Below are 57,671 nucleotides of genomic sequence, written 5' to 3'. Positions count from 1 at the left end.
CACCCATGCCGTCGGGGCGGTCCGAGCCTCCCGAGAATCACGCCATGGTCGTCACCCTGGTCCGCCCGAATGCGTCCCTTTCGGGCGGGGTGCACGCTGTGCGCTCACGTCGTGGCGCTTTGCGATGTTTCACGTGGAACCAGCCGGGCCACATTTCTCCCATGACCGTCCGACCCGTGGTCAAGCGCACCGCCCGTGCCGTTCTCCTGGACGGTGACGACCTGATCCTGATCAAGCGCACCAAGCCCGGCGTCGACCCTTACTGGGTCACTCCCGGTGGCGGGGTCGAGCCCGGCGACTCGACCGTCGTGGACGCCCTGCACCGGGAGGTGCACGAGGAACTCGGCGCGAAGATCGCCGACGTGGTGCCGTGTTTCGTGGACACGGTGGAGCACATCGGCGAGGACGGTGGCGCGACCGGTGTGAAGGTGCAGCACTTCTTCGTCTGCCGACTGGAGTCCATGGACCCGGCCCAGCGCCACGGCCCGGAAGTGGACGAGCCGGCCGGTGAGTACGAGATCGTCCGCATTCCCTTCACCCGCGTGGGCATCGCCTCCGTGCACCTCGTCCCGCTGTCCCTGCGCCACTACCTGGACGGGAACATCGAGGGAGTGCGCGCCATGCACGCCCCCGACCTCGGGTGACCCGGCGACTCGGCCTCCAGGCTCAACTGGCGCGAAGTCTCCACCGGCGCCGTTGTCCCGCGCAACGACGTGCTGTCAAAGTCGACGAGATGGAGTCTCGCCATGGCTTCGGAACACGTCGGACGCCGCTGTTTCACGTGAAACAGCGCTGCGGCCCGTGGACTGCGCACAGGGCCACGAGATGGCCAAAAGCACGTGCGTCTGCCGCGAAACGGGTGGACGGCGGGGGTGCCGGTCGGACAGCCTGACCTGCGTGTCAACTCCTTCCCTCGCCACTCTGCCCATCCGTCGTCTGACGCTTCGCGATCTGACTTCCTGCGCCGACCTGTCCGAAGACCGGGGGTGGCCACGCGAGGAGCACAAGTGGGGCTTCCTCCTCACAGCCGGGAAGGGATTCGGCATCGATGACCCCGACGGCGGTCTCGTCGCCGCGTGCGTGGTCACGGAGTACGGCGGATGGGGGCGGCCGGATCTCGGCGCGATCGGCATGGTGCTGGTCGCCGAACGTCATGCCCGCCTGGGTGTCGGACGCCGCCTGATGCAACACGTCGTATCAAGCATGGGGAACACTCCGCTCACCCTGCACGCCACTCCCAACGGCCGCCCCCTCTACGAGGAACTCGGCTTCAAGGCCGTGGGCCGGGCAGAGATGCTGATGGGCCGTTTCACTCCAGGCGGCCCGGACTCCGGGGCCGTCACGCGCGCTGCCACCGCGGAAGACCTGCCGGCGATCCTGCGCCTCGACGAGGAGGTGTTCGGCACCGACCGCACACCTCTCATCACCCGGTTGCCCGCCTTCGCCGACCAGTTGCGGGTGGCCGAGGAGGACGGCCGGCTCATCGGCTACGCCGCCGCCTGGCCCAACATGGACACCCATGTCGTCGGCCCGCTGATCGCCCGGGACACGGAGACCGCCAAGGCCCTCATCGCCTCACTGGCGGCCCGCACAGAGCGTCCTCTGCGTACCGACATCGACGTGCGTCACGAAGAGCTGCTGGCCTGGGCCAAGGAACGTGGGCTGACTTCGGTGGCCTTCAACTCGGTGATGACCTACGGCATCACGGACCTTCCGGGAGACTGGAGCCGGCGGTTCGCGCCGCTGACGGTCGCCGCCGGCTAAGCCCTCGTAAGACGCACGTCGGTGCCCCGCCGCTCGAAGCGGCGGGGCACCGGGGCCATGGAGGCCGACTTCGTCAGACGAGCGCCTGCACGGCTTCGGCGGCGAAGCCATGGTCCTGGTCCGGCGAGCCGCCGCCGACACCGATCGCACCGATCAGCCGGCCGTCCCGGTGGACGGGAACGCCGCCCGCGATGAACAGCAGGGGCCGGTCGAGGGCCGTGGGCAGCGTATGGAAGGGGCCGCCGGGCAGGACGGCGTCGACGAGGTCGGCCGTGGGCGCGTTCAGCTGGAAGGCCGTGTAGGCCTTACGGGTACTGGTCTCGCCGGAGATCAGCACGGCCCGGTCGTCCCGGCGGAAGGCGAGCAGGTGGCCACCTGCGTCCAGGACGGTGACGCTGACGGTGACTCCGGCGTCCTCGGCCGCCCGGCGGGCCGTGGCAACGAGCAGCTCGGCGTCCTCGGTGGTGAGCGGGGTGACTGCGGTGGTGCTCATGGAGGTGTCTCCTTTGTGGTGCTGTAGGGATGCTGCAGGGAGTGCTTGCCGTACCGAGGGAAGGCCCCGGCATGGGCGTCTGCGGGGTGACTGGTGGGGGCCCGCAGTGCGAGGGGGTCAGTGGTGGACGGGTGTCCGCTGCCCGGCCGGCGTCGCGGAGGAGACCGCACCGCTCTGCGTCCGGTCGCGGCGTTCCAGCGTGGCCGAGAGGACGGCGAGGACCAGGGCGGAAGCGGCGAGGGCGGCACCGACCCAGTTGGGGGCCGTGTAGCCGAAGCCGGCCGCGATCACCATGCCGCCGAGCCAGGCGGACAGGGCGTTGCCCAGATTGAAAGCGCCGATGTTCACTGCGGAAGCGAGGGTCGGGGCGCCGTGTGCCTGGTCCAGGACGCGCTTCTGCAGGGGCGGGACGGTGGCGAAGCCCAGGGCGCCGATCAGCGCGATGGTCACCGCAGCCGCGATCTTGTTGTGGGCGGTGAGCGTGAAGAGCGCCAGGACGACGGCCAGGGCACCCAGGGAGACGTACAGCAGGGGCATCAGGGCCCGGTCGGCGAACTTTCCGCCGATGAGGTTGCCACCGACCATGCCGAGTCCGAACAGGACCAGGAGCCAGGTGACCGAGCCGTCGGCGAAACCGGCGATGTGGGTCATCATCGGCGCGATGTAGGTGATGGCCGCGAACACGCCGCCGAAGCCGAGGACGGTCATCGCCATGGCGAGCAGGACCTGGGTGTTCTTGAAGGCGGCCAGCTCGTGCCGGAGGTGTACGCCTTCCGGGCGCGGCAGCTCGGGAACGAGCTTGGCGATACCGGCGAGACCGATCACTCCGAGGCCGGCGACGATGCCGAAGGTGACGCGCCAACCGATGCTCTGCCCGATGAGCGTGCCCAGCGGGACGCCGACGACGTTGGCGATGGTCAGACCGGTGAACATCATGGCGATCGCGCCGGCCTTCTTCTCCGGTGCGACCAGCTCGGCCGCCACGACCGAGCCGATGCCGAAGAAGGCACCGTGGGCGAGGGAGGCGATCACCCGCCCGATCAGCATGATCGCAAACGCGGGAGCCACGGCGGAGAGCAGGTTTCCGGCGATGAAGAGGCCCATCAGCAGCATCAGCATCCGCTTGCGCGGGACCTTCGTACCGAGCACTGTCATCAGCGGGGCGCCGATGACCACGCCGAGCGCGTAGCCGGTCACGAGCAGTCCGGCCGTGGGGATGGAGACCCCGAAGTCACCCGCGACCTCGGGCAGCAAGCCCATGATCACGAACTCGGTCGTCCCGATTCCGAAGGCCCCGATCGCGAGGGCCAGAAGCGCGAGAGGCATGAGGGGGTACACCTTCCCAAACGATTGCAGGAGCGCTTTGCGTTCGCTCACAATAGTTGCAGACGCGGGCTAAGTACAAGCGCCGACTATTGCGGCAGTGCTCTACTCTTGTGGTGCAGCCGTTTCCGGGACGGAGGAAAACGCCGATGACAGCGACGGACCCTGCACTCACTGCCCTCGCCCAGGGCTGGTGCGCCCTTTCTGCGCTGCACGGAAGGATCGAGGCGCACATCGAGCGCGCCCTACAGGCCGGGCACGACCTGAGCGTGCGCGAGTACTCCCTGCTGGACGTGCTCAGCAGGCAGCACGCAGGCGAGGGCGGACATCTGCAGATGAAGCAGGTTGCCGACGCGGTGGTGCTCAGCCAGAGCGCCACCACCCGACTGGTGACCCGGCTGGAGGACCGCGGCCTGCTGGAGCGTTACCTGTGCCCCACGGACCGGCGGGGCATCTACACCAACGTCACCGCGGCCGGCCTGCACCTGCTGGAGGAGGCACGGCCGACCAACGACGCCGCACTGCGAGAAGCCCTGGACGACGCCGCCAAGAGCCCTGAACTGGCTCCGCTGGTCCGGGTCGTGGAGTCGCTGAACGTGGCCACGTAGGGTGCGTGCATGGGAGATCTCGACATACGCCCCGCGACCGCCGAAGACCTTCCGGCGATCGTCGCGATGCTCGCCGACGATCCGCTCGGTGCCCAGCGCGAATCACCCGACGATCTGACGCCGTACCGGACCGCGCTGGAACGTCTCGCCGCCGACCCGAACCAGCATGTCGTCGTCGCCGTTCGTGAGAACCGCGTGATCGGGACCCTGCAACTCACGATCATCCCCGGCCTCTCGCACAAGGGAGCCACCCGCGCCCTCATCGAGGCCGTGCGCATCCACGCCGACGAACGGGGCAGCGGGCTGGGCGGCCGGCTGATCGAGTGGGCGATCGACACGTCCCGGCGGCTCGACTGCCAGATGGTGCAGCTGACCTCCGACAAGACGCGCACCGACGCCCACCGCTTCTATGAGCGGCTGGGCTTCACGGCCTCGCACGAGGGCTTTAAGCTCCGCCTGTGACCGCTGACCCGAAGGAACCCGAAGGGTCACCCGCCCCGACGGCACGGCGGCGCTGAGACCCACGCCGGGCCGCCGGAGCACCGGAACGCCGGAATGACCCAAGGGGTGTTTCACGTGAAACACCCACTCCGGACATGCACCGCCTAGCCGATCCCCCGCCACCCCTCGGGGTCCACACCACCGGGCACCGGGGCCCCGGGGTCGTACGGCTGCCGGGTGAACACAAACGAGCCGAGGTCGAGGTGGCTCACGGAACCGTCCGGGCGTCGTACCGGCCGCAACACCTCACCGGCGTAGTAGCCCTCCAGGCCGGACCAGGTGCCGTCGCCGTTCGCGCGGAAGCGGGCCCTACGGCCGCCGCCGCTCAGCGGTGCCAGCGCGAGAAGGCCGTCGGCGCCCGCACGCAGCCCGAAGGCGTGGGTACCCCAGTACCACTGCCCCACCAGCTCCAGAACCAGCGGATCGACTTCCCGCAGTGGCCGCCAGGGCTCCGGGATACGGGGCTCGGCCTCGGCGACGATCCGGACGAGGTCCGCTCCCACGGCGCCCAGCAGGGGTCCGCTGGTGCAGTTGGCGAGCACCACCGCGGCCACGTCGTCCTCCACACTGATGGTCAGGTTCGCCAGAAAGCCCGGCAGCGAACCGGAGTGCCCGACGAGCAGCCGGCCGTCACGGCGCTGGAGCTGCATGCCCAGGCCGTAGGTGACCCCGTCCACCACGTCCGCGGCCTCGGCCGGCGCCGCCGGGGTACGCATCTCCTGTACTGACCGCGCGCTCAGGACCCGGTCGTCCCCCCGCGCCAGGAACGCGGCGAACCGCGCCAAGTCCCCTGTGGTCGACCAGAGCTGGCCGGCCGGCGCCATCCGGCCCAGGTCCTCCATCGGCTCGGCCAGCATCGCATCGGCCCACGGGTGCACGGCCCAGCCGCCCGCGTGCGGTGGCTCGGGCTGTGCGCTCGTCCGGCGCAGGCCGAGCGGTGCCAGGATCTCGTCACGCAGCACCTCCTCCCAGGGAGCACCGCGCAACTCCTCCACCAGGGCGCCCAGCACGGTGTAACCGGGGTTGGAGTAATGGTGCCGCCGGCCGACGGGATGCAGCAGGGGCTGCTCCCCGAGGACGTCGCTCAGCTCGGGCCGCAGCGAACCGGGCGTCCGTTCCCACCAGGGCCCAGGCGATTCGGCCGGCAGCCCGGCCGTATGGGCCAGCAGGTCCGCGATCGTCGCCTCTCCCGCGCCTGTGCCCGGCAGATGCTTCTCCAGCGGATCGGCGAGATCAAGCAGGCCCTCGTCGCGCAGGCGCATCACCAGGACGGCGGTGAAGGTCTTGGTGATGGACCCGATCCGGTACTGCACGCTCTCGTCGGGTACCTGCCCCTCCACCGAGGAACGCGCCCCGTGCCACACGGCCTGGCCGTCCCGGACCACGGCGGCGACCAGCGACGGAGCCCGCCCGTCGGTCTGTGCCACGGCGATCCGGTGCAGCAGGGCACGCTGTGTGCCCGGGAGCAGCGCTTGCTGAGTTGTCGTCATGGGCCCAGTCCACCTGTTGCGGCGGCGGGCGTCGAATCCATTTGCCGTGGACCCGTGACGTGCGGGCGGATCAGGTCTGGGCCATGTCCACGAAACGGGAGTAGTGGCCCTGGAAGGCGACCGTGATCGTGGCGGTGGGGCCGTTTCGGTGCTTGGCGACGATCAGGTCGGCCTCGCCCGCGCGCGGCGACTCCTTCTCGTAGGCGTCCTCGCGGTGCAGCAGGATGACCATGTCGGCGTCCTGCTCGATGGAGCCGGACTCACGCAGGTCGGAGACCATCGGCTTCTTGTCGGTGCGCTGCTCCGGGCCACGGTTGAGCTGGGAGAGCGCGATGACCGGGATCTCCAGCTCCTTCGCGAGCAGCTTGAGGTTACGGGACATGTCCGAGACCTCCTGCTGACGGCTCTCGGCACGCTTGGAGCCACCGTTCTGCATCAGCTGGAGGTAGTCGATGACGACCAGCTTCAGGTCGTTGCGCTGCTTCAGGCGCCGGCACTTGGCCCGGATCTCCATCATCGACAGGTTCGGGGAGTCGTCGATGTACAGCGGCGCGGCCGACACGTCCGGCATGCGGCGGGCGAGCCGCGTCCAGTCCTCGTCGGTCATGGTGCCGGACCGCATGTGGTGGAGGGCGACTCGCGCCTCGGCGGACAGCAGACGCATCGCGATCTCGTTGCGGCCCATCTCGAGCGAGAAGATGACGCTCGGAAGGTTGTTCTTGATGGAGGCGGCCCGCGCGAAGTCCAGTGCGAGGGTCGACTTACCCATGGCGGGACGCGCCGCGATGACGATCATCTGACCGGGGTGGAGACCGTTCGTCAGCGAGTCGAAGTCGGTGAAGCCGGTGGGCACGCCCGTCATCTCGCCGCTGCGTGAGCCGATCGCCTCGATCTCGTCGAGGGCGCCTTCCATGATGTCGCCGAGCGGGAGGTAGTCCTCGCTGGTGCGCTGCTCGGTGACGGCGTAGATCTCGGCCTGGGCGCGGTTGACGATCTCGTCCACGTCTCCGTCGGCCGCGTATCCCATCTGCGTGATGCGTGTGCCGGCTTCGACCAAGCGGCGCAGGACCGCCCGTTCATGGACGATCTCCGCGTAGTACTCGGCATTGGCCGCCGTCGGTACGGTCTGGACGAGGCTGTGCAGATACGCGGCACCGCCGACCTTGTTGATCTCACCGCGCTTGGTGAGTTCGGCGGCGATGGTGATCGGGTCGGCCGGCTCACCCTTGGCGTAGATGTCCAGGATGGCCTGGTAGATCGTCTCGTGCGCGGGCTTGTAGAAGTCGTGGCCCTTGAGGATCTCCACGACGTCGGCGATGGCGTCCTTGGACAGCAGCATGCCGCCCAGCACGGACTGCTCGGCGTCCAGGTCCTGGGGCGGTACCCGCTCGAAGGAGGAGCCCGCGCCGTCCCAGCTCCCGCTGTCCCGGCCCCGGTCGTGCTGCTCGTCACGGCCCCGGCCGCCGTCACCGCGCCGACGGGAAGCCGGCAGACGATCACTGGGCCCGCTGTCGGCCCACGGATCGTCCAAGGGCTCGGAAATGCTCACCGAGCCACCTCCTCCCGTCCGCACGGCGGACCTCGCCGTGGCCTCTTTTGTACGGCACGACACTGACAAATAAGAGGCCCAACTCCGGTTCTGGCGCGTCGGATTTGTGACGGTTCCCGGGCCGGACGAAGGACGCGTGCCGGGCCGGGAGAAGGAGCGGGCGCCGGACAACGGTAGGCCCGTCGGCACCGTCAGCCAATCTGGTTATCCACAGGCCATGTGGACGACGGCCCCGATGCTGTGGAGAACTCGCCGAAACCTGTGCACGACCCGGTGGACAGCCCTGTGAACAAGCCCTCGATCTCGCTAGGAACAAGCTCTTGACCTGCACCTTTGCGATCCACTGGCTGTGCAGAAGAAAAACTTTCCCAGTCGAACCAAGATCGCTTCGAACGGTACCCGAAAGGACACGGCCCAAGACGTGAAGTAAGGACCCCTATCCGTTTGCATCACTTACCTGTGGACGATTAGATTGAAGCTCATGACCCAGGCTCCAGAGATACCCGAGGCCACCCGTCGGCGGCACGACAGAGAGATCGTCGCGCTGGCCGTTCCGGCCTTCGGTGCGCTGGTCGCCGAGCCTCTCTTCGTCATGGCGGACAGTGCGATCGTCGGCCACCTCGGCACCGCCCAGCTCGCCGGTCTCGGCGTCGCCTCGGCCCTCGTCACCACTGCCGTGAGCGTCTTCGTCTTCCTCGCCTATGCCACCACGGCCGCCGTGGCACGCCGTGTCGGCGCCGGCGATCTCCGTGCGGCGATCCGTCAGGGCATGGACGGGATCTGGCTGGCGCTGCTGCTCGGCACTGCCGTCATCTCGGTCGTCCTGCCCCTGGCTCCCGGCATCGTGGATCTCTTCGGCGCCTCCGCGACCGCGGCCCCCTACGCCACCACCTATCTGCGTGTCTCCGCGCTGGGCATCCCGGCCATGCTCGTCGTTCTGGCCGCGACCGGGGTACTGCGCGGCCTGCAGCGCACCAGGACCCCGCTCTTCGTCGCCGTTGGCGGTTTCGTCGCCAACGCCGGACTCAACGCGGGGCTCGTCTACGGTGCCGCCCTGGGGATCGCCGGTTCGGCATGGGGCACGGTCATCGCGCAGTGCGGCATGGCGGCTGTCTATCTGACGGTGGTCGTACGCGGGGCCCGCAGACACGGCGCTTCCCTCCGGCCGGACGCCGCCGGTATCAGGGCCTCGGCTCAGGCCGGCGTTCCCCTCCTGGTCCGCACGCTGTCCCTGCGAGCGATCCTCATGATCGCCACGGCGGTCGCGGCACGTCTCGGTGACGCCGACATCGCCGCGCACCAGATCCTTCTGTCCCTGTGGAGCCTGCTGTCCTTCGCGCTCGACGCGATCGCGATCGCCGGGCAGGCCATCATCGGACGCTACCTCGGCGCGGGCGACGCCCGTGGGGCACGCGAGGCCTGCCGCCGGATGGTCCAGTGGGGCATCGCCTCCGGTGTCGTGCTGGGACTGCTCGTGGTGGTAACGCGACCGCTCTTCCTGCCGCTGTTCACCAGCGACTCCGTAGTGAGGAACACCGCGCTGCCGGCCTTGCTGCTGGTGGCGATCTCCCAGCCCGTCTGCGGGATCGTGTACGTCCTGGACGGAGTCCTGATGGGCGCGGGTGACGGACCGTATTTGGCGGGGGCCATGGTCGTCACTCTGGCGGTGTTCGCCCCGGCGGCCCTGCTCGTTCCCACGCTCGGCGGCGGCCTGACCGCGCTCTGGGTGGCGATGACGTTGATGATGGCGATCCGCATGCTGACTCTGTGGCTGCGGAGCCGCTCGGGCCGCTGGATCGTGACGGGCGCGACCCGCTGACCGTTGCCCTGGAACTCCACCGACCGTTTCACCCGAGCCCCCACCGACCGTTTCACGTGAAACAGGCCGCTGCGACGACCCCTGACACTGCGGCGACGCCGGTCATGGCAAAGGGGCCGCACCCTTCATGGGTGCGGCCCCTTTCACCGGCTCAAGCGAGCGCGGCGATCACGCGGTGATCAGCCCGCGACGACCTCGATGTTGACCTTGGCGGCAACCTCGGGGTGCAGACGCACGGACGTCTCGTGGGCGCCCAGGGTCTTGATCGGAGCGGTCAGCTCAATGCGGCGCTTGTCGACCTCGGGGCCACCGGAAGCCTTGATCGCGGAGGCGATGTCGGCCGGGGTGACGGAACCGAAGAGACGACCGGCGTCGCCGGAGCGGACGGCCAGGCGGACCTTGACGCCCTCGAGCTGGGCCTTCACAGAGTTGGCCTGCTCGATGGTCTGGATCTCGTGGATCTTGCGAGCACGACGGATCTGCTCGACGTCCTTCTCGCCACCCTTGGTCCAGCGGATAGCGAACTTCCGCGGGATCAGGTAGTTGCGAGCGTAACCGTCCTTGACGTCGACGACGTCGCCCGCGGCACCGAGGCCGGAGACCTCGTGGGTGAGGATGATCTTCATGTGTCGGTCACCCTTCCCTTATCGCGCGGTGGAGGTGTAGGGCAGCAGCGCCATCTCACGGCTGTTCTTGACAGCCGTGGCGACGTCACGCTGGTGCTGCGTGCAGTTGCCGGTCACGCGGCGGGCACGGATCTTGCCGCGGTCGGAAATGAACTTCCGCAGCATGTTCGTGTCCTTGTAGTCCACGTACGTGACCTTGTCCTTGCAGAATGCGCAGACCTTCTTCTTCGGCTTGCGCACAGGCGGCTTCGCCATGATGTTTCTCCTGTGTGATCAAGAAGTTGGGGTACGACCCACCCTCGGCCCGAGGGCCTAGAAGGGGGGCTCGTCCGAGTAGCCGCCGCCACCGCTGCCACCGGAGCCTCCGCCCCAGCCGCCGCCACCCTGGTTACCACCGGCGGCGGGAGCACCGCCGGTCGCCCACGGGTCGTCGGCGGGAGCGCCGCCGCCCTGCTGGCCGCCGCCGGAGCCTCCGCCCCAGCCGCCGCCACCCTGGCCGCCACCGCCGCTGTAGCCGCCCTGGCCACCGCGCCCGCCACCGGCGGTCTTGGTGACCTTGGCCGTGGCGTTGCGCAGGCTGGGGCCGACTTCCTCGACGTCCAGCTCGTAGACCGTTCGCTTGACGCCCTCACGGTCCTCGTAGGACCGCTGCTTCAGCCGGCCCTGCACGATGACGCGCATGCCTCGCTGGAGCGACTCGGCGACGTTCTCCGCCGCCTGACGCCAGACCGAGCAGGTCAGGAAGAGGCTCTCGCCGTCCTTCCACTCGTTCGTCTGGCGGTCGAAGGTGCGGGGAGTGGACGCGACGCGGAACTTCGCGACCGCCGCACCGGACGGGGTGAAGCGCAGCTCGGGGTCATCGACAAGATTGCCGATGACCGTGATGACGGTCTCGCCTGCCATGGGGGAACCTCTCGGCGGGTTTGCTGCTGGCTGCTTGGTGCTGCTACTCGGATCCCCGAGCTCAGCTGAGCGGGAGAGCTCAGTGGGTCTCGGGGCGGAGGACCTTGGTCCGGAGGACCGACTCGTTCAGGTTCATCTGGCGGTCGAGCTCCTTGACGACCGCAGGCTCGGCCTGCAGGTCGATGACCGAGTAGATGCCCTCGGGCTTCTTCTTGATCTCGTAGGCGAGACGACGACGGCCCCAGGTGTCGACCTTCTCAACCTTGCCGCCGCCGTCACGGACGACGGACATGAAGTTCTCGATCAGCGGGGAGACAGCGCGCTCCTCGAGATCGGGGTCGAGGATGACCATCACTTCGTAGTGACGCATGTGGAACCCACCTCCTTTGGACTCAGCGGCCACGGTCGTTCCGTGGCAGGAGGGTTGTGATGCGTACGCAACGGTATCGGCCGCCACTGACAATCGGGTGACAACCGGGGTCTCCGAGGGACCCCGCGGTGTGACCTGAGCAGGTACGGGCAGACACCAGTGCAGACGGTACACACTACCCGCACACCCGCTTCCGGTTGAAATCCGGCCGACAAGACCGTCACCCTGTACACGTCGGGTGTGTACGGCGCTACTGAGCGCCGCTTCCGCAGGAGGTGCCCATGGCACAGGCAGTGCATCCCACCATCGCCGGATCCCTCTTCGCCACGGACGGCAAGGCCCGTCCGCTTCAGGACGCCCTGATGGCGATCACGCTCGTCCTCGGTCTGCTGTCCTTCATCACGTCCTTCTTCCACAGCCTGCACCTGCTGACCTCGTGGACAGGCCTGGTCGGACTGGCCGTCGGCGTCTACGGCCAGTGGATCTCGATCACCACACGGGAGCGGTTCGGCCTGATCCTGGGCCTCGGTGCCGCGGGGGTCGGCTTCCTGATCGGCATGGCCCACGGCGGGCTGTTCGGCGGCCTCGTCGGCTGACCCGGGGGCCCAACGCCCATACGCCCAGTCGGGGCGCCCGAAAGGCGCAGTAGGCTTCGCGCGAGAGCCGGAGCCCCTGTACCCATGGGGACACACCAGCCCGAGGAGCGCCCCGAATGAGCCTGACCCTGAGGACCATCAGCCGTGAGCAGCATCTGGCCTACATCCAGAGCCTGCCGTCGGCGAGCCACATGCAGGTCCCGGCCTGGGCAGATGTGAAGGCGGAGTGGCGTTCGGAGAGCTTGGGCTGGTTCGACGACCGTACCGGCGAGATGGTCGGTGCGGGCATGGTCCTCTACCGCCAGCTGCCCAAGATCAAGCGCTACCTCGCCTACCTGCCCGAGGGTCCGGTGATCAACTGGTACGCGCCGAACCTGGACGACTGGATCCAGCCGATGCTGGCGCACCTGAAGCAGCAGGGCGCCTTCTCGGTGAAGATGGGCCCGCCGGTGATCATCCGCCGCTGGAACGCGGACACGATCAAGAGGGGCATCCAGGACCCGGACGTCAAGCGGCTGCGTGACCTGGAGGCCGACTTCATCGAGCCGCGCGCCTTCGAGGTGGCCGACAAGCTGCGCCGCATGGGCTGGCAGCAGGGCGAGGACGGCGGTGCCGGCTTCGGCGACGTGCAGCCCCGCTACGTCTACCAGGTGCCGCTGGCGAACCGTTCCCTGGAAGAGGTCCACAAGAACTTCAACCAGCTGTGGCGGCGCAACATCAAGAAGGCCGAGAAGGCGGGCGTCGAGGTCGTCCAGGGCGGTTACCAGGACCTGGCCGAGTGGCAGCGGCTGTACGAGATCACGGCCGTCCGTGACCACTTCCGGCCCCGCCCGCTGTCGTACTTCCAGCGCATGTGGACGGCCCTCAACACCGAGGACCCCAACCGCATGCGGCTGTACTTCGCCCGGCACAACGGCGTGAACCTCTCCGCGGCGACGATGCTGATCGTCGGCGGCCACGTCTGGTACTCCTACGGCGCCTCCGACAACATCGGCCGCGAGGTCCGGCCGTCGAACGCGATGCAGTGGCGCATGCTGCGCGACGCCTACGCGCTCGGCGCCACCGTCTACGACCTGCGCGGCATCTCCGATTCCCTGGACGAGACCGACCACCTCTTCGGCCTGATCCAGTTCAAGGTCGGCACCGGCGGCCAGGCCGCCGAGTACCTCGGTGAATGGGATTTCCCGCTGAACAAGCTGCTCCACAAGGCGCTCGACATCTACATGTCGCGCCGCTGAGCCGCGCGGACGTTTGATTCCATAGCCTTCACAGCCCACACACCTCTGCTCACCGCAGCCACGAGAAAGGTTCCAGGTCCGGCCATGGCGCTCACGCTCTACGTCGACACCGCGCGCTGGCGGGCGCATCACAAGCACGTGCAGGAGCAGTTCCCGGGACTCGTCCCGGTCTGCAAGGGCAACGGCTACGGCTTCGGACACGAACGGCTGTCGGACGAGGCCACGCGGCTCGGTGCCGACCTGCTCGCCGTGGGCACCACGTACGAGGCCGCGCGCATCAAGGACTGGTTCAGCGGTGATCTGCTGGTGCTGACCCCCTTCCGGCGCGGCGAGGAGCCCGTGCCGCTGCCCGACCGGGTGGTGCGCTCGGTGTCGTCCATCGACGGCGTCTACGGCCTCGTGGGCGCCCGTGTCGTCATCGAGGTGATGTCCTCCATGAAGCGGCACGGCATCAGCGAGCAAGAACTGCCTCAGCTGCACCAGGCCATAGAGAACGTCCGGCTGGAGGGCTTCGCCATCCATCTGCCGCTGGACCGCACCGACGGCTCGGACGCCGTCGAGGAGGTCATCGGCTGGATGGAACGGCTCCGCATGAACCGGCTGCCGCTGCACACCATGTTCGTCAGCCACCTCAAGGCCGACGAACTCGTACGGCTCCAGCAGCAGTTCCCGCAGACCCGCTTCCGCGCCCGCATCGGCACGCGGCTGTGGCTGGGGGACCACGACGCCACCGAGTACCGCGGTGCCGTCCTGGACGTCACGCGCGTGACGAAGGGCGACCGGTTCGGTTACCGGCAGCAGAAGGCGGCCTCGGACGGCTTCCTGGTGGTCGTGGCGGGCGGTACGTCGCACGGGGTGGGCCTGGAGGCCCCGAAGGCCCTGCACGGCGTCATGCCGCGCGCCAAGGGCGTCGCCCGGGCCGGACTCGCCACGGTCAACCGGAACCTTTCTCCGTTCGTCTGGGGCGGCAAGCAGCGCTGGTTCGCCGAGCCGCCGCACATGCAGGTGTCGATCCTGTTCGTGCCCTCGGACGCTCCCGAGCCGAAGGTCGGCGACGAGCTGGTGGCGCATCTGCGGCACACCACCACCCAGTTCGACCGCCTCGTGGACCGCTGACCCCCTTCAGACAGCGAAAAGGCCGCATCCGGAGTGTCCGGATGCGGCCTTCTGCGTGCCGGGCCGGCCCGCCGGTCCGACGAGCCGGGGACCCTGTTCGCTCAGAGCGAACCCTCCTGGTGGGTCAGCGCCTCCGTCCGGCCCCAGTCCACCTGCGGCCCCTCGAAGTGGGCTGCGTGCCGCGGCGGATGGGCCGCCGCACCGAGGACGAACGCGTCCTCAGCGCCGTCGAGCACACCGCCCGAGGGATCGTCGTCGCCCAGGCGGCGCACCACGTCCCGATCCGGCATGAGGATGTCCCGTACGACCACGGCACAGAGGTACAGCGTGCCCACCAGATGCACCACGATCACCCAGTGGTAGCCCTGCGTCGGCAGGCCCTTGTGGGCATCTCCGCTGGTCGTGTAGGCGAGGTACATCCAGATGCCCAGGAAGTACGCGACCTCGCACGCCTGCCAGATCAGGAAGTCCCGCCACTTGGGACGGGCGAGAACCGCCAGCGGCACCAGCCACAGGACGTACTGCGGGGAGTAGACCTTGTTGGTGAGGACGAAGGCTGCCACCACCAGGAAGGCCAGCTGGGCGAAGCGGGGCCGGCGCGGGGCGGTGAACGTCAGCGCGGCGATGCCGAGGAAGCACAGCACCACCAGCACGGTGGCCGCGTTGTTCACGAAGTCGGTGGTGGGCGGGTTGCTGGAGTTCTGCGCCCAGACCAGCCAGAAGGAACCGAAGTCGACGCCACGCTCCTTGCTGAAGGTGTAGAACTTCGCCCAGCCCTCGCGGATGTGGAAGCCCGTCGCGTCGTGCGTGAGCATCACGGGCAGGTTCACCACGAGCCAGGCGCCTGCCGCGCCGCCCGCGGCCTGGAAGAACTCGCGCCACTTGCCGGCCCGCCAGCACAGCACCAGCAGCGGACCGAGCAGCAGGAAGGGATACAGCTTGGCGGCCGTGGCGAGCCCCAGGAGGACGCCGAAGGCGAGGGCCCGGCCCCGGGACCACATCAGCATCGCGGCGGCCGTGAGCGCCACCGCAAGCAGGTCCCAGTTGACCGTCGCGGTCAGCACGAAGGCGGGTGCCAGGGCGACCAGCAGGCCGTCCCAGGGGCGCCGGCGCTGGGTGCGGGCCACGCACACGGCGATGACGGCGGCGCACACCATCAGCAGCCCGGCGTTGACGAACCAGTACCACTGCTCCTGATGCTGGATGGAGCCGCTGTGCGGGGTCAGCCAGGAGGCCACCTCCATGAACACTCCGGTGAGCACCGGGTATTCGAGGTAATCCATGTCGCCGGGAAGCTTGTCGAAGTACGGCACGAGGTGATCGGCGAACCCGCGGCCCTGATAGAGATGCGGGATGTCCGAGTAGCAGGCATGCGTGTACTGGCTGCTCGCGCCGAAGAACCACGCACCGTCGTAACAGGGCGCCTTCTGGACCAGGCCGAGGGCGAACATGCCGATCGCCACCAACGCCACGACCCGTACGGGGGTCCACCAGGAGGTCCCGGGCAGGGCGCGCCGCCCCAGGGGACCGCCGATCAGCTCGCTGCCGGCGGCGGCGACCTCGTCCTCCCTGGTCGGCTGCACCGGTTCTGCCGTGGCGGGCCGCACGGGCTCGGGCTCGTGCACGCTCGCGGGCGTCTTCTCTGCACTGGGCATGGGGCACATCCTGCCGTACCCGTCTGGGAAAACGCCGAGGGCCGCCGCACCTCATCGGTGCGGCGGCCCATGTTTCACGTGAAACACCCCCGGCGGGCGATATGGTCTCCAAACCGGTCAGATCACCGGGCTAACCGTTCTGACCTGCGAAGATGCCACCATTGGTGCCGTTACCGTTGCCGTTCCCGTTGCCTCGAGTGGTCCCGGTTCCGGTTGATTCCGTGCCCGTGGGCGTCGGAACCGTTCCTCCGTCGGTGCCGCCCGTGTCCGTGCCTCCGGCCCCGTTGCTGTTGCCACCGCAGTCGTTGCCCCAGCCGAAGGTGCAGGACGCACTGGCCGACGGGGACGGCGTGGGGGTGGTCGGGCTCGGCGTCGGGCTCGGCGTGGCACTCGGCGTCGGGCTCGGCGTGAAGGTGACGCTCGGGGTCGGGGAGGGGGCGCCCGCCTCGTGCTGGACCGTGCCGATCTCGGTGGCCTTCGGGAAACCGAGGTCGTTCTGGCCCTTGAGCGCAGCCAGCATGTACTCGGTCCACACCTGCGTCGGGATGTCACCACCGTGGATGGAGTCCGCGCCCGCTGTGCCGTTCATGGACAGCAGCTTGTGGTTCTTGGGGTTCTCGCGGAACATCGCCACCGAGGTGGACAGCTGCTGGGTGTAGCCGACGAACCAGGCCGACTTGTTCTCGTCGGTGGTACCGGTCTTGCCCGCCGCCGTACGGCCGAGGGCCTGGGCCTTCTTGCCCGTACCGTTCTGGATGACGTTCTCCAGGACGTCCGTGACGTTGTTGGCGATGTTCGGGTCCATCGCCTCCTTGGGCGTCGGCTTCGGCTTGGTGAAACTGGGGGCGTCGGTGCCGTTGACCTTGACCGCGGTCACGGAGTACGGGTCCGTCTGCTGGCCGGATGCGGCGAAGGTCGCGTAGGCGTCGGCCATGCGGATCGCACTGGGCGTGGACGTACCGATGGCGAAGGACGGATTGAGGTCCTGCGACATGCTCTGGTCGAGGATGCCGGCCTGCCGGGCCACGTCCCGGACGTGCGTCATCCCCACATCGACACCGAGCTGCACGAACGGCGTGTTGACGGACTGCTCCATCGCCTTGCGCAGGGTGATGTATCCCCAGGGGTGATCGCTCTCGTTCTCCTGGTAGAAGTACGAGTTGTCCTTGTTGAGGTAGTACGTCCCATCCGGTTTCTGGACCTTGAGGTGGTCGTTGCCGTTGTACTTGCTCAGCGGAGACACCCCCTCGCCGTGGGAGTTGTACTTGCCGTACTCCATGGCGGCGGCGAGTACGAACGGCTTCCAGGTCGAACCCACGGGGACACCGGAGGTGTCGGCGTTGTTGGTGAAGTGCCCGTTCTCATAGCCGTCGCCGCCGTAGAGAGCAACGATCGCGCCGTCCTTGGGCTTGACCGACGCCGCACCGAACTGGACGTACTTGTCCAGCTCGCGGTGCTTCGGGTCGAGGTTCTCCTTCTGGACGTTCTTCACGGCCTTGGCCAGCGCATCGACCTTTTCCTTTCGGAAGGTCGTGTAGATCTGGTAGCCGCCGCGGTCGAACTGCGCCTCGGTGATGTCGGAGTGCGCGAGGACGTACTTCTTCGCCGTGTCGGCCAGGTAGCTGATCTGGCCGGTCATGCCCTTGGTCGCCTTGCGGCCGTCGGGCTTGGGGTACTTGGCGATGGCCTCCTGGTACTGAGCGTCGGAGAGATGATGGTCCTTGTGCATCTCGCCGAGGATCCAGGCCCAGCGGTCCTTGGAACGCTTCTCGTTGGCCTGCGGGCTCGCCGACTTGTCGAGGTCCTGGTTGCCCGCGGGGTCGTAGTACGTGGGGCCCTTCAGCAGCGCCGCGAGGACGGCGCACTCGCTCGGCTTGAGGTCGACCGCGTTCTTGCCGTAGTAGGTCTGCGCCGCGGCCTGGATGCCGTACGCGCCCCGGCCGAAGTACGAGGTGTTCAGGTACCCCTGCATGATCTGGTTCTTGTTGAGCTTCGCGCCCACCTTTATGGAGATGAACATCTCCTTGAACTTCCGGGTGACCGACTGCTCCTGGCTGAGGTACGTGTTCTTCACGTACTGCTGGGTGATCGTCGAACCGCCCTGCGTCTGGCCGCCTCGCGCCATGTTCACCATGGCCCGCGCGATGCCCATGGGGTCGACGCCCGAGTCCTTGTAGAAGGACTTGTTCTCGGCGGAGATCACCGCGAACTGCATCGCCCCGGGAATCTGGTCGATGCTGACGTTCTGCCGGTTGACGCCGGTGCCGGTGGCCACCATCTGTTTGCCGTCGGCCCAGTAGTAGACGTTGTTCTGGGACTTGGCCGCGTCGTTCTCGTTCGGGATCGAGACCATCGCGTAGCCGACGCCGACCATCACCACGAGGCTGCCGACGAAGCCGAGGAACAGCCCGCTGACCAGCTTCCAGGAGGGCACCCAGCGCTGCCAGCCGAACTTGCCGGCCCTCGGGTAGTCGATGAACCTCTTCTTGCCGGGTGCGGTGGTCGCGCGGCCCCTGCCGCGCCCCGGGCCGGTCGGCCCGCCCGGCCCGCCGCGCCGGCCACCAGGACTCGTATTCTCGGCCACCCTGCGGCGGCCGCCCTTCTGCGCGGCACGGCGGGCCTCGGCGCGGCCGCCATAGGAACGCTCCTCGCCTCCCGGGTCAGCAGACTCAGCCCCATGGGAAGGGGCCCCATAGGAGTCGGCAGGAGACCCGGTGTCGCCTCGCGGTGCCGCACGGCGACCGGAGGACGAGCCGGGCTGGCCGCGTCGGGCCGCGGCACGTCCGCCTCCCTGCGGCTGCGGCGGTTTGCGACGGTGCTCGCTCATCGAACGATTACTCCTCGGGCAGGCGCACCCGTGCGCGCCTGGAACGGCGGCTGATTTCCGGTCCCCCCGAAGTACGGATGTGGTCGGTTCCGCATTCACCCGTACTGCACCGGGGACGAGGACGCTCCCCAGGCGTCACACGGTTCCCGGCGGTGTCCATGCCGCACAGACTACGCACCGCCAAAACCCACCGAGCCCCGAAGTTCACCCCAAAACAGGCAACTTGCCTCCTACGAATCGGTGATGTGATCCCGTTCACCACCGTCCCCCTTGTCGCTCACGGTGGGGCGTTCTATCGTCGTGATGTATCGAACCGATACATCAGCGCGAGATAAAGTCGCTGACAGGCACTGCGAGACCTGCGGGATCCACCTGCGGGACCGAGAGGAGGCGACGATGAGCCGGCGCTCCGGCATCCTTGAGTTCGCCGTACTCGGCCTGCTGCGGGAGTCCCCGATGCACGGCTATGAGCTGCGCAAGCGACTCAACACGTCACTGGGTGTGTTCCGTGCGTTCAGTTACGGAACTCTGTATCCCTGCCTCAAGACGTTGGTCACCAACGGCTGGCTGGTCGAGGAACCCGGACACACCCACGACGACGCAGTCGCCGCCCCTCTCGCCGGCCGCCGCGCCAAGATCGTTTACCGGCTGACGGCGGAAGGCAAGGAGCACTTCGAGGAACTGCTCTCGCAGACCGGCCCGGACGCCTACGAGGACGAGCACTTCGCGGCACGGTTCGCCTTCTTCGGGCAGACCTCGCGCGATGTCCGCATGCGCGTCCTGGAGGGCCGGCGCAGCCGCCTGGAAGAGCGCCTGGAGAAGATGCGCGCCTCACTGGCGCGCACCCGGGAACGCCTCGACGACTACACGCTTGAGCTCCAGCGCCACGGAATGGAGTCCGTGGAGCGCGAAGTGCGCTGGCTGAACGAGCTCATCGAGAGCGAGCGGGCCGGCCGGGACCTTAGGGGTTCCGAGTCCGGGGGGTCCGCTCAGCAGGACACCACCACAGGATCGACGGGCGGCCTGCCCCGTCCCGGGGAAACCCCCCGGACGGATACGTCCGACGACACCGCCACGTGAGACCCAGTCAGGGCCTCACTCGTACACACAGGGAGCAACCGGAATGGGTTCGGTTCGCGTAGCCATCGTCGGCGTGGGCAACTGCGCGGCGTCGCTGGTGCAGGGAGTCGAGTACTACAAGGACGCCGACCCGGCGTCCAAGGTCCCCGGCCTGATGCACGTGCAGTTCGGTGACTACCACGTGCGCGACGTCGAGTTCGTCGCCGCGTTCGACGTCGACGCCAAGAAGGTCGGCCTCGACCTCGCGGACGCGATCGGCGCCTCCGAGAACAACACCATCAAGATCTGCGACGTGCCCAACACCGGTGTCACCGTCCAGCGCGGTCACACCCTCGACGGCCTCGGCAAGTACTACCGCCAGACCATCGAGGAGTCCGACGCCGAGCCGGTCGACATCGTCCAGATCCTGAAGGACAAGCAGGTCGACGTCCTGGTCTGCTACCTGCCCGTGGGCTCCGAGGACGCGGCGAAGTTCTACGCCCAGTGCGCCATCGACGCCAAGGTCGCGTTCGTCAACGCCCTCCCGGTCTTCATCGCCGGCACCAAGGAGTGGGCGGACAAGTTCACCGAGGCGGGCGTGCCGATCGTCGGTGACGACATCAAGTCCCAGGTCGGCGCCACCATCACGCACCGCGTCATGGCGAAGCTGTTCGAGGACCGTGGCGTCATCCTGGACCGCACGATGCAGCTGAACGTCGGCGGCAACATGGACTTCAAGAACATGCTCGAGCGCGAGCGCCTGGAGTCCAAGAAGATCTCCAAGACGCAGGCCGTCACCTCCCAGATCCCCGACCGGGACCTCGGCGAGAAGAACGTCCACATCGGCCCGTCCGACTACGTCGCCTGGCTGGACGACCGCAAGTGGGCCTACGTCCGCCTCGAGGGCCGTGCCTTCGGTGACGTCCCGCTGAACCTGGAGTACAAGCTCGAGGTCTGGGACTCCCCGAACTCCGCGGGTGTCATCATCGACGCCCTGCGCGCCGCGAAGATCGCCAAGGACCGCGGCATCGGCGGCCCGATCCTGTCGGCGTCCTCCTACTTCATGAAGTCCCCGCCGGTCCAGTACTTCGACGACGAGGCGCGCCAGAACGTCGAGAAGTTCATCAGCGGTGAGGTCGAGCGCTGACGCGCTGAGCACGCTCGCACGCGAACGCTCCTGCCAGGGCGGTGAAGGTCCCCGGGTCCCCCGACCCGGGGACCTTCCGCATATGTGAGGCTGTCGCCCATGCCCGTCGTACGTGACCTGCGCCTGCTGGTGCGCCTGCGGTACTTCCGGCGCCTGCTGTACGTCCGCCTCCTGTCCCAGGGTGCCGACGGCGTCTACCAGGTCGCGCTCGCCGCGTACGTCGTCTTCTCCCCGGAGAAACAGACCTCGGCCACCGCGATCGCCTCGGCGATGGCGGTCCTGTTGCTCCCCTACTCGCTGGTCGGTCCCTTCGCCGGCGTCCTGCTGGACCGCTGGCGACGCCGGCAGGTCTTCGTGTACGGCAATCTGCTGCGAGCCCTGCTGGCCGCGGCCACCGCCGCCCTGATGATCGGGCACGCCCCCGACTGGCTCTTCTACGTCTCCGCGCTGTGTGTCACGGCCGTCAACCGCTTCGTTCTCGCGGGGCTGTCCGCCGCCCTGCCCCGGGTCGTCGACGCCGAACGCCTGGTGGTGGCCAACTCACTCTCCCCGACAGCGGGCACACTCGCCGCGACCGCCGGCGGGGGCCTGGCCTTCGGCGTACGGATCCTGGCGTCCGACTCCGACGCGGTGGTGGTACTGCTCGGCGCCTTTCTTTACCTGTGCGCGAGTTTCGGCTCCCTGCGTCTTCCCCCCGCTCTCCTCGGACCCGACCGGTCCCCGGGCCGGCCCCATCTCGGCACTGCACTCGCCGAGACGGCACGCGAGCTGCTCGCGGCCGTCCGGCACCTGGCCGCGCCCCGGCGCAGGGAAGCGGCGTGGGCCCTGGCCGCGATGACGGTGATGCGCTTCTGTTACGGCGCCCTTCTCGTCCTGCTGCTCATGCTCTGCCGTTACGCCCTGTCCGACACCCCGGAAGAAGGGCTGCGGCTGCTCGGGCTGGTGCTGGCCCTGTCCGGGGCGGGGTTCTTCGCCGCGGCGCTGGTGACCCCGTGGGCGGTCGGGCGGCTCGGCCCCGGCCGCTGGATCATGGTGTGCTCCGGAGTGGCCATGGTGCTGGAACCCGCCTTGGGCCTTCCGTTCGCCACCGGGCCACTGATGGCCGCGGCCTTCGTCCTCGGCCTGATCACCCAGGGAGCGAAGATCGCCACGGACACGATCGTCCAGGCACGTGTCGAGGACGGCTTTCGCGGCCGGGTCTTCTCCGTGTACGACGTCCTCTTCAACGTCGCCTTCGTAGGTGCGGCAGGCGTGGCGGCGCTGATGCTTCCGCCGGACGGCCGCTCCCCGGTACTCGTGGTTCTCGTCGCCGTCGTCTATGGCGTGATCACCATGACCCTGGCCCGCTTCGAGCGACGGTGAGCCGGCGGCGGTCGCCCGTCGAGCGTCACCGATACAGACCGAGGGGGCGATGTTTCACGTGAAACATCGCCCCCTCGGTGTTCACTGTCCCGGCGGATGTTTCACGTGAAACACTCCACCGGATCCGGCTCAGCTCTGCGCGGCCCACCACTCCTTGAGAGCCGCCACCGCCGCGTCGTGCCCCATCGGGCCGTTTTCCAGGCGCAGCTCCAGCATGTGCTTGTACGCCTTGCCGACGGCCGGGCCCGGGCCGACTTCCAGGATCTCCATGATCTGGTTGCCGTCGAGGTCGGGCCGGATGGCGTCCAGCTCCTCCTGCTCCTTCAGCTGAGCGATGCGCTCCTCCAGACCGTCGTAGGCCCGGGACAGCGCAACCGCCTTCCGCTTGTTACGGGTGGTGCAGTCGGAGCGGGTCAGCTTGTGCAGGCGGTCCAGCAGCGGACCCGCGTCACGGACGTACCGGCGGACCGCCGAGTCCGTCCACTCGCCGGTGCCGTAGCCGTGGAAGCGCAGGTGCAGCTCGACCAGCCGCGAGACGTCCTTCACCAGCTCGTTGGAGTATTTCAGGGCGGTCATGCGCTTCTTGGTCATCTTCGCGCCGACCACCTCGTGGTGGTGGAAGGAAACCCGGCCGTCCGTCTCGAAGCGGCGTGTGGGCGGCTTGCCGATGTCGTGAAGCAGCGCGGCCAGCCGCAGGGTGAGGTCCGGGCCGTCCTGCTCCAGCTCGATGGCCTGCTCCAGGACGATCAGCGTGTGCTCGTAGACGTCCTTGTGCCGGTGGTGCTCGTCGCTCTCCAGGCGGAGCGCCGGCAGTTCGGGCAGGACATACCCGGCGAGCCCGGTGTCGACGAGCAGGGTGAGGCCCTTGCGCGGATGGGCGGACAGGAGCAGTTTGTTCAGCTCGTCCCGGACCCGCTCCGCCGAGACGATCTCGATGCGTCCGGCCATCTCGGTCATGGCGGTGACGACCTCGGGGGCGACCTCGAAGTCCAGCTGGGCGGCGAACCGGGCGGCCCGCATCATGCGCAGCGGATCGTCCGAGAAGGACTCCTCAGGAGTGCCCGGCGTCCGCAGCACACGCGCCGCGAGGTCCTCCAGGCCACCGTGCGGGTCGATGAACTCCTTCTCCGGCAGCGCCACGGCCATCGCGTTGACGGTGAAGTCGCGACGGGCCAGGTCCTCCTCGATGGAGTCGCCGTACGACACCTCCGGCTTGCGCGAGGTGCGGTCGTAGGCCTCCGACCGGTAGGTGGTGATCTCGATCTGGAAGAGCCAGTCGGTGTCTCCGACACGGGCGCCCTTCTGGGCGCCGACCGTACCGAAGGCGATCCCCACCTCCCAGACCGCGTCCGCCCATGGTCGGACGATCTTCAGGACGTCCTCGGGGCGGGCGTCGGTGGTGAAGTCCAGGTCATTGCCGAGCCTGCCGAGCAACGCGTCGCGGACCGAACCGCCGACCAGGGCGAGGGAGAACCCGGCCTCCTGGAATCGGCGGGCGAGGTCGTCGGCGACGGGGGCCACCCGCAGCAGCTCGGCGACCGCGCGCTGCTGCGCCTGGCTCAGGGCAGAGGGAGTGTCTTCGTTCGGGTTCGGCACAACAGAAGAGGGTACGTGCCCCGCGCCACCAGGGGCGCCCCCATCGATGTCCGCCGACGCCCGCACGGAAGCGGTCCGGACAGCTCCTCGCATACCCCCGCAAGCGCTGCTCTTGCGGCGTACGGCCGCTCTCCCCTCGATACTGGATATAGAGGACGGGATCACAGTTGTTCTTCGATCTTGTGAGGGAGACCGCGGCACTTCCGTTCAGCGCGCATCGTTACCATGCGTGGACGCACATTCCGACGACCACTGACGACGAGGGACGGGCGAGCGCGTGGCCGAGGCGGCTGACTTCCAGGGGACCAGTGCCTCACCTGCCCGCCGCCGGCTGCGGCGGGCCGGAGCACTTCTCGCGGGGGCGCCCCTGCTGGCCGGTGTACTCCAGCTGCCCGCTGCCGGCCCCGCGCAGGCCGCCGACTCCGACACGGTGTCCGTCTCCCTGGACTCGCTCAGCCCCAGCGCCCCCACGGACGGCGACACGCTGACCGTGTCCGGCACGGTGACCAACACCGGCAAGGAGACCGTCACCGGCGCCCACGTGGGCCTGCGGGTGGGCTCCCCGCTGACCACCCGCTCGGCCATCGACTCCGTGGCCCAGCACTCCGACGAAGCGCCGGGCGGCTCCGGCGCCGAGGTCGGCGGGAAGTACGAAGAGGACTTCGACAAGCTGGCCCCGGGTGTCGCCGAGCACTTCAGCATCGCCGTCCCCGTGGACAAACTCGACCTCGGCTCGGACGGCGTCTACGAGCTGGACGTCGCCCTGTCCGGCCAGACTCCCGCCCGCCGCTGGGACCAGCTCCTGGGCATCCGGCGGACCCTCCTGCCCTGGCAGCCGTCGGACGCCGACACCAAGACGAAGACGACGTTCCTGTGGCCGCTGCTCTCCGCGGTCCACATGTCGGCCAAGACGGGTGCGGGCGACCTGCAGACGCCGGAGTTCATGGACGACGACCTGGCCACGGAGCTGGCGCCCGGCGGCCGGCTGGCGCAGATGGTGGAGCTGGGCAAGGATCTCGACATCACGTGGGTGATCGACCCGGATCTGCTGGCCTCGGTCGACGCGATGGCGGTCGGCAACTACCGGATCCAGGGCGCCGGCGGCACCAGCACGCCCGGCTCACGGGAGCACCAGGCGATCGCCAAGCAGTGGCTGGCGTCCCTGCAGAAGGCGGTGGCCGGCAAGGAGGTCGTCGCGCTGCCCTTCGCCGACCCCGACCTGGCTTCGCTGGCCCACAACGGCACCCGGGTCACCGGTTCGCTCAGCCATCTCAAGGACGCCACCGACGTCGCCGCGACCACCGTCAAGACCGTGCTCCATGTCACCCCGAGCACCGACTTCGCCTGGCCGGTGAACGGCGCCGTGGACCCGTCGATCATGAAGGTCGCGACCTCCGCCGGCGCCGACCGGGTGATCGCCCGCAGCGACAGTCTCCAGGAGACCGCCGGGCTGTCGTACACGCCGTCCGCCGCCCGCCCGGTCGGCGGAGGCACCACGGCGGTGGTCGCCGACAAGCGGCTGTCGACGGCGTTCGAGGGCGACCTGACCAAGGCGGGCGCGGCCACTCTCGCCGTGCAGCGGTTCCTGGCCCAGAGCCTGCAGCTGAACACGCAGACGGACAAGCAGCGCAGCATCGTCGTCGCCCCGCAGCGCATGCCCACGGCGAGCCAGGCACAGGCGATGGCGGCGGCGCTGACGGCGCTCCAGGGCGGCACCTGGTCCCAGTCCCAGGACCTCACCGCGACGTCCAAGGACAAGCCCGACCCGAACGCCACCACGCGCATCCCGTCGTCGTCCGCCTACCCCGCCTCGCTGCGCCGGCAGGAGCTGCCGAGGACGGCCTTCGAGCAGATCGCCCGCACCCAGAACAAGCTCGACGGCTTCCGCGTGGTCCTCACCGACCAGTCCCGCGTGGTCACCCCGTTCGGCCGGGCCATAAACCGGGAGATGTCCGCGTCCTGGCGCGGCCGGAGCGGTGAGGCGGACAGCTACCGCGGGGACGTGGAGGCGTGGCTCGACGACCTGGCCGACCAGGTCAAGCTGATCGACAAGTCCGAGACCAAGCTCTCGGGCCGCAGCGCCACGATCCCGGTGACGGTCCAGAACAACCTCGTCCAGCCCGTCGGCCACCTGGTGCTGCGACTGGAGTCGACCATGCCGACCCGTCTGAAGATCGGCGGCAAGGCCTACTCCGAACAGCCCGTGGAGATCTCCGGCGGGCACAGCCAGTCGGTGAAGTTCACCACCTCGGCCAACGCCAACGGCCGGGTCGCGGTCATCGCCCAGCTGTACACCGAGGACGGCGTGCGGTACGGCGACCCGGTCAGCTTCGACGTGAAGGTCACCGAGGTCACGCCCACCGTGATGCTGGTCATCGGCGGTGGCGTCCTGCTCCTCGTCCTCGCCGGTTTCCGGATGTACACCCAGCGCAAGCGCGCCGCCGCCCGGCAGGCGGAGGACGACGGTCCCGGCACCGCGGGCGAGGGCCCGGACGAGCCCGGGAACCCCGGAGCGCCCGGGGACCGTCTCCCGGAGGAGTCCGACTCCGCCACCGGGGCAGGCGACCCGGAGCAGCCGAGTGACCCTGCGCCGGACACCGCACCGGAAAGCGCCGACCCGTCCGGGACGGGTGAGAGAGTGGACCGTTGAGCGATGTCGTGGCCGGTGGGCCCGGGACGATGAGGTGGGGTAAGCATGAACGCGCCGTACGACGGTGACAGCGGCCAGGGCGCGGCCGGCTCGGGCTACCCCGAGCCGCCGCCCGAGGCCGGCCAGGTGCCGCCGCAGCACGCGGCGGACATGTATCTCCAGGACGCCTACGAGCAGGACCCCTACCGGGCGCACGACCTCGCCGCTCAGGACCCGGTCGCCGAGGCGCTGTACGACCGCGCAGCGCATCCGCCGCCGCCCCCGGGGACGTACGGCCCCCAGCAGCCGCCGTACGCGCCGCCCGCGCAGTCGCCCTACGCCCCCGACCCGCGCGTGTGGGCGCAGACCCCGGCGCCGGAGCCGGGCGGCTCCGCCCAGTACCTGCCGTACGGCGAGGACCCCCGCGCGACCCAGTTCGTGGGCGTGGACGACCTGGTCTCCCACTCCGGTGAGGAGTATCACGAGCCGGACGCCTTCGCGCATCTCTTCAAGGACCAGCAGCACAGCGGCGGGCACGCGCCCATGGATCCCCCGGCCGTCGCGGGACCGGGCGGGGTGCACGACGTCGCCGGTCAGTACCCGCAGGCGTACGGCCAGAGCCCGCAGCAGGGCGGCCCGTACGCCGGCGGCGCGTACCCGGCCGGGCCGTCCGCCGCCGGCTACCCGGCGCAGTCTCCCGTGCCCGCCCCGGCCGCCGTCGCGGACCCCGTCGGGGCCGTCGAACCGGAGGCCCCCGCGGCCGCCGGCGCTCCCGCCAAGAAGGGCGGCCGGGCCACCGGACTGCTGAAGTCCAGCGCCGTCATGGCGGCGGGCACGATGGTCTCCCGCCTCACCGGCTTCGTCCGCTCCGCGCTGATCGCCGCCGCATTGGGCCTGGGCGTGCTCGCCGACTCCTTCCAGGTGGCCTACCAGCTGCCGACGATGATCTACATCCTCACCGTCGGCGGCGGTCTGAACTCCGTGTTCGTGCCGCAGCTGGTGCGCTCCATGAAGGAGGACGAGGACGGCGGCGAGGCCTTCGCCAACCGGCTCCTGACCCTCGTGATGGTCGCCCTCGCCGCGCTGACCGGGCTCGCGCTGTTCGCCGCGCCACTGCTGGTGCGGTTGCTGTCCCCCACCATCGCCGACGACGCGGCGGCGAACAGTGTGGCGGTCACCTTCACCCGCTACTTCCTGCCCTCGATCTTCTTCATGGGCATCCACGTGGTGATGGGTCAGATCCTCAACGCCCGCGGGAAGTTCGGCGCGATGATGTGGACCCCGGTCCTGAACAACATCGTCATCATCGTGACGCTCGGCATGTTCATCTGGGTCTACGGCACCGCCGCCAACTCCCACCTGGACGTCACCAGCATCCCGCCGCAGGGCCAGCGGTTGCTCGGCGTCGGTGTGCTGCTCGGCCTGATCGTCCAGGCACTGGCCATGATCCCGTACCTGCGGGAGACCGGCTTCCGGGTCCGGCTGCGCTTCGACTGGAAGGGCCACGGCCTGGGCAAGGCCGCGATGCTCGCCAAGTGGACGGTCCTGTTCGTCCTCGCCAACCAGGCGGGCGCCATGGTCGTGACCCAGCTGTCGACCGCCGCCGGCAAGGACTCCGGCGTCAAGGGAACCGGCTTCGCCGCCTACGCCAACGCCCAGCTGATCTGGGGCCTGCCGCAGGCCATCATCACCGTCTCCCTGATGGCCGCCCTGCTGCCGCGCATCTCGCGCTCGGCCGCAGAGGGTGACTCGGGCGCCATCCGCGACGACATCTCGCAGGGGCTGCGCACCACCGCGGTCGCCATCGTGCCCATCGCGTTCGGGTTCGTCGCGCTCGGCATCCCGATGTGCACGCTGATCTTCGGCTCAGCCGGCACCGACGCGGCCACCAACATGGGGTACATGCTGATGGCCTTCGGCCTCGGCCTGATCCCGTACTCCGTGCAGTACGTCGTCCTGCGCGCCTTCTACGCCTACGAGGACACCCGCACCCCCTTCTACAACACCGTCATCGTGGCCGCGGTCAACGCCGGCGCCGCGGCGCTCTGCTACTTCCTGCTGCCCGCGCGCTGGTCGGTCGCCGGCATGGCCGCCGCCTACGGCCTCGCCTACGCCATCGGTGTGGGTGTCGCCTGGCGCAGGCTGCGTAAGCGGCTGGGCGGGGACCTGGACGGGGCCCGGGTGATGCGCACGTACGCGCGCCTGGCCATCGCCTCCGTGCCGGCCGTCCTGCTCAGCGGCGCGGCCTGCTACGGCGTCGGGCACACTCTCGGCCAGGGCGTCGTCGGCTCCTTCGCCGCGCTGCTCGCCGGAGGTGTCCTCCTGTTCGGGGTCTTCTTCGTCGCCGCCCGCCGGATGCGCATCGAGGAACTGAACTCGCTCGTGGGAATGGTGCGCGGGCGTCTGGGGCGATGAGGCGGGGGTAGGCGCACAACCATCGTCCGCTGCTGTGTGTCGTGCATAGCGGCCGACTGTGGGCACAATTGGTTTCGGCGTCGGACAGCGTGCAACGGATGGGGAGGCAGGGACGACGGTGGCGGAACGGAGCACGGCTGCCGTCGACGTGGCAGACAACAGCGGTGACAAGCCGCTGACCGCCAAGGCGGACCAGTCCACGGCCGACGGGGTGGCCAAGAACCCGGAGCGGGACACGGACAGCGACGAGGCACAGGGGAGCGGCGGAACCGAAGGTCCCGGACGGAAGACCTCGCCTCCGGAATTGCACAGCGGTCACAAGCTCGCCAGACGCTACCGGTTGGAGGAGTGCGTCACCCGTCTGGACGGATTCAGCAGTTGGCGTGCGGTCGACGAGAAACTCCGTCGTGCCGTCGGCGTCCATGTACTGCCCGCGGACCATGCCCGGGCCCGCTCCGTCCTTGCCGCCGCCCGTTCCTCCGCGCTGCTGGGCGATCCGCGCTTCGTCCAGGTTCTCGACGCCGTCGAGGAGAACGATCTCGTCTACGTCGTCCACGAGTGGCTGCCCGATGCCGTCGAGCTGTCCACCCTGCTCGCCGGCGGCCCGCTGGAGCCGCACGACGCCTACCAGATGGTCAGTCAGATCGCCTCGGCCATGGCCGCCGCGCACCGGGAGGGCCTCGCCCATCTGCGGCTGAACCCCAACGCCGTGCTGCGCGCCTCCACCGGCCAGTGGCGCATCCGCGGCCTCGCCGTGAACGCGGCGCTGCGGGGCATCGGCTCCGACACCCCGCAGCGCGCCGACACCGAGGCGATCGGCGCCCTGCTGTACGCGTCGCTGACCCAGCGCTGGCCGTACGAGAACGATGCGTACGGCCTGTCCGGCCTGCCCAAGGACATCGGCCTCATCCCCCCGGACCAGGTACGCGCCGGTGTGCACCGCGGCCTGTCCGAGCTGGCCATGCGGGCCCTCGTCAACGACGGGGCCACGGCGTCCCGGCACGAGGCTCCGTGCACCACGCCGGAGGAGCTGGTGAAGGCGATCGGCGAAATGCCGCGCATCCGCCCGCCCGAGCCGGCGTTCACGGCCCCGCCGGAGTACCAGCGCACGACCTACCAGCAGGGCACCTACGGCCGTCAGGCGCCCCACCCCGGTGCCACACAGCCGATCACGGTCCCGCCTGCACCGCTGCAGAGCCGCACCGGCAAGGCGCTGAAGTGGGCGGTGTCCGCGCTCCTCATCGCCGCCCTGGGACTGGGCAGCTGGCAGCTGGCGGATGCCCTGATGGGCCGGGGCGGGAAAACGGACGACACCCACAAGAGCCGGACGACGGACAGCGGCGACAAGAACGCCGAGAAGCCGAAGCCGGTTCCGATAGCGATCAAGTACGGCCAGGAGTTCGTTGCCAAGGGCGACGCCCAGCACCCCGGCGACGTCCCCAAGACCTATGACGGCGACGCATCGACGTACTGGAGGACCAGGAGTTTCGACGAGGGCCCTCCGATCGCGCCGCTCAAGCCGGGCGTCGGCATCGTCTACGACCTCGGTTCGCCCCAGAAGCTCGGCTCGGCCACCGTCGACCTGCGGTACACCGGTGACCACACCACGGTGGAGCTGTACGCTGCGGACTCGCTGACCCCGTCGTCGCTGGAGTCGATGCACCAGCTCGGCAAGGTCACGACGGCGAGCAACACTGCCACGGTGAAGCTCACCAAGACGGTGAAGACGCAGTACGTCCTGGTCTGGCTGACGGCCGTGCCCTATTCGGGGTACGACTCGACCCTGTACAGCGGCGAGGGCTACAAGCAGGCCATCGGCGAAGTGAAGTTCACGGGCTGACGTCTCACCCGGACCCGGAGGGGGCAGATGACGGAGGGCGCCGGATACGACGGAGTGAGCGACAAGGATCTGCTCGCCCGCCATGTGGAAGGCGACCCCGAGGCCTTCGGTGAGATCGTGCGGCGCCATCGGGACCGTCTCTGGGCGGTCGCCCTGCGCACTCTGGGGGACCGGGAGGAGGCCGCTGACGCGGTCCAGGACGCCCTGGTGTCGGCTTATCGGGCCGCCCACACCTTTCGGGGGCAGTCAGCCGTCACGACGTGGCTGCACCGGATCACCGTGAACGCCTGTCTCGACCGGGCACGCAAGGCGGCCTCACGGAAGACGGCTCCGGTCGACGACACCGAGCGGCTGGAGCAGTTGCTGGAGCCGCATGAGTCTGCCTCGGCGCCGGCCGAGCGGAAGGACGTGCACCGCCAGCTCCTCGAAGCACTCGGCACCCTGCCGCCGGAACAGCGGGCCGCACTGGTCCTGGTGGACATGCAGGGCTACCCCGTGGCGGAGGCCGCCCGGATCCTGGATGTGCCGACGGGGACGGTGAAGAGCCGGTGCGCGCGGGGCAGGGCCAGACTGCTGCCCCTGCTCACGCATCTATGGCCCGACGGTGCCGGTACCGTCCGCACCGGGGACGGGAAAGAAGTCGGCCCGGAACGGAACCGGACGCAGAGGCCATCCGTCCCACCGGCAACGGCGTCCCCGAGTGAACATCCCCGGGACCCGGAACCCAGCGATTCAGCCGTAGTGAAGGGCGGAGGTGGGCGAGCGTGACCACCACGGCAGACACGGCCGGGCACCCGGACGTCGCGGAGATGTCCGACCTCACCGAGGGCCTGCTTCCGCCGGACCGCAGTACGGAGGTGCGGCGCCACCTCGATGAGTGCGGCCTGTGCGCGGACGTGTACGGGTCGCTGGAGGAAATCCGCGGGCTGCTGGGATCCGTACCCGAGCCCGGCCGCATGCCGGACGACGTGGCTGCCTCCATCGACGCCGCTCTTGCCGCGGAGAGCCCGCTGACCGCCGTCGGCGAGCCCGCCCCGGCTCATGTTTCACGTGAAACACCCGCCAAGCCCGATCGCCCGACCGGACGTCCGCGTGCCACGACCGGCCCAGGGCGCAAGCGGTCCGAGCGCGGCCGGCGTCGCCATCAGCTCGTCCTTGGCACCGTTCTCACGGCTGCGGTGCTGGGTGCGGGCACCCTGGTGGCGACCTCGCTCGGCACAGGGGACAGCCGCACGACGGCCCACGGAACGCCGAGCCCCACCGCAGCCTCCTTCTCGGGCCACAGTGTGCAGGAGCAGGTGGGCGTCCTGCTCGACGCGAAGCATGGCCTGCCCCGCAGTGCTGACAAGCACCGACTGAGCAGCGAGGGCCATTCGAGCACCCCCGGTTTCACGGAAAGTCCGAGCACGTTGGCCCAGACGGTTGCTCCGGTCCCCGACTGCATCCGGCAAGCACTGCCTCAGCGAGACGATGTTCTGGGTGCCAAGACGGGAACGTTCGCCGGCAAGTCCGCCTTTCTGGTGGTAGTGCCGGACACTGACGACGCCACCCGCGTCACGGCGTACGTCGTCGACACAGCATGCGTACTCAAGCACCCCACGTCGCCGGGCACGGTGCTGTGGAACGGGTCCTATCCACGCCCTTGAGGGCAACGCACCGGAGAGACCTTTGAGGGACTTCACGTCTCCCTGTGTCCAGTCTCGCGTGCTCCGGCACACACCGGGAATGCGGGCCCCGTAGGATCCGTTGGGTGGGGTGAGAGTCCTGAAAGGGGCTCCGCCGGTCGACTGACGCAGACCAGAGACGAGGAACCAAGCCGTGAGCGACGTCCGTAACGTGATCATTATCGGCTCCGGGCCCGCGGGCTACACGGCGGCGCTCTACACCGCGCGTGCGTCGCTGAAGCCCTTGGTGTTCGAAGGCGCTGTCACCGCGGGTGGTGCGCTGATGAACACCACCGAGGTGGAGAACTTCCCGGGATTCCGCGACGGCATCATGGGGCCTGACCTCATGGACAACATGCGGGCCCAGGCCGAACGCTTCGGTGGCGAGCTGGTTCCGGACGACATCGTCTCCGTCGACCTGACCGGTGAGATCAAGACGGTCACCGACACCGCGGGCACGGTCCACCGGGCGAAGGCCGTCATCGTCGCCACCGGCTCGCAGCACCGCAAGCTGGGACTGCCGAATGAGGACGCGTTCTCGGGGCGCGGTGTCTCCTGGTGCGCCACCTGTGACGGGTTCTTCTTCAAGGACCACGACATCGCCGTGATCGGCGGCGGTGACACCGCGATGGAGGAGGCCACCTTCCTGTCGCGGTTCGCCAAGTCGGTGACGGTCGTCCACCGGCGGGACACCCTGCGCGCCTCCAAGGCGATGCAGGAGCGTGCCTTCGGCGACCCGAAGATCAAGTTCGTCTGGGACAGCGAGGTCGCAGAGATCCAGGGCGACCAGAAGCTCTCCGGCCTGAAGCTGCGCAACATCAAGACCGGCGAGCTGTCCGACCTGCCCGTGACGGGTCTGTTCATCGCGATCGGCCACGACCCGCGTACCGAGCTGTTCAAGGGCCAGCTGGACCTGGACGAGGAGGGCTACCTGAAGGTCGCCTCTCCGTCCACCCGCACCAATGTGACCGGTGTCTTCGGCGCCGGTGACGTGGTCGACCACACCTACCGCCAGGCGATCACCGCGGCGGGCACCGGCTGCTCCGCGGCTCTGGACGCCGAGCGCTTCCTCGCCGCCCTCGCTGACGAGGAGCAGGCGGAGCCCGAGAAGACCGCCGTCTGATCTTTCCTCTTCCCCCGCCCCACCGCACGACCAAGGTAAGGAGCCCCCTGTGGCCGGCAACCTGAAAACTGTCACCGACGACACCTTCGACCAGGACGTCCTCAAGAACGACAAGCCCGTTCTAGTGGACTTCTGGGCGGCCTGGTGCGGCCCGTGCCGCCAGATCGCCCCGTCCTTGGAGGCGATCGCTGCCGAGTACGGCGAGAAGATCGAGATCGTCAAGCTCAACATCGACGAGAACCCCGGCACGGCCGCCAGGTACGGCGTCATGTCCATCCCGACCCTGAACGTCTACCAGGGCGGCGAGGTTGCCAAGACCATCGTCGGCGCCAAGCCCAAGGCCGCACTCCTCCGCGACCTCGAAGAGTTCATCGGCGAGTGATGTTTCACGTGAAACACGAATGGGCCAACCCTCTCGGGTTGGCCCATTCGCTATAGCGGCCTCAGCGCAGGCTCCTTCTGGACGGCGCCCAGGAGCCGGTCGAGTGCCATCTCCACGTCTTCCTTCCAGGAGAGCGTGGACCGCAGCTCCAGCCGCAGCCGGGGATGCCTGGGATGCTGCCGGACCGTCTTGAAACCCACGGCCAGCAGATGGTCGGCGGGCAGCAGACAGGCGGGCCGCTCCCAGCGGACGTCGCCGAACGCCTCGATCGCCTTGAAGCCCCGGCGCAGCAGGTCCTTGGCTACCGCCTGCACCAGCACCCGGCCCAGTCCCTGCCCCTGATAGCCGGGCATGACGAACGCCGTCATCAGCTGGACGGCGTCCGGTGAGACCGGGCTCGTGGGAAAGGCCGTCGAACGTGGGACATAAGCCGGCGGGGCGTAGAGGACGAAACCCGCGGGCACGTCATCGATGTACACCACCCGGCCGCACGACCCCCAGTCCAGCAGGACGGCGGAGATCCAGGCTTCCTTCTCCAGCGCGGCTGTACCCGCCTTCAGTGCGGCTTCACCGCTGACGGGATCCAGCTCCCAGAAGACACAGGAGCGACAGCGGTCGGGAAGGTCCTGAAGGTTGTCCAGAGTGAGCGGCACGACCCGACGCCCCATGAAGGCTGATCCTCGCTTCCTTCGCCCGCCGCATCGCGAACGGCTGTCAGAACGCTCCGTTCCCTGAGCAGACTGCCGACGAAGCCGCCGACCACTCCGAGGCTCAGGCCAGCGCCCACCAGTCCGATACGGCTCATCGATCGCATGGCCCCCGTCTCCCCACTCACAGATCAGGCTGCTGTCCGGTGGATGTGCCATACCTGAACGCATCGTATCCACGATGGGATTCACTCGATACCGCCCCAAAGCAAAGAGCGGGTCGTTTCCGGTACACACCGGAAACGACCCGCTCCACCACATCACCAGGCGGTACCGCCCGAGGATCAGTCGTACGTCTCCTCGTCGCCGATCTCCCGCAGGCTCTTCTGGAGAGCCAGCCTCTCGCCCGGGGCGAGTGTGCTGAGGATCCTCTCGAGATCATCCGCGGAGGCGAACTCGACGGTGATCTTGCCCTTCTTCTGGCCCAGCTCGACCTTCACCCGTGTCTCGAAGCGGTCCGAGAGCCGTGTGGCCAGCTCGTTCAGTGCGGGGGAAGGTACGGAACCGGCCCGGGGGCCGCGGGCGCGGGAGGCCTTCTGGGGCCGCGAGCCCATCAACGTCACGATCTCTTCCACGGACCGCACCGACAGCCCCTCGGCCACGATGCGGTGAGCCAGCCGGTCCTGCTCCTCAGAGTCCTCGACGGCCAGCAGCGCCCGGGCGTGGCCGGCGGAGAGCACCCCGGCAGCCACCCGTTTCTGGACGGTCGGGGACAGCTTCAGCAAACGCAGGGTGTTGGAGACCTGCGGTCGGGAACGCCCGATCCGGTCGGCCAGCTGGTCGTGCGTGCAGTTGAAGTCCTTCAGCAGCTGGTCGTAGGCGGCTGCCTCTTCGATCGGGTTCAGCTGCGCGCGGTGGAGATTCTCCAGCAGTGCGTCCAGGAGGAGTTTCTCGTCGTCCGTGGCCCGCACGATGGCCGGAATGGCCTCCAGGCCGGCCTCACGGCAGGCACGCCAGCGGCGCTCGCCCATGATCAGCTCGTAGCGGGCGGGGCCCACCTGTCGCACTACGACGGGCTGCAGGAGGCCGACCTCCTGGATGGAGGTAACCAGCTCCTGCAGCGCGTCCTCGTCGAAAATCTCCCGGGGCTGGCGGGGGTTCGGCGTGATGGCGTCCAGGGGGATCTCGGCGAAGTGGGCACCCACCGGAGAGGCGGGCACTTCGACGGCCTGGGTTGCCGGACCCGCTTCGGCCTCTTCGGCCATGGGCGGCAGTGTGGCCACCTTGGCCGCGGCCACTCCGCGGTCGGTCGTCAGCACCGGGACGGCTGCGGGGGAGATGGACGCTCCGCCCCCCAGCACCGCCGGGGCCGGGGTCTTCTCGGTCGGGGCAGCCGGGATCAGTGCGCCGAGACCGCGGCCCAGACCCCTCCGTCGCTCGCTCACTGGATCCCCTCCACCATGTTCGGGTTGTTCTGGGCACCGATGTGGGCCTGGCCCGCGTCGTAGCTGACGCCGACGCCCTTCAGCGCGATTTCTCGGGCCGCCTCAAGATACGAGAGGGCGCCGCTCGATCCTGGATCGTAAGTCAGCACCGTCTGCCCGTAGCTCGGCGCCTCGGAGATGCGCACAGAGCGGGGGATGCTCGTCCGCAGCACCTCATCGCCGAAGTGGGTGCGCACCTCCTCCGCGACCTGCGAGGCAAGACGCGTCCGGCCGTCGTACATGGTGAGCAGGATGGTCGACACATGCAGGTTGGGGTTGAGGTGCCCCCGGACCAGATCGACGTTGCGCAGAAGCTGACCGAGACCCTCCAGGGCGTAGTACTCGCACTGGATCGGGATGAGTACCTCGGCGCCCGCGACGAGGGCGTTGACCGTCAAGAGTCCGAGCGAGGGCGGGCAGTCGATGAGGATGTAGTCCAACGGCTGCTCGTACGCCTGGATGGCCCGCTGAAGCCGGCTCTCCCGGGCCACCAGGGACACCAACTCGATCTCCGCACCGGCCAGATCGATGGTGGCAGGAGCGCAGAACAGGCCCTCGACATCGGGGACGGGCTGGACGACCTCGGCCAACGGCCGGCTCTCCACCAGAACGTCGTAGATGGAGGGGACTTCGGCGTGATGGTCAATCCCGAGGGCGGTGGACGCATTGCCCTGTGGGTCGAGGTCGATCACCAGCACGCGGCCACCGTGCAGGGCCAGCGAAGCGGCAAGGTTGACGGTCGTCGTCGTCTTGCCCACACCGCCCTTCTGGTTGGCGACCACGATGACTCGGGTCTGCTCCGGTCGCGGCAGACCTTCGCCGGCGCGGCCGAGAGCCTCCACCGCCAGTTGGGCCGCACGACCGATGGGAGTGTCGTCCATCGGAGGCGGTGTTTCACGTGAAACATCCGCCCCCATCGACTCGGTACGGGGACCGGGGACCGGATCGGTCATCGGTCCCGCGATGTTGGCGTCGGACCGCAAGGATTCACTCTCCTCGACTTCAGGCTCGCAATGAACAGAGCCTCCCATGTCTTCGGGGTCGTGAACCAGTGAGGCCTGGTGTTCTGTGGAGAAATCCACCTCTGTGGACAGCTCCGTGCCCCTGGAGAGGGACGGGGACGCCGGGGAATCGGGATCCTCTGAGAGTGAACCGAGAGGCTTCCGGTCGCGGGGTTCGGCCGCGGCGCGGCCACGACTGATGATGCCGTGCAGCAGTGAGCGACGTTTCACGTGAAACACGATGCATGGCAGCCAGGTCAAGGCGCCCGCACGACACCCCGGTATGCATACGTTTGGCTGCTTGTGTGGAGTATGCCCACGGGAACCCGGCCTCGTCTTACGGCCTGGCTCAGTGGGCCGGCTCCACTCCACGCTGACGGTCACGCGTCACTGACGGACCCGACGGCCGAGCCACAGGCCGCCGGGCGTGACGCGGGCCGACGCGGCCGGGTCAGCGACGCCGACGGGTCCGGCCCGTCCGGGCCGCCTTGGCGCGCTTCGCGGCGAACCGCACACCGCCCGGGCTCTCCCCGACCTCGACCCGCACCACGGTGGACAACGGATCGACCACACCCTCGCCCACATGCAGGATCGACGTCTCGACCGCGCCGAGTTTGCTGAGCGCGGTGGCCGCGGCCTTCAGCTCCTCCTCGGCGGTGTCGCCCTTGAGTGCGAGCATCTCACCGTAGGGCCGCAGCAGGGGAATGCCCCAGGTGGCCAGGCGGTCCAGCGGGGCCACGGCCCGGGCGGTCACCACATGGACCGGAGGCAGCTTGCCCATGACCTCCTCGGCACGGCCGCGCATCACGGTGACGTGATCCAGACCGAGCAGCTCGACGACCTCGGTGAGGAAGTTGGTGCGCCGCAGCAAGGGCTCCAGCAGGGTGATGTTCAGGTCGTCGCGGACCAGGGCCAGCGGGATGCCCGGCAGCCCGGCGCCGGAGCCGACATCGCAGACCGTCACTCCCTGCGGGACGGCCTCGGAGAGCACCGCGCAGTTGAGCAGGTGCCGCTCCCACAGGCGGGGCACTTCCCGCGGGCCGATCAGACCACGCTGCACGCCCGCCTCGGCGAGCAGTTCCGCATACCGGACCGCATCGGCGAAGCGATCACCAAACACTTCCCGCGCCTGCTCGGGCGCGGGGGGAAGCTCCGCTGCCTCCGTCACGGGGACCGTCCTTCCGTACAGCGCCGGTGCTTCGCGCACCGGCCACCAGAACTACCAGGCTGACAAAGTTCGGCCCCGCCTGCGCAACAGACGGGGCCGGTGGAACGTGGGGCCGATCAGGCGGGCAGCACGACGACGAAGCGCTGGGGCTCCTCGCCCTCGGACTCGCTGCGCAGCCCTGCGGCCTTGACCGCGTCGTGCACGACCTTGCGCTCGAACGGGGTCATCGGCTTCATCTTCACAGGCTCGCCGGTGCTCTTCGCCTCGGCGGCGGCCTTGGCACCCAGCTCGGACAGCTCGGACCGCTTCTGGGCCCGGTATCCCGCGATGTCCAGCATCAGCCGGCTGCGGTCCCCGGTCTCCCGGTGCACCGCCAGGCGCGTCAGCTCCTGCAGCGCCTCCAGCACCTCGCCGTCGCGGCCGACCAGCTTGTGCAGGTCACGGCCGCCGGTGTCGCTGATGATCGACACGGAGGCGCGGTCGGCCTCGACGTCCATGTCGATGTCGCCGTCGAGGTCGGCGATGTCCAGCAGACCCTCCAGGTAGTCCGCCGCGATCTCACCCTCCTGCTCCAGGCGGGTGAGGGTGTCTGCGCCCTCGGCAGCGTCGGAGGTGGTGCCTTCCGTCACGGGATGGACTCCTTCTTACTTCTTGGACGGGGACTTGGGCCGCTGCGGGCCACTCTTGCGCTGGCCGGACTGGGCCTTGCTGCGGGTGCCGGAGCCGGGCTTCTGAGGCTGCTTGGCCGCGGTGGGCTTGGCATCCTGCGGCTCGTCGGACTTCTCCAGCGAGAGGGAGTCACCCGCCTGCTTGGTCGCGCCGGACTGACGCTGGGACTTGCTCTGGCGCTTGGGCTGCTGGCGCCGGGCGGCCGTGGCGGTGGTGTCGACGACCGCACCGTCCTCGGCCTGCACCGCGGCCTGGCCCGCGCTCTTCGTCACGGTGCCGTCGGCCTGGGCGACGAGACCCGCCTTGTTCAGCGCGTTGACGAACTTGCGCTCGGACTCGTTGCGGTCGCGGCCCTTGGAGACGATCGCCTTGACGATGGCCTTCTCGCTGCGCCGGCTCACCTTGCCGTGCTGCGTGACGTGCTTGGTCAGGCGCTCCAGGTAGGCGGCCTGGGCCTTGGAACCCGGGGTCGGGTTGTTGCGGATGACGTACATCTGCTGGCCCATGGTCCACACGTTGGTGGTCAGCCAGTAGACGAGGACACCGACCGGGAAGTTCACACCGAAGACGGCGAACATGACCGGGAAGACGTACATCAGCATCTTCTGCTGCTGCATGAACGGCGTCTTCACGGTGGTGTCGACGTTCTTCGTCATCAGCTGGCGCTGCGTGTAGAACTGCGACGCCGACATCATCACGATCATGACGGCGGTCACGACGCGGACGTCGGTCAGCGACGCGTGCAGCGCGGTGACCTGGCTCTCACTGCTGAAGAACTTGGACGCGAGCGGAGCGCCGAAGATGTGTGCGTTCCGCGCGCTCTCGAGCAGCTGGTTGTCGATGACGCCGATCTTCGTGCCCGACGCGATGCCGTTGAGCACGTGGTACAGGGCGAAGAAGAACGGGGACTGCGCCAGGATGGGAAGGCACGAGGAGAGCGGGTTGGTACCCGACTCCTTGTACAGCTTCATCATCTCTTCGGACTGGCGCTGCTTGTCGTTCTTGTAGCGCTCCTGGATCTTCTTCATCTCGGGCTGGAGCGTCTGCATGGCCCGGGTCGCCTTGATCTGCTTCACGAAGAGCGGGATCAGGCAGATGCGGATCAGGATCACCAGGGACACGATGGACAGGCCCCAGGCCCATCCGGTGTCAGGGCCGAAGATCGCGCCGTACACCGTGTGGAACTGGACGATGACCCATGAGACGGGTGTCGTGATGAAGCTGAAGAAGCTGGCAATCGTGTCCACTAATCATGCTCCTTGGGCATGGGACGAAGTCTCTGCGGCCGGGCTCGGAGGAAGCTCGGAAGAGAGCTTCTCTTCGGTGGCCGGTTCGGCGGCGGAGGGCCCGCCCCTGCGTGCGCGCAAGGCGTTGCGCAGCATTTCGTGCCACCGCGGGCGCTTGCGCGGCGGAACATGGTCCACCCCGCCCAGCGACCACGGATTGCACCGGAGGATGCGCCAGGCGGTGAGTGCCGTTCCCTTGATCGCACCGTGCCGGTCGATGGCCGTGTAGCCGTAGTGGGAGCACGACGGGTAGTACTTGCACACCGGCCCCAGCAACGGACTGATCGTCCACTGGTACAGCTTGATCAGAGCCAGCAGCGGGTACTTCATCGCGCGCCCCCTCCCAGTAGCCGCTCAAGGGCGGCGTCCAGGTCTCGGGCCAGCTGTGCATGGTCGGCGTCGCCCGCTCCGGGCAGCGCTCGTACGACTACCAGGCTACCGGGGGGAAACAGGGCGACTCGGTCACGCATCAGATGGCGCAGTCTGCGCTTCACCGTGTTGCGCACGACCGCGCCACCCACGGCCTTGCTCACGACGAAACCCGCACGCGTCGGGGGAGCGCTCTCCCCAGGCGCGTGCGGGTCCGTGGCACCGCTACGAAGGTGGACGACGAGGGTCGGGCGTCCGGCCCGACGACCTCGTCGTACCGCGGTCGCGAAGTCCTCGCGCCGCCTCAGCCGGTTCTCGGTGGGCAGCACGATGTCATGACCTGATCGGAATCAGGCGGACAGGCGGGCGCGACCCTTGCTACGGCGAGTCGCGAGAATCGCGCGGCCGGCACGGGTGCGCATACGCAGCCGGAAGCCGTGGGTCTTGGCGCGACGACGGTTGTTCGGCTGGAAGGTGCGCTTGCTCACTCGGGGGCTCCAGAAAGATTCGGTAGTGGCGGGGTGCCGTCCTGGCTGTCACCGTGCGCCCACGAGTAGCTCGCTTCACGCCCGAGTGCACCGCTTCCCGATCACCTGACGTGATCTGTGCCCATCGGAGGCAGGCGGCAGCAGCCATCGACAACTCGACCTGGTTACGGTACGCGGGGCGGCGCCATCCGGTCAAACCGGGGTTCCCCGAGAGACACTGTCCACAGGCTGGGGACAACAACTTGAACCGTACCCGCCGCGCTGACTACCGTGGCTGAACTCCGATTCGTTCCCTTGTCCCCCGCCCGAGCGGGATCGCCCCGCCCCGTCCACCCGGATTTCATCCCGACCCGTCCCTGAACCACACGTTCGTGGGACCTGTGAGAGAGCGTGCCCTGTGGCTGACGTACCTGCCGATCTTGCCGCAGTGTGGCCGCGAGTACTGGAGCAGCTCCTCGGGGAGGGCCGTGGTCAGGGTGTGGAGGTCAAGGACGAGCACTGGATCCGGCGCTGCCAGCCGCTCGCGCTGGTCGCGGACACCGCCCTGCTCGCCGTACCGAACGAATTCGCGAAGGGCGTACTGGAGGGCCGTCTCGCGCCGGTCGTCAGCGAGACCCTGAGCCGCGAGTGCGGCCGTCCCATCCGGATCGCGATCACCGTGGACGACTCGGCGGCCGAACCGCCGGCTTCCGCCGGGCCTTCCCCGCAGCAGCCGAAGCCGCGCTACGAGGAGCCGGAGCTGCCCTCCGGGCCGTACGAGGGCTACGGCCGACACCGCGGCGGCGACCAGCGCCCGGGTACCGAGCCGCGCTCGGAACAGCATGCGTCCTCCCGCCCGGACCAGCTGCCCACCGCCCGCCCGGCCTACCCGTCCGAGTACCACCGCCCCGAGCCGGGTGCCTGGCCGCGCCCCGGCCAGGACGATTACGGCTGGCAGCAGCCCCGGCTCGGCTTCCCCGAGCGGGACCCGTACGCCTCCCCGTCGTCCCAGGACGGCTACGGCTCCGGGGCGGACGCGTACGGCTCGCCGTCCCAGGACTACCGCCCGCAGAACCCGGACCGGCCGCCGTACGAACAGCAGCGCGGCGATTACGCCTCCCCGCGCGCGGACTACGACTCCGGGCGTCCGGACTACGACTCCCCGCGTCCCGACTACGACCCGCCCCGGGCCGAGTACGACCAGCGGGACCCGGTCCGCCGCGAGCTGCCCGAACCGCCGGCGCACCGCGGCGGGCACGGCCGGCCGGACGTGCCCGCGACGGGTGCCCCCGGCCCGCCGGCCAAGCAGCCGGCCCCGGCGAGCGGCCCCGGCGAGCCGACGGCACGGCTGAACCCCAAGTACCTGTTCGACACGTTCGTCATCGGCGCGTCCAACCGGTTCGCACACGCGGCGGCGGTCGCGGTCGCCGAGGCGCCGGCGAAGGCGTACAACCCCCTGTTCATCTACGGGGAGTCGGGGCTCGGCAAGACGCATCTGTTGCACGCCATCGGGCACTACGCGCGCAGCCTCTACCCGGGCACGCGCGTGCGGTACGTGAGCTCGGAGGAGTTCACCAACGAGTTCATCAACTCCATCCGCGACGGCAAGGGCGACAGCTTCCGCAAGCGCTACCGCGAGATGGACATCCTGCTCGTCGACGACATCCAGTTCCTGGCGGACAAGGAGTCGACGCAGGAGGAGTTCTTCCACACCTTCAACACGCTCCACAACGCCAACAAGCAGATCGTGCTCTCCAGCGACCGGCCGCCCAAGCAGCTGGTGACACTCGAGGACCGGCTGCGGAACCGTTTCGAGTGGGGTCTGATCACCGACGTCCAGCCGCCGGAACTGGAGACGCGCATCGCGATCCTGCGCAAGAAGGCGGTGCAGGAGCAGCTGAACGCCCCGCCGGAGGTGCTGGAGTTCATCGCCTCCCGGATCTCGCGGAACATCCGTGAGCTGGAGGGTGCGCTGATCCGGGTGACGGCGTTCGCCTCGCTCAACCGGCAGCCGGTGGACCTGGGCCTGACGGAGATCGTCCTGAAGGATCTGATCCCCGGTGGCGAGGACAGCGCGCCGGAGATCACGGCCTCGGCGATCATGGCGGCCACCGCGGACTACTTCGGACTGACGGTGGAGGACCTGTGCGGCACCTCCCGCGGGCGCGCGCTGGTCACCGCCCGGCAGATCGCGATGTACCTGTGCCGTGAGCTGACGGATCTGTCACTGCCGAAGATCGGCGCTCAGTTCGGCGGCCGTGACCACACGACCGTCATGCACGCCGACCGCAAGATCCGCGCGCTCATGGCCGAGCGGCGCTCGATCTACAACCAGGTCACCGAGCTGACCAACCGCATCAAGAACGGCTGAGAGCGGCCGCAGGACGGCGTCGGAGGGCGCCCCGGGGAACACGTCTCCCCGGGGCGCCCTCCGGCGTTTCCGCGGGCCCCGCTCACCGTGCCGGAGGCCGTCCCCCGGGCTCCTGATGCCGGCCCTCGGCGTCCCGAGCCCTCACGCACCGGCGCCCGAACCCTCACGTTCCGGCGCCCCGAGCCCCCCACGTACCGGCGCCCCGGAACCTCACGCACCGGCGCCCCGACGCGCGTGTACCGGTGTCCCGACGCGCGCGTACCGGCGTCCCGCAGCGGCACGCACCGGTGTCCAAGGCACCGCGCACCGGCTGTGGACCGTTTCACCCCGGTCATCCGGTGTTCGAATACTTGCCGGGTTACGGCCACTCTCCACAGATTCGGTGACTTTCTTCCGTCCACATCCTGGGGACTGCGAAGTTGTCCCGAGCCGCGTCCACAGGGAAGCTGGCCACGTGGCGTCCGCCCAGCTCATCGGCCTGTGGAATCGTGGACGAACGATCTCCACAGGTTGTGGAAAACGCGAGGGTCCACAGCCCGCGCACCGAGTTGTCCACCGGCTGCCCACAGGCTGGGGGCAGTTGTCCCCAGCGATACCCGGCTTCTCCACATGGCTGTCCACTGTTCGGCAACCCGACGCACCCGGTCACCGCGTCGAGTGAAAGGCGTCACAGGAAGCTGCCGGGTTGGGGTGTGGGAAACCTGGGTATTCCTGGGGACACAGCTGGGGAGAACTGCCCTCCTCCTGTGGGCGACGTGTGCAGAACTTTCTGTTCTCCACAGAAAGCCCCGGTTGTCCACTGCCTCCACCCACAGGGCCGGTGGATAAAAAACGCGTGCTGAGCTGGGCAAACGCGGTTATCCACGGTATCCACAGGCCCTACTACTACTCCCGACTAGAGAGAGTTCGGGAGTCGCTTTGAAGCGGGGCCTGTGCACAACTCGCCGTCTCGCGTCCGGCTGGCCCCCGGACCGACTTGACCCCGACGGGCACCTACTGTCAGTGCCGTGCGTCAGACTGGTCCCCGGTGTCCTTCCCGTCCCAGTGGGCGGTGACACCGAGTCGGAGGACTCAGTAGCAACAGCAGGAGGCGGCTTACGGTGAAGATCCGGGTGGAACGCGACGTACTCGCGGAGGCAGTGGCGTGGGCAGCACGCAGCCTCCCGGCCCGTCCGCCGGCGCCTGTCCTCGCCGGCCTCCTGCTGAAGGCCGAGGACGGCCAGCTGAGCCTGTCGGGCTTCGACTACGAGGTCTCCGCGCGGGTCAACGTCGAGGCGGAGGTCGAGGAGGAGGGCACCGTCCTCGTCTCGGGCCGGCTGCTCGCCGACATCTCCCGGGCCCTCCCCAACCGGCCGGTGGAGATTTCCACAGACGGTGTACGGGCGACCGTGGTCTGCGGCTCCTCGCGCTTCACCCTCCACACACTGCCTGTGGAGGAGTACCCGGCACTGCCGCAGATGCCGAACGCGACCGGCACCGTCCCCGGCGAGGTCTTCGCCGCCGCCGTCTCCCAGGTGGCCATCGCCGCCGGCCGTGACGACACGCTCCCGGTGCTGACCGGTGTGCGCATCGAGATCGAGGGCGACACGGTCACCCTGGCCTCCACCGACCGTTACCGCTTCGCGGTCCGGGAGTTCCTGTGGAAGCCGGAGAACCCGGACGTCTCCGCGGTCGCCCTGGTGCCCGCCAAGACGCTCCAGGACACCGCCAAGGCCCTGACGAGCGGCGACAGCGTCATCCTGGCGCTCTCCGGCTCCGGCGCGGGCGAGGGGCTGATCGGTTTCGAGGGCGCGGGCCGGCGTACGACCACGCGCCTGCTCGAGGGCGACCTGCCGAAGTACCGGACGCTGTTCCCGACCGAGTTCAACTCCGTCGCCGTGATCGAGACCGCGCCGTTCGTGGAGGCGGTCAAGCGTGTGGCCCTGGTCGCCGAGCGGAACACCCCGGTGCGGCTGAGCTTCGAGCAGGGCGTGCTGATCCTGGAGGCCGGTTCCAGCGACGACGCACAGGCTGTGGAAAGGGTCGACGCGCAGCTGGAGGGCGACGACATCTCGATCGCCTTCAACCCGACGTTCCTGCTGGACGGTCTGAGCGCGATCGACTCGCCGGTGGCGCAGCTGTCGTTCACCACGTCCACGAAGCCGGCGCTGCTCAGCGGGAAGCCGGCGGTGGACGCCGAGGCAGACGACGCCTACAAGTACCTGATCATGCCGGTGCGGCTCAGCGGCTGACGTCGTCCACAGCTGTGCACAGTGCCGGGTGTCTCGTGCGGGCGCCCGGCACCAGGTGGGGCAGATCGGCGAGACGTGGAGAAGCCGCAGGTCAGAGGGGTAACGCATGAGCGCGTATGCCCACAGCTGTGCAGGAGCGTGCGGGTTTAGGCTCGGCTCGGCACCTCAGGTGCCTCTCACGCCACACAGCGACCTAAGGAACACAACTGATGGAGCTCGGTCTCGTCGGCCTCGGCAAGATGGGCGGCAACATGCGCGAGCGGATCCGCCGCGCGGGCCACACCGTCGTCGGATACGACCGCAACGCGGACCTCGCGGATGTCCACAGCCTGGAAGAGCTTGTGGGCAAGCTCAGCGGCCCGCGTGTGGTCTGGGTGATGGTCCCGGCCGGTGAGGCGACCCAGTCGACCATCGACCAGCTCGCCGAACTGCTGGCGCCCGGCGACGTGGTCGTGGACGGCGGCAACTCCCGCTGGACGGACGACGAGAAGCACGCCGAGGAACTGGCCGCCAAGGGCATAGGTTTCGTCGACTGCGGTGTCTCCGGCGGCGTCTGGGGCCTGGAGAACGGATATGCGCTGATGTACGGCGGCGACGCCGAGAACGTCGCCAAGGTGCAGCCGGTCTTCGACGCGCTGAAGCCGGCGGGCGACTTCGGCGCGGTGCACGCGGGCAGGGTCGGCGCGGGCCACTTCGCGAAGATGGTCCACAACGGCATCGAGTACGCCATGATGCAGGCCTACGCCGAGGGCTGGGAGCTGCTGGAGAAGGTCGACTCCGTGGAGAACGTCCGCGAGGTCTTCCGCTCCTGGCAGGAGGGCACCGTCATCCGGTCCTGGCTGCTGGATCTCGCGGTCAACGCCCTCGACGAGGACGAGCACCTGGGCGGCCTGCGCGGTTATGCACAGGACTCCGGTGAGGGACGCTGGACCGTGGAGGCCGCGATCGACAACGCGGTGCCGCTGCCGGCGATCACCGCGTCGCTGTTCGCGCGGTTCGCCTCCCGGCAGGAGGACTCGCCGCAGATGAAGATGATCGCCGCGCTGCGCAACCAGTTCGGCGGGCACGCAGTAGAGAAGAAGTAGGCCCCTTCGCGGGCCGGAGACAAGCAGGGAGGTCGGCGGGACGACCATGCACGTCACGCATCTATCGCTGGCCGACTTCCGCTCGTACGCCCGGGCCGAGGTCCCGCTCGACCCGGGCGTCACCGCCTTCGTCGGCCCCAACGGGCAGGGCAAGACCAACCTCGTGGAGGCGGTCGGCTACCTGGCCACGCTCGGCAGCCACCGGGTCGCCTCCGACGCCCCCCTCGTCCGCATGGGCGCCGAGCGCGCGGTCGTCCGGGCGCAGGTCCGGCAGGGCGACCGGCAGCAGCTGATCGAGCTGGAGCTGAACCCGGGCAGGGCCAACCGCGCCCGTATCAACCGCTCCTCGCAGGTCAGGCCGAGGGACGTGCTGGGGATCGTACGGACCGTGCTGTTCGCGCCCGAGGATCTCGCGCTGGTGAAGGGGGACCCCGGGGAGCGGCGGCGGTTCCTGGACGAGCTGGTCACCGCCCGGTCCCCGCGGATGGCGGGTGTGCGCTCCGACTACGAGCGGGTGCTCAAGCAGCGCAACACCCTGCTGAAGACGGCCGCGCTGGCACGCCGGCACGGCGGGCGGTCCATGGACCTGTCCACCCTCGACGTGTGGGACCAGCATCTCGCGCGCGCGGGTGCGGAGCTGCTCGCGCAGCGGCTGGACCTGATCGCCGCGTTGCGGCCGCTGGCCGACAAGGCGTACGAGCAGCTGGCCCCCGGCGGCGGTCCGGTCGGACTGGAGTACAAGCCGTCCGCGCCCGGTGAGGCCCACACGCGCGAGGACCTCTGCGCCCAGCTCATGGCGGCGCTGACGGAGGCGCGCAAGCAGGAGATCGAGCGGGGCGTGACCCTCGTGGGCCCCCACCGTGACGATCTGGTTCTCAAACTCGGTCAGCTGCCCGCCAAGGGGTACGCCTCGCACGGCGAGTCCTGGTCCTACGCCCTCGCCCTGCGGCTGGCCTCGTACGACCTGCTGCGCGCCGAGGGCAACGAGCCGGTGCTGATCCTGGACGACGTCTTCGCCGAGCTGGACGCCCGCCGCCGGGAACGGCTCGCGGAGCTGGTCGCCCCCGGCGAGCAGGTGCTGGTCACCGCCGCCGTGGACGACGACGTACCCGGTGTGCTGGCCGGCGTCCGGTACACGGTGGCCGACGGGGCGGTGGAGCGCGTATGAGCGCCGGGAAACCCGTCTCGGACCCCGGCCGGAGCGCCTCGGACCCCGGCGGGGGCGACAAGGAGCCCTCCGGTGTCGACCTCGCGCGCGTGGCGTTGCGCGCCGCGAAGGAACAGGCACGCGCGCGTGGGGACGCGGCTCGGCAGAAGAAGCAGGTGCGGCGGGGCGGCGGCCTGCGCTCCGGCGCGCGCGCCGACGGACGCGACCCGATGGCGCTGGGCGCGGCGATCAACCGGCTGATCAACGAGCGCGGCTGGGAGACGCCCGCCGCGGTGGGCGGGGTCATGGGCCGCTGGCCCGAGATCGTCGGCGAGGACCTGGCCAACCACTGTGTGCCGCAGCGGTACGACGAGGACGAGCGGGTGCTCACCGTCCAGTGCGACTCGACGGCCTGGGCGACCCAGCTGCGCGTGCTCGCGCCGGCGCTGGTGGCCCGGCTCAACGAGGATCTCGGGCACGGCAGCGTACGGATGATCAAGGTGCTCAATCCGGGCGGCCCGCCCCGCCGCTACGGCCCTCTGCGGGCTCCGGGCAGCACCGGACCCGGCGATACGTACGGGTGACGTACCTCACGTCGCGGGGTCCGTGCGGCATGCCGTCGTACCTGCGTACGCCTGTGTGGATCACCGCCCGGACGCGCCCGGAAGGCCTTCCGACCCCCCGGTAGCCAAGGGTTGACGGCTGGAAGCGCTGAGCGCCACTGTGAGCCGCTTGGAGCCCCCATCCGTATATCGGGACCCGGCCGAGACCGGTTGAGGGCGGCACATGGGGGCTCAGGTGCCCGCAAACCCCCATCGATGTCAGTGCTACCGGTAGACTGGAAGACAATCCCGCCCCAACGTGGGGACCGCCCGGGAAAAGCTGAGCAACGCTGATCAAGGCTTACCAACGCACCATGCCGCAGCCGCTCCGGCAACCTGCCGACGAGCCCGGCTCGTGCTGTGCCAGAAAGGGCGCTTCGTGGCCGATTCCGGCAACCCCAACGAGAACATCCCGTCCACCGACGCCGGCGTGAACGCCGAGGCCGCGGTCTCCGTGTCCTACGACGCCAGCGCCATCACCGTGCTCGAAGGGCTGGACGCGGTCCGCAAGCGGCCCGGCATGTACATCGGCTCCACGGGCGAGCGCGGTCTGCACCACCTGGTGTACGAGGTCGTCGACAACTCGGTCGACGAGGCGCTGGCCGGTTACGCGGACACCATCGACGTGACGATCCTCGCCGACGGCGGGGTGCGCGTCGTCGACAACGGCCGTGGCATCCCGGTGGGCATCGTGCCCTCCGAGGGCAAGCCGGCCCTCGAGGTCGTGCTGACCGTGCTGCACGCGGGCGGCAAGTTCGGCGGCGGCGGGTACGCCGTGTCCGGTGGTCTGCACGGTGTGGGTGTGTCCGTCGTGAACGCCCTGTCGAGCAAGGTCTCCGTCGAGGTGAAGACGGACGGCCACCGCTGGACGCAGGACTACAAGATGGGCGTCCCCACGGCGCCGCTGGCCAAGCACGAGGCGACCGACGAGACCGGCACCTCGGTGACCTTCTGGGCCGACGCGGAGATCTTCGAGACCACCGAGTACTCCTTCGAGACGCTGTCCCGGCGCTTCCAGGAGATGGCGTTCCTCAACAAGGGCCTGACGATCAAGCTCACCGACGAGCGTGAGTCGGCGAAGGCGGTCGCCGGCGCGGACGAGGCGGGCGCGGACGAGAAGGCCGAGGTCAAGACCGTCACGTACCACTACGAGGGCGGCATCGTCGACTTCGTGAAGTACCTCAACTCCCGCAAGGGAGAGGCGGTCCACCCCACCGTCGTGGCGCTGGAGGCCGAGGACAGGGACAAGAGCCTGTCCCTCGAGGTCGCCATGCAGTGGAACAGCGGCTACAGCGAGGGCGTGTACTCCTTCGCGAACATCATCCACACGCACGAGGGCGGTACGCACGAGGAGGGCTTCCGCGCGGCCCTCACGAGCCTGATCAACAAGTACGCGCGCGACAAGAAGCTGCTGCGCGAGAAGGACGACAACCTCACCGGTGACGACATCCGTGAGGGTCTGACCGCGATCATCTCGGTCAAGCTGAGCGAGCCGCAGTTCGAGGGCCAGACGAAGACCAAGCTGGGCAACACGGAGGCCAAGACCTTCGTGCAGAAGGCGGTCTACGAGCACCTCAACGACTGGCTGGACCGCAACCCGGTCGAGGCCGCGGACATCATCCGCAAGGGCATCCAGGCGGCCACCGCGCGCGTGGCGGCCCGCAAGGCGCGCGACCTGACCCGGCGCAAGGGCCTGCTGGAGTCGGCGTCCCTGCCGGGCAAGCTGTCCGACTGCCAGTCGAACGACCCCACCAAGTGCGAGATCTTCATCGTCGAGGGTGACTCCGCCGGCGGCTCGGCCAAGTCCGGCCGCAACCCGCAGTACCAGGCGATCCTCCCGATCCGCGGCAAGATCCTGAACGTCGAGAAGGCCCGGATCGACAAGATCCTGCAGAACCAGGAGATCCAGGCGCTGATCTCCGCCTTCGGCACGGGCGTGCACGAGGACTTCGACATCGAGAAGCTCCGCTATCACAAGATCATCCTGATGGCGGACGCCGACGTCGACGGCCAGCACATCAGCACCCTGCTGCTGACCTTCCTGTTCCGCTTCATGCGGCCGCTGGTCGAGGCCGGGCACGTGTACCTGTCCCGTCCCCCGCTGTACAAGATCAAGTGGGGCCGGGACGACGTCGAGTACGCCTACTCCGACCGCGAGCGTGACGCTCTGATCGAGATGGGCCGGCAGCGCGGCAAGCGGGTGCGCGAGGACTCGATCCAGCGCTTCAAGGGCCTCGGCGAGATGAACGCCGAGGAGCTGCGCGTGACCACGATGGACCAGGAGCACCGGGTCCTCGGCCAGGTCACCCTCGACGACGCCGCCCAGGCCGACGACCTGTTCTCGGTCCTCATGGGCGAGGACGTCGAGGCCCGCCGCGCGTTCATCCAGCGCAACGCCAAGGACGTCCGCTTCCTCGACATCTGAGTCGGTCTCAGCTGACCGCACCAGGAAGGATCTTCACCAGCAATGGCCGACGAGAACACTCCCGTCACCCCGGAAGAGGGCGGCGAAATCGTGATGCGTGTCGAGCCCGTCGGGCTCGAGACGGAGATGCAGCGCTCGTACCTGGACTACGCGATGTCCGTCATCGTGTCCCGTGCGCTGCCCGACGTCCGGGACGGTCTCAAGCCCGTCCACCGCCGCGTCCTGTACGCCATGTACGACGGCGGCTACCGCCCCGAGCGTGGCTTCTACAAGTGCGCCCGCGTCGTCGGCGACGTCATGGGCAACTACCACCCGCACGGTGACTCCTCCATCTACGACGCCCTGGTGCGCCTCGCCCAGCCGTGGTCGATGCGGATGCCGCTGGTGGACTCCAACGGCAACTTCGGCTCCCCGGGCAACGACCCGGCGGCGGCGATGCGCTACACCGAGTGCAAGATGGCGCCGCTGTCGATGGAGATGGTCCGGGACATCGACGAGGAGACCGTCGACTTCACGGACAACTACGACGGCCGCTCCCAGGAGCCGACCGTCCTGCCGGCCCGCTTCCCGAACCTGCTGATCAACGGCTCGGCCGGTATCGCGGTCGGCATGGCCACCAACATCCCGCCGCACAACCTGCGCGAGGTCGCGGCCGGCGCCCAGTGGTACCTGGAGAACCCGGACGTCTCGCACGAGGAGCTGCTGGACGCGCTCATGGAGCGCATCAAGGGCCCCGACTTCCCGACCGGCGCGCTCGTCGTGGGCCGCAAGGGCATCGAGGAGGCGTACCGCACCGGGCGCGGCTCCATCACCATGCGGGCCGTGGTGGAGGTCGAGGAGATCCAGGGCCGCCAGTGCCTGGTGGTCACCGAGCTGCCGTACCAGGTGAACCCGGACAACCTCGCGCAGAAGATCGCCGACCTGGTGAAGGACGGCAAGATCGGCGGCATCGCGGACGTCCGTGACGAGACGTCGTCCCGTACCGGCCAGCGCCTGGTGATCGTCCTCAAGCGGGACGCCGTCGCCAAGGTCGTGCTGAACAACCTGTACAAGCACACCGACCTGCAGACGAACTTCGGCGCCAACATGCTGGCGCTGGTCGACGGCGTACCGCGCACGCTGTCGCTGGACGCGTTCATCCGGCACTGGGTGACGCACCAGATCGAGGTCATCGTCCGCCGGACCCGGTTCCGGCTGCGCAAGGCCGAGGAGCGGGCGCACATCCTGCGCGGTCTGCTGAAGGCGCTGGACGCGATCGACGAGGTCATCGCGCTGATCCGGCGCAGCGACACCGTGGACGTCGCGCGCACCGGCCTGATGGGCCTGCTGGAGATCGACGAGATCCAGGCCAACGCCATCCTCGAGATGCAGCTGCGCCGGCTGGCCGCCCTGGAGCGCCAGAAGATCGTCCAGGAGCACGACGAACTCCAGACGAAGATCAACGAGTACAACGCGATCCTCGCCTCCCCGGTCCGTCAGCGCGGGATCGTCAGCGAGGAGCTGGCCGCGATCGTCGAGAAGTACGGCGACGACCGCCAGACCAAGCTGATCCCGTACGAGGGCGACATGTCCATCGAGGACCTGATCGCCGAGGAGGACATCGTCGTCACCGTCTCGCGCGGCGGTTACGTCAAGCGGACGAAGACGGACGACTACCGGGCGCAGAAGCGCGGCGGCAAGGGCGTGCGCGGGACGAAGCTGAAGGAAGACGACATCGTCGACCACTTCTTCGTCTCCACCACGCACCACTGGCTGCTGTTCTTCACCAACAAGGGCCGGGTGTACCGGGCGAAGGCGTACGAGCTGCCGGACGCCGGCCGGGACGCGCGCGGGCAGCACGTGGCGAACCTGCTGGCCTTCCAGCCGGACGAGGCGATCGCCGAGATCCTCGCGATCCGTGACTACGAGGCGGCGCCGTACCTGGTCCTCGCCACGAAGGGCGGCCTGGTCAAGAAGACGCCTCTGAAGGATTACGATTCGCCTCGCTCCGGCGGTGTCATCGCGATCAACCTGCGCGAGCGCGAGGACGGTTCGGACGACGAACTCATCGGTGCCGAGCTGGTCTCCGCCGACGACGATCTGCTCCTGATCAGCAAGAAGGCGCAGTCGATCCGGTTCACCGCCTCGGACGAGACCCTTCGCCCGATGGGCCGCGCCACCTCGGGCGTCAAGGGGATGAGTTTCCGCGAGGGCGACGAGCTTCTGTCGATGAATGTTGTTCGACCCGGTACGTTCGTGTTCACTGCCACCGACGGTGGGTACGCGAAGCGGACCGCCGTCGACGAGTACCGCGTCCAGGGCCGCGGCGGCCTCGGTATCAAGGCCGCCAAGATCGTGGAGGACCGTGGTTCACTCGTCGGCGCGCTGATTGTCGAGGAGAACGACGAAATCCTCGCGATCACCCTCTCCGGCGGTGTGATTCGTACGCGAGTCAACGAGATCAGGGAGACGGGCCGTGACACCATGGGCGTCCAGCTGATCAACCTGGGCAAGCGCGATGCCGTAGTCGGTATCGCACGTAACGCCGAGGCCGGACGCGAGGCGGAGGAAGTCGACGGCGACGTGGTCGTCGACGAGACCGCCGAGGGTGCCGAGGCCACCGGCACGGACGAGGGTGAGGCGCCCTCGGCCGAGTAGGCACGAGGAGTGAGTCATCGTGAGCGGAGCCACGGGCGCCGGATCGGCCGGTACCTCCACGGGTACGGAAACGGACGGCGGCGGCCGTGGCTCCGCCGCGCGTGCGGCGAGTGCGAACGACCCGCACGACCCGCACACGACCAACCTGAAGCCGGTGAAGGCTTCCGTGCCGGACTCCTCCGGCACGCAGGAATCCCAGCGGGCATCCCAGGGGGGAACTGTGACGGACACCCGAGGTCCGGCCCCGGCCGATGAGGCGCGGCCGGCGTCGCCGCTTCCCGGCGAGCGGCGCGCGGAGCGGCCCGACGGGCCGTACCACCCGCCGCAGGCCTATCCGGCGCAGGCCCCTGCCGGGGCGGTCCGCAAGCCGCGGACCGGCGTGCGGACGGCGCCGCGGACCCGCAAGGCGCGGCTGCGGGTGGCCAAGGCCGACCCGTGGTCGGTGATGAAGGTCAGCTTCCTGCTCTCCATCGCGCTCGGCATCTGCACGATCGTCGCCTCGGCGGTGCTGTGGATGGTCATGGACGCGATGGGCGTGTTCTCGACGGTCGGCGGCACGATCTCGGAGGCGACCGGCTCCAACGAGGCGAACGGCTTCGACCTCCAGGCGTTCCTCTCGCTCCCCCACGTCCTGATGTTCACGACGATCATCGCGGTCATCGACGTGGTCCTGGCCACGGCGCTGGCGACGCTCGGCGCGTTCATCTACAACCTCTCCGCGGGCTTCGTGGGCGGCGTCGAGCTGACCCTGGCGGAGGACGAGTGACGGCCCCCGCGACCGCCTGCGGGCCCCTGACCTGACGGTCCCCCGACAACCGATTTTGGGACTGACGGGGTCGTGCGCTAATCTTCAGGAGTCAGCGCGCGGGACACATACCGCAGAGCGCGGCGGGGCTATAGCTCAGTTGGTTAGAGCGCATCCCTGATAAGGATGAGGCCACAGGTTCAAATCCTGTTAGCCCCACCAGCGAAAAACCCCCGGTCCATTAGGTCCGGGGGTTTTTTGACGCCCACGATTGACACCGACACCGACACCGACACCGACAGCGGCAGGGCCGGCGCCGGACGCGGGGTGTCATGCGAACGCCCGACCGCTGGCGACGGGGGATGCACCAGCGATCGGGCTATGGCCAAGGGTAACAAGGTTGGCGGTTGCGTGGGGCCAAGTCCGGGGGGATTCGGGCAGGTTGGCCGATCATCGACCGCACGGGGGGTCGTAGGGGAGGCGGGACAGGTACTCGTGCCACCGCTGCGGGGTCAGCACGCCCCGGGTGACCGAGCAGATGTGCCGGATCGCGGTGTCGGCGTCCAGGCTCCACAGGCGCACCGTGTCGGCGCCGCTGGAGACGCCGAGGACCCGGCTGTTGGGGCTGAACGACAGGAAGTTGCCCGTCTTGGCGTTCGGGCTCATCGACTGGCCGATCGCGGTCGCCGCGGCCGGGTCGGTGACGTTCCACAGCCGGACCGTGTTGTCGTCGCCGCCGCTAGCCAGGGTGTGGCCGTCCGCGCTCAGGGTCAGGGACGTGACCGCCTCGGTGTGACCGGTGAGCGGGTCGCCCAGCGCGGTCGCGGCGGCCGGGTCGGTGACGTTCCACAGCCGGACCGTGTCGTCGTCGCTGCCGCTGGCCAGGGTGTGGCCGTCCGCGCTGAAGACGAGGGCGTTGACGGGGCCGGAGTGCTCGGTGAGGGGCTTGCCGAGCGGTACGGGGTGGGCGGGGTCGCTGACGTTCCACAGCCGGATCGTGCTGTCCGCGCTGCCGCTGGCCATGGTGCGGCCGTCCGGGCTGAAGGCGAGGGCGTTGATGTAGCCGCGGTGGCCGGTGACCGGCTTGCCGGCCGGTACGGCGTGCGCGGGGTCGCTGACGTTCCACAGCTGGATGGTGCGGTCGTCGTGAACGGTGGCCACGGTGTGCCCGTCCGGGCTGTAGGCCAGCGCGTTGGGTCCCATGAAACGGGTCTGCAGGGTCAGCGGAGGGCCGGCGGCGACCGGATGGGCGGGGTCGGTGACGTTCCACAGGTGCACCGTCCGGTCGCCGGCGAGAACGGCGAGGGTGTGGCCGTCGGGGGAGAACACCAGCGTGTGCTGGTCACCGTCGGCGGGCATGAACGGCCTGCCGAGCGGTACGGGCCGGCCGGACCGCGTCACGTTCCACAGCCGCACCCTGCCGTCCCTGGCCGCCGTGGCCAGCACCCGGCCGTCCGGGCGGAACGCTCCGCTCCGGCCGATCATGTCCGAGGTCGGGACCGACCACAGGCGCACCTTGCCGTCCCCGCTGCCGGTGGCGAGCGTTCGGCCGTCGGGGCTGAAACCCAGCGCGTACATCTCACCGCTGCTGCCCGCGAGGGGCTCGCCGACCTGGGACGGGGACGCCGGATCGCCGATGTTCCACAGGCTCGCCGTGCTGTCCGCGCTCGCGGCGGCCAGCCGGCCGCCGTCGGGACTGAACGCCACCGACCAGATCGGTCCGGTGTGGCCGGTCAGCGGGGCGCCCAGCGCGGTCGCGGCGGCCGGGTCGGTGACGTCCCACAGCCGGATGGTGTCGTCCGCGCTGCCGCTGGCCAGCGTGTGCCCGTCGGGGCTGAAGGCCACCGAGTGCACCAGGTCCGTGTGTCCGCGCAGCGTCGTGAGCGGCTCGGGCCGGCGCGTGTCCGAGACGTCCCACAGCCGGATGGTGCCGTCGTCGCCGGCCGTGGCGAGCGTGTGCCCGTCCGGACCGAACGCCACCGAGCGCACCGCGGCGGCGTGGCCGCGCAGCGTGACCCGCGCGCCGGGCCGGCGCCGATCGGTCACGTCCCACAGCCGCACGGTGCTGTCCTCGCCGGCCGTGGCCAGCGTGCGCCCGTCCGGGCTGAAGGCGACCAGGTAGATCGTGCCCCGGTGTCCGGTGAGGGGCTTGCCGAGCGGCGTGGGGTGCGCGGGGTCGGTGACGTCCCACAGCCGGACCGTGCCGTCGTCGCCCGCGCTGGCCAGGGTGCGTCCGTCCGGGCTGAAGACGGCGCTGCTCACCCAGCTGGCGTGGCCGGTGAGCGGCTTGCCGAGCGGGACCGGGCGGTGCGGGTCGGACACGTTCCACAGCCGGACCGTGCGGTCGTAGCTGGCCGTGGCGAGTGTCCTGCCGTCCGGGCTGAAGGAGGTGAGGTAGACGGCGCCGGTGTGGCCGGACAGCGGGGTGGCGAGCGGGGCGTTGACGATGGAGATCAGGCGGCTGTAGGTGCCCTCGTCACCGGGGCGCAGCCGGTGTGCGACCAGGTCGAGCTGGGCGGCCAGGGACGGATCCGTGTGCTGGACCCGGTCGGCCTCGGCCAGCACCTGCTCGAACACGGCGTCGTCGCGCTGCTTCCAGGCGATCACCGCGGACGTGCCGGCGACGAGTGCCAGGACCACCAGCGCGGCCACCGCGGCCCTGCTCAGCCATACCGTGCGCTTGCGCAGCCGCACCGAGGCGGCGAGGAACTCCACGGCGCTGCGGGTCAGGTAGGTGTCGCCCGCGGACCGGGCCCAGTTGCGGGCGTGCTCCAGCCGGGAGCCCCGGTACAGCAGCGAGTTGTCCCGGCCCGAGTCCTCCCAGGACCGGCCGTCCTCCTCCAGCCGCTGGCGCAGCAGGTGGTCGCCCCGGCCCTCGTCGATCCAGTGCCGAAGCCGGGGCCAGGCATGCAGCAGCGCCTCGTGGGTGATCTCCACGGTGTCCGCGTCCAGCGTCACCAGCCGGGCCCGCACCAGGGCCTCCAGCGACTCCTCCGTCTTGCCGGGGTCCGCCGACTCCTCCGCCAGCTGCCGCCGGGTGCCGCGCCGGCGCGTCGCCTGGGTGTCCTCGCCCAGCCGGACCAGGCGCAGCAGGAGCAGCCGGGCGGCGGTACGGGCCGCGGGGTCCAGGCCGGACCAGGCGCGTTCGGCGGTCGCCGCCACCGCGCCCTGGATGCCGCCCGCCGCGCGGTAGCCGGCCAGGGTCAGCCTTCCGGCCTTCCGGCGCTGCCAGGTGGCCAGCA

The 57,671-nt window shown here is 69.2% G+C and carries 47 protein-coding genes, 1 tRNA gene and 1 pseudogene (1 of these 49 cut by a window edge); 27 read left to right on the top strand and 22 right to left on the bottom strand.

Going from position 1 to position 57,671, the window contains the following annotated elements:
• The first annotated feature begins 161 nt into the window (after positions 1–161).
• Positions 162–644 (top strand): NUDIX hydrolase, encoded by a 483-nt coding sequence (locus AB0B40_RS09260; protein WP_345058879.1) that lies wholly within the window; start codon positions 162–164, stop codon positions 642–644.
• Between the two features lie 5 nt (positions 645–649).
• On the opposite strand, the pseudogene AB0B40_RS09255 reads toward AB0B40_RS09260, so the two are convergent.
• Positions 650–748: pseudogene (locus tag AB0B40_RS09255) on the bottom strand (hydrolase); the annotation flags it as partial.
• Positions 749–897: 149 nt separating this feature from the next.
• Here AB0B40_RS09255 and AB0B40_RS09250 point away from each other — a divergent pair.
• Complete coding sequence (locus AB0B40_RS09250; protein ID WP_345058881.1) at positions 898–1,764, top strand: GNAT family N-acetyltransferase; 867 nt, start codon at positions 898–900, stop codon at positions 1,762–1,764.
• Between the two features lie 73 nt (positions 1,765–1,837).
• On the opposite strand, the gene AB0B40_RS09245 is transcribed toward AB0B40_RS09250, so the two are convergent.
• Together AB0B40_RS09245 and AB0B40_RS09240 are read right to left on the bottom strand one after the other, a co-directional pair.
• Complete coding sequence (locus AB0B40_RS09245; protein WP_362263609.1) at positions 1,838–2,257, bottom strand: heme-binding protein; 420 nt, start codon at positions 2,255–2,257, stop codon at positions 1,838–1,840.
• Between the two features lie 117 nt (positions 2,258–2,374).
• Complete coding sequence (locus AB0B40_RS09240) at positions 2,375–3,583, bottom strand: MFS transporter (RefSeq protein ID WP_362263608.1); 1,209 nt, start codon at positions 3,581–3,583, stop codon at positions 2,375–2,377.
• Positions 3,584–3,729: 146 nt separating this feature from the next.
• On the opposite strand from AB0B40_RS09240, the gene AB0B40_RS09235 reads away from it, so the two are divergent.
• Together AB0B40_RS09235 and AB0B40_RS09230 are read left to right on the top strand one after the other, a co-directional pair.
• Positions 3,730–4,188: a MarR family transcriptional regulator gene (locus tag AB0B40_RS09235; protein ID WP_345058887.1), complete on the top strand. Its 459-nt coding sequence runs from the start codon at positions 3,730–3,732 to the stop codon at positions 4,186–4,188.
• 9 nt (positions 4,189–4,197) lie between these two features.
• Positions 4,198–4,650: a GNAT family N-acetyltransferase gene (locus tag AB0B40_RS09230; protein ID WP_345058889.1), complete on the top strand. Its 453-nt coding sequence runs from the start codon at positions 4,198–4,200 to the stop codon at positions 4,648–4,650.
• Positions 4,651–4,793: 143 nt separating this feature from the next.
• Here AB0B40_RS09230 and AB0B40_RS09225 read toward each other — a convergent pair whose 3' ends face one another.
• The gene (locus tag AB0B40_RS09225) at positions 4,794–6,179 is read right to left on the bottom strand and encodes a serine hydrolase domain-containing protein (RefSeq protein ID WP_362263607.1); all 1,386 of its coding nucleotides are present in this window, start codon (positions 6,177–6,179) and stop codon (positions 4,794–4,796) included.
• Between the two features lie 70 nt (positions 6,180–6,249).
• Entirely contained in the window at positions 6,250–7,728 is a 1,479-nt protein-coding gene (dnaB, locus tag AB0B40_RS09220; protein ID WP_345058893.1) for a replicative DNA helicase, read from the bottom strand.
• 481 nt (positions 7,729–8,209) lie between these two features.
• Here dnaB and AB0B40_RS09215 point away from each other — a divergent pair, with 481 nt between their 5' ends.
• Positions 8,210–9,547: an MATE family efflux transporter gene (locus AB0B40_RS09215; RefSeq protein ID WP_362263606.1), complete on the top strand. Its 1,338-nt coding sequence runs from the start codon at positions 8,210–8,212 to the stop codon at positions 9,545–9,547.
• Positions 9,548–9,726: 179 nt separating this feature from the next.
• Here AB0B40_RS09215 and rplI read toward each other — a convergent pair whose 3' ends face one another.
• The 4 genes from rplI to rpsF form a co-directional block, all read right to left on the bottom strand.
• Positions 9,727–10,173, bottom strand: a complete 447-nt coding sequence (gene rplI / locus AB0B40_RS09210; protein ID WP_345058897.1) for a 50S ribosomal protein L9 — start codon at positions 10,171–10,173, stop codon at positions 9,727–9,729.
• An 18-nt stretch (positions 10,174–10,191) separates the two neighbouring features.
• Positions 10,192–10,428, bottom strand: coding sequence for a 30S ribosomal protein S18 (gene rpsR / locus AB0B40_RS09205; protein WP_003949403.1), 237 nt, complete (start codon positions 10,426–10,428; stop codon positions 10,192–10,194).
• Positions 10,429–10,485: 57 nt separating this feature from the next.
• Positions 10,486–11,076 carry a single-stranded DNA-binding protein gene (locus AB0B40_RS09200; RefSeq protein ID WP_345058900.1) on the bottom strand — a complete coding sequence of 197 codons (591 nt, stop codon included), beginning with the start codon at positions 11,074–11,076 and terminating at the stop codon, positions 10,486–10,488.
• 79 nt (positions 11,077–11,155) lie between these two features.
• A complete protein-coding gene (gene rpsF, locus AB0B40_RS09195) occupies positions 11,156–11,446 on the bottom strand; it encodes a 30S ribosomal protein S6 (RefSeq protein WP_070028831.1) in 291 nt (96 codons plus the stop codon).
• Between the two features lie 281 nt (positions 11,447–11,727).
• On the opposite strand from rpsF, the gene AB0B40_RS09190 reads away from it, so the two are divergent.
• The 3 genes from AB0B40_RS09190 (at position 11,728) to AB0B40_RS09180 (ending at position 14,396) form a co-directional block, all read left to right on the top strand.
• Complete coding sequence (locus AB0B40_RS09190; RefSeq protein ID WP_362263605.1) at positions 11,728–12,042, top strand: hypothetical protein; 315 nt, start codon at positions 11,728–11,730, stop codon at positions 12,040–12,042.
• A gap of 116 nt (positions 12,043–12,158) precedes the next feature.
• Positions 12,159–13,280 carry a peptidoglycan bridge formation glycyltransferase FemA/FemB family protein gene (locus tag AB0B40_RS09185; protein WP_345058905.1) on the top strand — a complete coding sequence of 374 codons (1,122 nt, stop codon included), beginning with the start codon at positions 12,159–12,161 and terminating at the stop codon, positions 13,278–13,280.
• A gap of 84 nt (positions 13,281–13,364) precedes the next feature.
• Positions 13,365–14,396 (top strand): alanine racemase, encoded by a 1,032-nt coding sequence (locus AB0B40_RS09180; protein ID WP_345058907.1) that lies wholly within the window; start codon positions 13,365–13,367, stop codon positions 14,394–14,396.
• Positions 14,397–14,497: 101 nt separating this feature from the next.
• Here AB0B40_RS09180 and AB0B40_RS09175 read toward each other — a convergent pair whose 3' ends face one another.
• Together AB0B40_RS09175 and AB0B40_RS09170 are read right to left on the bottom strand one after the other, a co-directional pair.
• A complete protein-coding gene (locus tag AB0B40_RS09175; protein WP_345058909.1) occupies positions 14,498–16,051 on the bottom strand; it encodes a glycosyltransferase 87 family protein in 1,554 nt (517 codons plus the stop codon).
• 130 nt (positions 16,052–16,181) lie between these two features.
• Entirely contained in the window at positions 16,182–18,485 is a 2,304-nt protein-coding gene (locus AB0B40_RS09170) for a transglycosylase domain-containing protein (RefSeq protein ID WP_362263616.1), read from the bottom strand.
• 789 nt (positions 18,486–19,274) lie between these two features.
• Here AB0B40_RS09170 and AB0B40_RS09165 point away from each other — a divergent pair.
• The 3 genes from AB0B40_RS09165 to AB0B40_RS09155 all read left to right on the top strand — a co-directional run bounded on the left by AB0B40_RS09165 (position 19,275) and on the right by AB0B40_RS09155 (position 22,446).
• A complete protein-coding gene (locus AB0B40_RS09165) occupies positions 19,275–19,958 on the top strand; it encodes a helix-turn-helix transcriptional regulator (protein WP_345058911.1) in 684 nt (227 codons plus the stop codon).
• A 43-nt stretch (positions 19,959–20,001) separates the two neighbouring features.
• Complete coding sequence (locus AB0B40_RS09160) at positions 20,002–21,084, top strand: inositol-3-phosphate synthase (protein WP_345058913.1); 1,083 nt, start codon at positions 20,002–20,004, stop codon at positions 21,082–21,084.
• A gap of 99 nt (positions 21,085–21,183) precedes the next feature.
• A complete protein-coding gene (locus AB0B40_RS09155) occupies positions 21,184–22,446 on the top strand; it encodes an MFS transporter (RefSeq protein WP_362263604.1) in 1,263 nt (420 codons plus the stop codon).
• 129 nt (positions 22,447–22,575) lie between these two features.
• Here the strand turns inward: AB0B40_RS09155 and AB0B40_RS09150 are convergent, their stop codons facing one another.
• Positions 22,576–24,042 (bottom strand): CCA tRNA nucleotidyltransferase, encoded by a 1,467-nt coding sequence (locus AB0B40_RS09150; RefSeq protein WP_345058917.1) that lies wholly within the window; start codon positions 24,040–24,042, stop codon positions 22,576–22,578.
• A gap of 277 nt (positions 24,043–24,319) precedes the next feature.
• Here AB0B40_RS09150 and AB0B40_RS09145 point away from each other — a divergent pair, with 277 nt between their 5' ends.
• The 7 genes from AB0B40_RS09145 (at position 24,320) to trxA (ending at position 34,095) form a co-directional block, all read left to right on the top strand.
• Complete coding sequence (locus AB0B40_RS09145) at positions 24,320–26,692, top strand: DUF6049 family protein (RefSeq protein WP_345058919.1); 2,373 nt, start codon at positions 24,320–24,322, stop codon at positions 26,690–26,692.
• 45 nt (positions 26,693–26,737) lie between these two features.
• Positions 26,738–29,086: a murein biosynthesis integral membrane protein MurJ gene (murJ, locus tag AB0B40_RS09140; protein WP_345058921.1), complete on the top strand. Its 2,349-nt coding sequence runs from the start codon at positions 26,738–26,740 to the stop codon at positions 29,084–29,086.
• Positions 29,087–29,204: 118 nt separating this feature from the next.
• The gene (locus tag AB0B40_RS09135) at positions 29,205–30,926 is read left to right on the top strand and encodes a protein kinase family protein (protein WP_345058923.1); all 1,722 of its coding nucleotides are present in this window, start codon (positions 29,205–29,207) and stop codon (positions 30,924–30,926) included.
• A gap of 27 nt (positions 30,927–30,953) precedes the next feature.
• Positions 30,954–31,694 carry an RNA polymerase sigma factor SigM gene (gene sigM / locus AB0B40_RS09130; RefSeq protein ID WP_345058925.1) on the top strand — a complete coding sequence of 247 codons (741 nt, stop codon included), beginning with the start codon at positions 30,954–30,956 and terminating at the stop codon, positions 31,692–31,694.
• Complete coding sequence (locus AB0B40_RS09125; protein ID WP_345058927.1) at positions 31,691–32,572, top strand: hypothetical protein; 882 nt, start codon at positions 31,691–31,693, stop codon at positions 32,570–32,572. Before sigM ends, AB0B40_RS09125 begins: the two co-directional genes overlap by 4 nt.
• Before the next feature lie 172 nt (positions 32,573–32,744).
• Positions 32,745–33,713, top strand: coding sequence for a thioredoxin-disulfide reductase (trxB, locus tag AB0B40_RS09120; RefSeq protein WP_345058929.1), 969 nt, complete (start codon positions 32,745–32,747; stop codon positions 33,711–33,713).
• A 49-nt stretch (positions 33,714–33,762) separates the two neighbouring features.
• Positions 33,763–34,095 carry a thioredoxin gene (gene trxA, locus AB0B40_RS09115; RefSeq protein WP_345058931.1) on the top strand — a complete coding sequence of 111 codons (333 nt, stop codon included), beginning with the start codon at positions 33,763–33,765 and terminating at the stop codon, positions 34,093–34,095.
• A gap of 50 nt (positions 34,096–34,145) precedes the next feature.
• Here the strand turns inward: trxA and AB0B40_RS09110 are convergent, their stop codons facing one another.
• The 9 genes from AB0B40_RS09110 to rpmH all read right to left on the bottom strand — a co-directional run bounded on the left by AB0B40_RS09110 (position 34,146) and on the right by rpmH (position 41,207).
• Complete coding sequence (locus tag AB0B40_RS09110; RefSeq protein WP_345058933.1) at positions 34,146–34,763, bottom strand: GNAT family N-acetyltransferase; 618 nt, start codon at positions 34,761–34,763, stop codon at positions 34,146–34,148.
• A 323-nt stretch (positions 34,764–35,086) separates the two neighbouring features.
• Positions 35,087–36,187 (bottom strand): ParB/RepB/Spo0J family partition protein, encoded by a 1,101-nt coding sequence (locus tag AB0B40_RS09105; protein WP_345058935.1) that lies wholly within the window; start codon positions 36,185–36,187, stop codon positions 35,087–35,089.
• A complete protein-coding gene (locus tag AB0B40_RS09100; protein WP_345058974.1) occupies positions 36,184–37,257 on the bottom strand; it encodes a ParA family protein in 1,074 nt (357 codons plus the stop codon). Before AB0B40_RS09100 ends, AB0B40_RS09105 begins: the two co-directional genes overlap by 4 nt.
• A 421-nt stretch (positions 37,258–37,678) precedes the next feature.
• Complete coding sequence (gene rsmG / locus AB0B40_RS09095; RefSeq protein ID WP_362263603.1) at positions 37,679–38,395, bottom strand: 16S rRNA (guanine(527)-N(7))-methyltransferase RsmG; 717 nt, start codon at positions 38,393–38,395, stop codon at positions 37,679–37,681.
• A 116-nt stretch (positions 38,396–38,511) separates the two neighbouring features.
• Positions 38,512–39,024, bottom strand: a complete 513-nt coding sequence (locus tag AB0B40_RS09090; RefSeq protein WP_345058939.1) for a R3H domain-containing nucleic acid-binding protein — start codon at positions 39,022–39,024, stop codon at positions 38,512–38,514.
• Between the two features lie 15 nt (positions 39,025–39,039).
• On the bottom strand, positions 39,040–40,311 hold the full coding sequence (gene yidC / locus AB0B40_RS09085) for a membrane protein insertase YidC (protein WP_345058941.1): 1,272 nt from the start codon (positions 40,309–40,311) through the stop codon (positions 39,040–39,042).
• Positions 40,312–40,314: 3 nt separating this feature from the next.
• Positions 40,315–40,680: a membrane protein insertion efficiency factor YidD gene (gene yidD, locus AB0B40_RS09080; protein ID WP_345058943.1), complete on the bottom strand. Its 366-nt coding sequence runs from the start codon at positions 40,678–40,680 to the stop codon at positions 40,315–40,317.
• The gene (gene rnpA / locus AB0B40_RS09075; protein WP_079080991.1) at positions 40,677–41,048 is read right to left on the bottom strand and encodes a ribonuclease P protein component; all 372 of its coding nucleotides are present in this window, start codon (positions 41,046–41,048) and stop codon (positions 40,677–40,679) included. The genes yidD and rnpA overlap by 4 nt, the downstream gene beginning before the upstream one ends.
• A 21-nt stretch (positions 41,049–41,069) precedes the next feature.
• On the bottom strand, positions 41,070–41,207 hold the full coding sequence (rpmH, locus tag AB0B40_RS09070; RefSeq protein WP_003975051.1) for a 50S ribosomal protein L34: 138 nt from the start codon (positions 41,205–41,207) through the stop codon (positions 41,070–41,072).
• 397 nt (positions 41,208–41,604) lie between these two features.
• Here rpmH and dnaA point away from each other — a divergent pair, with 397 nt between their 5' ends.
• The 9 genes from dnaA (at position 41,605) to AB0B40_RS09025 (ending at position 54,651) form a co-directional block, all read left to right on the top strand.
• Complete coding sequence (gene dnaA / locus AB0B40_RS09065) at positions 41,605–43,557, top strand: chromosomal replication initiator protein DnaA (protein WP_345058948.1); 1,953 nt, start codon at positions 41,605–41,607, stop codon at positions 43,555–43,557.
• Between the two features lie 1,100 nt (positions 43,558–44,657).
• Complete coding sequence (gene dnaN / locus AB0B40_RS09060; RefSeq protein ID WP_345058950.1) at positions 44,658–45,788, top strand: DNA polymerase III subunit beta; 1,131 nt, start codon at positions 44,658–44,660, stop codon at positions 45,786–45,788.
• Positions 45,789–45,997: 209 nt separating this feature from the next.
• Positions 45,998–46,873 (top strand): phosphogluconate dehydrogenase (NAD(+)-dependent, decarboxylating), encoded by an 876-nt coding sequence (gnd, locus tag AB0B40_RS09055; RefSeq protein WP_362263602.1) that lies wholly within the window; start codon positions 45,998–46,000, stop codon positions 46,871–46,873.
• Between the two features lie 46 nt (positions 46,874–46,919).
• Positions 46,920–48,041, top strand: a complete 1,122-nt coding sequence (recF, locus tag AB0B40_RS09050; RefSeq protein ID WP_345058954.1) for a DNA replication/repair protein RecF — start codon at positions 46,920–46,922, stop codon at positions 48,039–48,041.
• A complete protein-coding gene (locus AB0B40_RS09045; RefSeq protein WP_345058956.1) occupies positions 48,038–48,604 on the top strand; it encodes a DciA family protein in 567 nt (188 codons plus the stop codon). Before recF ends, AB0B40_RS09045 begins: the two co-directional genes overlap by 4 nt.
• A gap of 373 nt (positions 48,605–48,977) precedes the next feature.
• Positions 48,978–51,047 carry a DNA topoisomerase (ATP-hydrolyzing) subunit B gene (gene gyrB, locus AB0B40_RS09040; protein ID WP_345058958.1) on the top strand — a complete coding sequence of 690 codons (2,070 nt, stop codon included), beginning with the start codon at positions 48,978–48,980 and terminating at the stop codon, positions 51,045–51,047.
• A gap of 42 nt (positions 51,048–51,089) precedes the next feature.
• Positions 51,090–53,684, top strand: a complete 2,595-nt coding sequence (gene gyrA, locus AB0B40_RS09035; protein ID WP_345058960.1) for a DNA gyrase subunit A — start codon at positions 51,090–51,092, stop codon at positions 53,682–53,684.
• Positions 53,685–53,703: 19 nt separating this feature from the next.
• Positions 53,704–54,450 carry a DUF3566 domain-containing protein gene (locus AB0B40_RS09030; protein ID WP_345058962.1) on the top strand — a complete coding sequence of 249 codons (747 nt, stop codon included), beginning with the start codon at positions 53,704–53,706 and terminating at the stop codon, positions 54,448–54,450.
• A gap of 124 nt (positions 54,451–54,574) precedes the next feature.
• Positions 54,575–54,651 (top strand) — tRNA-Ile (locus AB0B40_RS09025).
• A 228-nt stretch (positions 54,652–54,879) separates the two neighbouring features.
• Here AB0B40_RS09025 and AB0B40_RS09020 read toward each other — a convergent pair.
• Positions 54,880–57,671 carry the 3' portion of a hypothetical protein gene (locus AB0B40_RS09020; protein ID WP_362263601.1) on the bottom strand. The gene runs 1,444 nt beyond the window's last position, so the window shows 2,792 of its 4,236 coding nt (coding positions 1,445–4,236); its start codon lies beyond the right edge, outside the window — the gene reads right to left on this strand; it ends in the stop codon at positions 54,880–54,882.

It is taken from the genome of Streptomyces sp. NPDC042638 (genome assembly GCF_040647235.1).
Taxonomy (GTDB): Bacteria; Actinomycetota; Actinomycetes; order Streptomycetales; family Streptomycetaceae; genus Streptomyces; species Streptomyces rameus.
Note: the sequence above shows the minus strand (reverse complement) of the source record. Positions and strands in the feature narration are given on the sequence as shown.

What these genes read in the sequence shown, in the direction of transcription:
- AB0B40_RS09230 (WP_345058889.1), top strand. Translation starts at nt 4,198, where the DNA reads ATGGGAGATCTCGACATACGCCCCGCGACCGCCGAAGACCTTCCGGCG.
- sigM (WP_345058925.1), top strand. Translation starts at nt 30,954, where the DNA reads ATGACGGAGGGCGCCGGATACGACGGAGTGAGCGACAAGGATCTGCTC.
- gyrA (WP_345058960.1), top strand. Translation starts at nt 51,090, where the DNA reads ATGGCCGACGAGAACACTCCCGTCACCCCGGAAGAGGGCGGCGAAATC.
- AB0B40_RS09190 (WP_362263605.1), top strand. Translation starts at nt 11,728, where the DNA reads ATGGCACAGGCAGTGCATCCCACCATCGCCGGATCCCTCTTCGCCACG.
- AB0B40_RS09045 (WP_345058956.1), top strand. Translation starts at nt 48,038, where the DNA reads ATGAGCGCCGGGAAACCCGTCTCGGACCCCGGCCGGAGCGCCTCGGAC.
- AB0B40_RS09165 (WP_345058911.1), top strand. Translation starts at nt 19,275, where the DNA reads ATGAGCCGGCGCTCCGGCATCCTTGAGTTCGCCGTACTCGGCCTGCTG.
- AB0B40_RS09245 (WP_362263609.1), bottom strand. Translation starts at nt 2,257, where the DNA reads ATGAGCACCACCGCAGTCACCCCGCTCACCACCGAGGACGCCGAGCTG.
- rplI (WP_345058897.1), bottom strand. Translation starts at nt 10,173, where the DNA reads ATGAAGATCATCCTCACCCACGAGGTCTCCGGCCTCGGTGCCGCGGGC.
- gnd (WP_362263602.1), top strand. Translation starts at nt 45,998, where the DNA reads ATGGAGCTCGGTCTCGTCGGCCTCGGCAAGATGGGCGGCAACATGCGC.
- AB0B40_RS09240 (WP_362263608.1), bottom strand. Translation starts at nt 3,583, where the DNA reads ATGCCTCTCGCGCTTCTGGCCCTCGCGATCGGGGCCTTCGGAATCGGG.
- AB0B40_RS09160 (WP_345058913.1), top strand. Translation starts at nt 20,002, where the DNA reads ATGGGTTCGGTTCGCGTAGCCATCGTCGGCGTGGGCAACTGCGCGGCG.
- AB0B40_RS09235 (WP_345058887.1), top strand. Translation starts at nt 3,730, where the DNA reads ATGACAGCGACGGACCCTGCACTCACTGCCCTCGCCCAGGGCTGGTGC.
- AB0B40_RS09175 (WP_345058909.1), bottom strand. Translation starts at nt 16,051, where the DNA reads ATGCCCAGTGCAGAGAAGACGCCCGCGAGCGTGCACGAGCCCGAGCCC.
- AB0B40_RS09200 (WP_345058900.1), bottom strand. Translation starts at nt 11,076, where the DNA reads ATGGCAGGCGAGACCGTCATCACGGTCATCGGCAATCTTGTCGATGAC.
- AB0B40_RS09180 (WP_345058907.1), top strand. Translation starts at nt 13,365, where the DNA reads ATGGCGCTCACGCTCTACGTCGACACCGCGCGCTGGCGGGCGCATCAC.
- AB0B40_RS09260 (WP_345058879.1), top strand. Translation starts at nt 162, where the DNA reads ATGACCGTCCGACCCGTGGTCAAGCGCACCGCCCGTGCCGTTCTCCTG.
- AB0B40_RS09100 (WP_345058974.1), bottom strand. Translation starts at nt 37,257, where the DNA reads ATGGGAGGCTCTGTTCATTGCGAGCCTGAAGTCGAGGAGAGTGAATCC.
- yidD (WP_345058943.1), bottom strand. Translation starts at nt 40,680, where the DNA reads ATGAAGTACCCGCTGCTGGCTCTGATCAAGCTGTACCAGTGGACGATC.
- AB0B40_RS09215 (WP_362263606.1), top strand. Translation starts at nt 8,210, where the DNA reads ATGACCCAGGCTCCAGAGATACCCGAGGCCACCCGTCGGCGGCACGAC.
- recF (WP_345058954.1), top strand. Translation starts at nt 46,920, where the DNA reads ATGCACGTCACGCATCTATCGCTGGCCGACTTCCGCTCGTACGCCCGG.
- AB0B40_RS09185 (WP_345058905.1), top strand. Translation starts at nt 12,159, where the DNA reads ATGAGCCTGACCCTGAGGACCATCAGCCGTGAGCAGCATCTGGCCTAC.
- murJ (WP_345058921.1), top strand. Translation starts at nt 26,738, where the DNA reads ATGAACGCGCCGTACGACGGTGACAGCGGCCAGGGCGCGGCCGGCTCG.
- AB0B40_RS09110 (WP_345058933.1), bottom strand. Translation starts at nt 34,763, where the DNA reads ATGGGGCGTCGGGTCGTGCCGCTCACTCTGGACAACCTTCAGGACCTT.
- AB0B40_RS09155 (WP_362263604.1), top strand. Translation starts at nt 21,184, where the DNA reads ATGCCCGTCGTACGTGACCTGCGCCTGCTGGTGCGCCTGCGGTACTTC.
- rpsR (WP_003949403.1), bottom strand. Translation starts at nt 10,428, where the DNA reads ATGGCGAAGCCGCCTGTGCGCAAGCCGAAGAAGAAGGTCTGCGCATTC.
- rpsF (WP_070028831.1), bottom strand. Translation starts at nt 11,446, where the DNA reads ATGCGTCACTACGAAGTGATGGTCATCCTCGACCCCGATCTCGAGGAG.
- AB0B40_RS09225 (WP_362263607.1), bottom strand. Translation starts at nt 6,179, where the DNA reads ATGACGACAACTCAGCAAGCGCTGCTCCCGGGCACACAGCGTGCCCTG.